Annotated in this window: 41 protein-coding genes and 2 tRNA genes (1 of these 43 only partly in view); 15 read left to right on the top strand and 28 right to left on the bottom strand. The window is 56.1% G+C overall.

Annotated features, from left to right (window positions below):
* Positions 1 to 749, top strand: partial view of a phosphatase PAP2 family protein gene (locus tag AC2FMY_RS12195; protein ID WP_496743967.1) — the 3' portion only. 310 nt of this gene lie to the left of the window's left edge; only the last 749 of its 1,059 coding nucleotides appear in the window; its start codon lies off the left edge, out of view; its stop codon occupies positions 747 to 749.
* Here AC2FMY_RS12195 and AC2FMY_RS12200 read toward each other — a convergent pair.
* A complete protein-coding gene (locus AC2FMY_RS12200; RefSeq protein WP_480749856.1) occupies positions 746 to 1,339 on the bottom strand; it encodes a riboflavin synthase in 594 nt (197 codons plus the stop codon). The genes AC2FMY_RS12195 and AC2FMY_RS12200 overlap by 4 nt on opposite strands.
* Positions 1,340 to 1,477: 138 nt before the next feature.
* On the opposite strand from AC2FMY_RS12200, the gene AC2FMY_RS12205 reads away from it, so the two are divergent.
* The 3 genes from AC2FMY_RS12205 to AC2FMY_RS12215 all read left to right on the top strand — a co-directional run bounded on the left by AC2FMY_RS12205 (position 1,478) and on the right by AC2FMY_RS12215 (position 6,017).
* The gene (locus tag AC2FMY_RS12205) at positions 1,478 to 2,788 is read left to right on the top strand and encodes a capsule polysaccharide biogenesis protein (protein ID WP_496744035.1); all 1,311 of its coding nucleotides are present in this window, start codon (positions 1,478 to 1,480) and stop codon (positions 2,786 to 2,788) included.
* Between the two features lie 95 nt (positions 2,789 to 2,883).
* Complete coding sequence (locus AC2FMY_RS12210) at positions 2,884 to 4,014, top strand: polysaccharide biosynthesis/export family protein (protein WP_496743969.1); 1,131 nt, start codon at positions 2,884 to 2,886, stop codon at positions 4,012 to 4,014.
* Positions 3,939 to 6,017, top strand: coding sequence for a capsule polysaccharide biogenesis protein (locus AC2FMY_RS12215; protein WP_496807448.1), 2,079 nt, complete (start codon positions 3,939 to 3,941; stop codon positions 6,015 to 6,017). The genes AC2FMY_RS12210 and AC2FMY_RS12215 overlap by 76 nt, the downstream gene beginning before the upstream one ends.
* Positions 6,018 to 6,024: 7 nt before the next feature.
* Here AC2FMY_RS12215 and ribD read toward each other — a convergent pair whose 3' ends face one another.
* The 14 genes from ribD to AC2FMY_RS12285 all read right to left on the bottom strand — a co-directional run bounded on the left by ribD (position 6,025) and on the right by AC2FMY_RS12285 (position 20,869).
* Positions 6,025 to 7,137, bottom strand: a complete 1,113-nt coding sequence (ribD, locus tag AC2FMY_RS12220; RefSeq protein WP_496807449.1) for a bifunctional diaminohydroxyphosphoribosylaminopyrimidine deaminase/5-amino-6-(5-phosphoribosylamino)uracil reductase RibD — start codon at positions 7,135 to 7,137, stop codon at positions 6,025 to 6,027.
* Positions 7,134 to 7,604 (bottom strand): transcriptional regulator NrdR, encoded by a 471-nt coding sequence (gene nrdR / locus AC2FMY_RS12225; protein ID WP_480749852.1) that lies wholly within the window; start codon positions 7,602 to 7,604, stop codon positions 7,134 to 7,136. Before nrdR ends, ribD begins: the two co-directional genes overlap by 4 nt.
* Positions 7,605 to 7,724: 120 nt before the next feature.
* A complete protein-coding gene (locus AC2FMY_RS12230) occupies positions 7,725 to 8,138 on the bottom strand; it encodes a secondary thiamine-phosphate synthase enzyme YjbQ (RefSeq protein ID WP_496743973.1) in 414 nt (137 codons plus the stop codon).
* A 33-nt stretch (positions 8,139 to 8,171) separates the two neighbouring features.
* Positions 8,172 to 8,576 (bottom strand): hypothetical protein, encoded by a 405-nt coding sequence (locus AC2FMY_RS12235; protein WP_480749850.1) that lies wholly within the window; start codon positions 8,574 to 8,576, stop codon positions 8,172 to 8,174.
* Between the two features lie 66 nt (positions 8,577 to 8,642).
* Complete coding sequence (locus AC2FMY_RS12240) at positions 8,643 to 9,173, bottom strand: DUF4166 domain-containing protein (RefSeq protein ID WP_496743975.1); 531 nt, start codon at positions 9,171 to 9,173, stop codon at positions 8,643 to 8,645.
* Positions 9,174 to 9,176: 3 nt separating this feature from the next.
* On the bottom strand, positions 9,177 to 9,614 hold the full coding sequence (locus AC2FMY_RS12245; RefSeq protein ID WP_496743976.1) for a thiol-disulfide oxidoreductase DCC family protein: 438 nt from the start codon (positions 9,612 to 9,614) through the stop codon (positions 9,177 to 9,179).
* Positions 9,615 to 9,716: 102 nt separating this feature from the next.
* Entirely contained in the window at positions 9,717 to 11,705 is a 1,989-nt protein-coding gene (gene rpoD / locus AC2FMY_RS12250) for an RNA polymerase sigma factor RpoD (protein WP_496743978.1), read from the bottom strand.
* Positions 11,706 to 11,819: 114 nt separating this feature from the next.
* Positions 11,820 to 13,769 (bottom strand): DNA primase, encoded by a 1,950-nt coding sequence (gene dnaG, locus AC2FMY_RS12255; RefSeq protein WP_496743980.1) that lies wholly within the window; start codon positions 13,767 to 13,769, stop codon positions 11,820 to 11,822.
* Positions 13,770 to 13,849: 80 nt separating this feature from the next.
* On the bottom strand, positions 13,850 to 14,146 hold the full coding sequence (locus tag AC2FMY_RS12260) for a hypothetical protein (protein WP_480749845.1): 297 nt from the start codon (positions 14,144 to 14,146) through the stop codon (positions 13,850 to 13,852).
* 37 nt (positions 14,147 to 14,183) lie between these two features.
* Positions 14,184 to 14,729 carry a sarcosine oxidase subunit gamma gene (locus tag AC2FMY_RS12265; RefSeq protein ID WP_480749844.1) on the bottom strand — a complete coding sequence of 182 codons (546 nt, stop codon included), beginning with the start codon at positions 14,727 to 14,729 and terminating at the stop codon, positions 14,184 to 14,186.
* On the bottom strand, positions 14,722 to 17,655 hold the full coding sequence (locus tag AC2FMY_RS12270; RefSeq protein WP_496743982.1) for a sarcosine oxidase subunit alpha family protein: 2,934 nt from the start codon (positions 17,653 to 17,655) through the stop codon (positions 14,722 to 14,724). The genes AC2FMY_RS12265 and AC2FMY_RS12270 overlap by 8 nt, the downstream gene beginning before the upstream one ends.
* Positions 17,652 to 17,915, bottom strand: coding sequence for a sarcosine oxidase subunit delta (locus AC2FMY_RS12275; RefSeq protein WP_480749842.1), 264 nt, complete (start codon positions 17,913 to 17,915; stop codon positions 17,652 to 17,654). The genes AC2FMY_RS12270 and AC2FMY_RS12275 overlap by 4 nt, the downstream gene beginning before the upstream one ends.
* 59 nt (positions 17,916 to 17,974) lie before the next feature.
* Entirely contained in the window at positions 17,975 to 19,228 is a 1,254-nt protein-coding gene (locus tag AC2FMY_RS12280; RefSeq protein WP_496743984.1) for a sarcosine oxidase subunit beta family protein, read from the bottom strand.
* 210 nt (positions 19,229 to 19,438) lie between these two features.
* Positions 19,439 to 20,869, bottom strand: a complete 1,431-nt coding sequence (locus AC2FMY_RS12285) for a Glu/Leu/Phe/Val family dehydrogenase (protein ID WP_496743985.1) — start codon at positions 20,867 to 20,869, stop codon at positions 19,439 to 19,441.
* Positions 20,870 to 21,003: 134 nt separating this feature from the next.
* On the opposite strand from AC2FMY_RS12285, the gene AC2FMY_RS12290 reads away from it, so the two are divergent.
* From AC2FMY_RS12290 to AC2FMY_RS12300, 3 genes are read left to right on the top strand one after another with little or no spacing between them, the layout of a single operon-like run.
* Positions 21,004 to 22,884, top strand: coding sequence for a Tad domain-containing protein (locus AC2FMY_RS12290; protein WP_496807450.1), 1,881 nt, complete (start codon positions 21,004 to 21,006; stop codon positions 22,882 to 22,884).
* Positions 22,881 to 23,414 (top strand): TadE/TadG family type IV pilus assembly protein, encoded by a 534-nt coding sequence (locus AC2FMY_RS12295; RefSeq protein WP_496743987.1) that lies wholly within the window; start codon positions 22,881 to 22,883, stop codon positions 23,412 to 23,414. The genes AC2FMY_RS12290 and AC2FMY_RS12295 overlap by 4 nt, the downstream gene beginning before the upstream one ends.
* Before the next feature lie 30 nt (positions 23,415 to 23,444).
* Positions 23,445 to 23,972, top strand: coding sequence for a TadE/TadG family type IV pilus assembly protein (locus AC2FMY_RS12300; protein ID WP_496743989.1), 528 nt, complete (start codon positions 23,445 to 23,447; stop codon positions 23,970 to 23,972).
* On the opposite strand, the gene AC2FMY_RS12305 is transcribed toward AC2FMY_RS12300, so the two are convergent.
* Positions 23,969 to 24,439, bottom strand: a complete 471-nt coding sequence (locus AC2FMY_RS12305; RefSeq protein WP_496807451.1) for a hypothetical protein — start codon at positions 24,437 to 24,439, stop codon at positions 23,969 to 23,971. The two genes, AC2FMY_RS12300 and AC2FMY_RS12305, sit on opposite strands and share 4 nt — an antisense overlap.
* Positions 24,440 to 24,621: 182 nt before the next feature.
* Between AC2FMY_RS12305 and AC2FMY_RS12310 the strand changes: the two genes are divergently transcribed.
* A complete protein-coding gene (locus AC2FMY_RS12310; RefSeq protein ID WP_480749835.1) occupies positions 24,622 to 25,533 on the top strand; it encodes a pirin family protein in 912 nt (303 codons plus the stop codon).
* Positions 25,534 to 25,578: 45 nt separating this feature from the next.
* Positions 25,579 to 25,881, top strand: coding sequence for an antibiotic biosynthesis monooxygenase (locus tag AC2FMY_RS12315; protein ID WP_496743993.1), 303 nt, complete (start codon positions 25,579 to 25,581; stop codon positions 25,879 to 25,881).
* Here AC2FMY_RS12315 and AC2FMY_RS12320 read toward each other — a convergent pair whose 3' ends face one another.
* Positions 25,882 to 26,469, bottom strand: coding sequence for a TetR/AcrR family transcriptional regulator (locus tag AC2FMY_RS12320; RefSeq protein WP_496743995.1), 588 nt, complete (start codon positions 26,467 to 26,469; stop codon positions 25,882 to 25,884).
* A 99-nt stretch (positions 26,470 to 26,568) separates the two neighbouring features.
* On the opposite strand from AC2FMY_RS12320, the gene AC2FMY_RS12325 reads away from it, so the two are divergent.
* From AC2FMY_RS12325 to AC2FMY_RS12350, 6 genes are all read left to right on the top strand, one after another.
* Positions 26,569 to 26,856, top strand: coding sequence for a hypothetical protein (locus tag AC2FMY_RS12325; protein ID WP_496743996.1), 288 nt, complete (start codon positions 26,569 to 26,571; stop codon positions 26,854 to 26,856).
* A 104-nt stretch (positions 26,857 to 26,960) separates the two neighbouring features.
* Positions 26,961 to 28,247 carry a homoserine dehydrogenase gene (locus AC2FMY_RS12330; protein WP_480749831.1) on the top strand — a complete coding sequence of 429 codons (1,287 nt, stop codon included), beginning with the start codon at positions 26,961 to 26,963 and terminating at the stop codon, positions 28,245 to 28,247.
* Between the two features lie 80 nt (positions 28,248 to 28,327).
* Positions 28,328 to 29,311: a class II fructose-bisphosphatase gene (glpX, locus tag AC2FMY_RS12335; RefSeq protein ID WP_480749830.1), complete on the top strand. Its 984-nt coding sequence runs from the start codon at positions 28,328 to 28,330 to the stop codon at positions 29,309 to 29,311.
* 90 nt (positions 29,312 to 29,401) lie between these two features.
* A complete protein-coding gene (gene recJ / locus AC2FMY_RS12340; protein ID WP_480749829.1) occupies positions 29,402 to 31,150 on the top strand; it encodes a single-stranded-DNA-specific exonuclease RecJ in 1,749 nt (582 codons plus the stop codon).
* Between the two features lie 103 nt (positions 31,151 to 31,253).
* A tRNA-Glu gene (locus tag AC2FMY_RS12345) sits at positions 31,254 to 31,328 on the top strand.
* A gap of 26 nt (positions 31,329 to 31,354) precedes the next feature.
* Positions 31,355 to 31,429, top strand: a tRNA-Glu gene (locus AC2FMY_RS12350).
* Positions 31,430 to 31,553: 124 nt separating this feature from the next.
* Here the strand turns inward: AC2FMY_RS12350 and AC2FMY_RS12355 are convergent.
* From AC2FMY_RS12355 to AC2FMY_RS12405, 11 genes are all read right to left on the bottom strand, one after another.
* Positions 31,554 to 32,840, bottom strand: coding sequence for an ABC transporter permease (locus AC2FMY_RS12355; protein ID WP_480749812.1), 1,287 nt, complete (start codon positions 32,838 to 32,840; stop codon positions 31,554 to 31,556).
* Positions 32,837 to 33,757: an ABC transporter permease gene (locus AC2FMY_RS12360; RefSeq protein ID WP_480749811.1), complete on the bottom strand. Its 921-nt coding sequence runs from the start codon at positions 33,755 to 33,757 to the stop codon at positions 32,837 to 32,839. Before AC2FMY_RS12360 ends, AC2FMY_RS12355 begins: the two co-directional genes overlap by 4 nt.
* Before the next feature lie 12 nt (positions 33,758 to 33,769).
* A complete protein-coding gene (locus tag AC2FMY_RS12365) occupies positions 33,770 to 34,882 on the bottom strand; it encodes an ABC transporter ATP-binding protein (RefSeq protein ID WP_480749810.1) in 1,113 nt (370 codons plus the stop codon).
* Positions 34,883 to 34,998: 116 nt separating this feature from the next.
* Positions 34,999 to 36,123 (bottom strand): extracellular solute-binding protein, encoded by a 1,125-nt coding sequence (locus AC2FMY_RS12370; protein ID WP_496744000.1) that lies wholly within the window; start codon positions 36,121 to 36,123, stop codon positions 34,999 to 35,001.
* A 585-nt stretch (positions 36,124 to 36,708) separates the two neighbouring features.
* Complete coding sequence (locus tag AC2FMY_RS12375; RefSeq protein ID WP_496744002.1) at positions 36,709 to 37,854, bottom strand: iron-containing alcohol dehydrogenase; 1,146 nt, start codon at positions 37,852 to 37,854, stop codon at positions 36,709 to 36,711.
* Positions 37,855 to 37,921: 67 nt separating this feature from the next.
* The gene (locus AC2FMY_RS12380; RefSeq protein ID WP_480749807.1) at positions 37,922 to 39,304 is read right to left on the bottom strand and encodes an aldehyde dehydrogenase family protein; all 1,383 of its coding nucleotides are present in this window, start codon (positions 39,302 to 39,304) and stop codon (positions 37,922 to 37,924) included.
* Between the two features lie 131 nt (positions 39,305 to 39,435).
* Positions 39,436 to 40,797, bottom strand: a complete 1,362-nt coding sequence (locus AC2FMY_RS12385; RefSeq protein WP_480749806.1) for a glutamine synthetase family protein — start codon at positions 40,795 to 40,797, stop codon at positions 39,436 to 39,438.
* The gene (locus AC2FMY_RS12390; RefSeq protein WP_496807452.1) at positions 40,794 to 41,543 is read right to left on the bottom strand and encodes an N-formylglutamate amidohydrolase; all 750 of its coding nucleotides are present in this window, start codon (positions 41,541 to 41,543) and stop codon (positions 40,794 to 40,796) included. Before AC2FMY_RS12390 ends, AC2FMY_RS12385 begins: the two co-directional genes overlap by 4 nt.
* Positions 41,540 to 43,240 (bottom strand): Na/Pi cotransporter family protein, encoded by a 1,701-nt coding sequence (locus AC2FMY_RS12395; protein WP_496744009.1) that lies wholly within the window; start codon positions 43,238 to 43,240, stop codon positions 41,540 to 41,542. The genes AC2FMY_RS12390 and AC2FMY_RS12395 overlap by 4 nt, the downstream gene beginning before the upstream one ends.
* 3 nt (positions 43,241 to 43,243) lie before the next feature.
* Positions 43,244 to 44,017, bottom strand: a complete 774-nt coding sequence (locus tag AC2FMY_RS12400) for an inositol monophosphatase family protein (RefSeq protein ID WP_480749803.1) — start codon at positions 44,015 to 44,017, stop codon at positions 43,244 to 43,246.
* Positions 44,001 to 44,804 (bottom strand): DeoR/GlpR family DNA-binding transcription regulator, encoded by an 804-nt coding sequence (locus tag AC2FMY_RS12405; protein ID WP_496807453.1) that lies wholly within the window; start codon positions 44,802 to 44,804, stop codon positions 44,001 to 44,003. Before AC2FMY_RS12405 ends, AC2FMY_RS12400 begins: the two co-directional genes overlap by 17 nt.
* Positions 44,805 to 44,817: the final 13 nt, after the last annotated feature.

A 44,817-nucleotide genomic window follows, 5' to 3' on the forward strand; every position in this document is an offset into this window, starting at 1 on the left:
CGTCCAATCTGCTTGAGGGTGCAATCTGTTTTCTGGCAATCACCATCTTTATTGCCGGCTTTGCGTTCTTCAAAAACTTGATTCCGATATTCAACCCCTTTGCTTGGGATCCGTACTTCTCCGCTCTGGACCGAAGCATTCACGGTGGGGCGGATCCGTGGACTTTGATATGGAACGTCTTTGGGTCACCGATTGCGACCTATCTTTTGAGTCTCGCATATCATATCTGGTTCGTCGTCGTGTATTTGGCCATATTCGTCGCTGCCTTCGACCGAAAAAACCCCGGAAGAGGAGCTGAATTCCTGATCGCATTCCTACTTACCTGCATCGTCGGCGGTACAATTATGGCGATGGTTTTTTCATCTGGTGGTCCTGTGTATTTTGAAGCATTCGGATATGGTGACACCTATGCCGAACAATTGCGAAAGCTGGAAACCGTCGGAAGAACTTACACACTTTGGGTGCTGGATGTTCAAGATTCTGTACTGCTAAAATTCCGTGAAGACGGTATCAGCCTGATTTCCGCGATGCCAAGCATGCACGTCGCCTCTAGCGTGGTTATTGCCTTATTCGGCTTCAGCTACTCGCGCCTGTGCGGCTGGTTGCTTAGTGCGTTCGCCCTTTGCGTAATGATTGGTTCAGTTCATCTCGCCTGGCACTACGCTGTGGACGGGTACATTGGGGCGGCAACGGCATTCGGTTGCTGGTTGAGTGCAAAGTCGCTGGTTCGAAAATTTGGAGAAGGTTAGAGTTGTCCAGCTTCCGTCAAACGGGCGACATACCGAGCCAAAGTATCAATTTCGAGGTTCACGCGATCTCCGACCTCTACCCTCCCCCACGTGGTCACCTCCTTGGTGTGCGGGATGAAATTGATTCCGAACTCGCATCCCTGGACATCATTGACCGTCAGGGAAGTACCGTTCAAGGCGACCGACCCCTTGGGAGCAATAAATTTGGCAAGCTCCTGAGGTGCCCGCAGCGTGACCCGCGTGCTGTCCCCCTGGTCATCTACCGACATGATTTCTGCTACCCCGTCCACGTGCCCTGAAACGATGTGTCCACCCAACTCGTCACCAACTTTCAGAGCTCGCTCAAGGTTGACGCGCTTCCCCACGTGCCATTCGTCGAAATTGGTCTTGGATACCGTCTCTGCGCTGATCTGAACATCATACCAAACATCGCCTAGAGCTATAACCGTCAAACAAACGCCGTCACTGGCAATCGATGCACCAATATCAATGGTGTCGGTATCATAAGCAGTTCGGATCCGCGCTCGCAAATCTCCCTGTTGATCCAGTTCCACCACGGTTCCGATATCGGTGACGATCCCTGTAAACATGCCGTTAACTCTCCGAGGGTAGCGTTCAGTCCCGAACTACCCCTCCCGAACGGCTGCGGCAAGTCCCGCCTTGCGCGAATTTCAGAGAGTCGCCATAGTTTGCAAAAACAACCGCCGCCGCGGCCGCGAGCAGTATCGATGACACAAGCGCCAACGAATTCCAACATTTCGGCTTCAGGGCGGGTGTTTTTGTTTCTGCAAGGTCCTCACGGACCGTTCTTTTCGATGCTTGGGGGCTTGTTGCGTCAAGCAGGCGCAACGGTTTGGCGCGTAGGATTCAATTCAGGCGACCAGGCGTTTTGGAATGATGCAGACAGCTTTATCCCTTTTCGCGACCAACCGGATGAGTGGCCCGCAGCTATTGACGCGTTATTGAAACACCACGGAGTCACCGATATCGTATTGTACGGCGACACTCGCCCTGTTCACGCCCTTGCCGTTGAAGCAGCGGGAAAAATGGGCATCGTCACACACGTTTTCGAGGAAGGTTATTTGCGCCCGTGGTGGGTAACTTATGAGCGAGGCGGCTCCAACGGGAACTCACGATTGATGCAGATGGAACTTGACCAGATGCGGCATGCGCTGGATCAGGCTGGTACCGACACCCCTCCACCACCCGCCCACTGGGGCGACATGCGCCAGCACATTTATTATGGCGCGCTATATCACTGGTTCGTAATGCTCCTGAACCAAAAATATAAAAACTTCCGCCCCCACCGCGCGCTACCCGTGTCCAAAGAGTTCCGCCTGTACTTCAAACGCTTGTTGTTTATGCCCCTGCGCCGGATCGAGCGATTTCTGGCTACGTCCCGAGTGCAACGCGGCGGGTTTCCATATCACTTGGTCCTTCTGCAATTGGAGCATGACAGTTCCTTCCAAAGCCATTCCGACTTTTCCTCCATGACCGAGTTTTTGGAACTAGTGATCGAAGGTTTCGCCAACGGCGCCCCGGCACATCACCACCTTGTCATCAAGGAACACCCACTGGAAAACCGTCAAGTACCACTACGCCGCGTAGTGGGCCACCTTGGGCGCAAGTTCGGCGTGTCGGGACGCATACATTATCTACCTGGTGGCAAACTCGCAAAACTGTTGGACGATGCCCATACCGCAGTCACGATCAACTCGACTGCCGGGCAACAAGTTTTGTGGCGAGGCAAACCTTTACGCGCATTCGGGCGCTCGGTTTACGGCAAGCCCGAATTCGTGTCTCTACAGCCTATCAGTGAATTCTTCGCGCACCCACGACAGCCCAACATCCATGCCTACCGTGACTACCGGCGCTTCCTCCTGGAAACGAGTCAGATTCCTGGCGGATTTTATTCACAGGGAGGACGCAGGCAATTGCTAAGACATGTCATCGACATGATGCTGAATTCCCAAGACCCTTATGAGGCGCTTGCAGCCAAGACAGAGTCCCGGCGGCAACAGTTGCGGGTTGTAAGGTAATATCTCAGTCTATCGCTGGAAAGTCGCACGGGAACCGTATAAGTTGCGCAAAACTCGGAAGACCGAGCGTAAATAATCGAGGAGTTCGGGCAGTGATGGGGATATCCCGCGTTTGGGCCAGATCTTGCGCCCTTTTCGTGTCAGTTGGCCTATTTTCGGCCTGCGCGCTTCCCAAATCTGGGCCAAATGAAAAGGAAATCCTTGCAGGCTCCATTCAGGAGAGCGGGAATGCGCATGTCGTTCTTGTTGACGACCGGGTAGCTAGGGCTTCCGCCTCGGTCCCGAATCTGGGTTTTTCATCGGCCTTTCGTAGCGCTTCGAACATTACCGCCGACACTATTCGCCCAGGCGATGTATTGGGTTTGACCGTGTGGGAGAACGTGGATGACGGTCTACTAAGCGGCGACCTTGGAAACTCCACTATACTCGAAGAAGTTCAGGTCGACAGCGACGGCTACATTTTCATGCCCTATGCGGGACGCGTCCGCGCGTCCGGCAATACACCCGAGCAATTACGCGAATTAATCACCTCCAAACTGCAAGATCAGACGCCTGATCCGCAAATCCAAGTTCGCCGCCTTGCGGGCGACGGTGCAACGGTTGCTCTGACTGGGGCTGTCGGGGCACCCAGCGTCTATCCAATAGAACGCCCAACGCGTACTCTTGCCAACATGCTGGCAAAGGCCGGTGGCGTCACAGTTGAACCGGAAATTGCCCTTGTGACTGTAATCCGGGGGCCGCATAGAGGAACGATTTGGTACCAAGATCTCTTCAAGGATCCTAGCCTCGACATCGCTTTGCGTGGTGGCGACAGAATTCTGGTCGAAAAGGATACCAGATCGTACGTTGCTTTGGGATCCACCAACAGTCAGGCCCGCGTCGCGTTTGAGAGCCAAGACTTGTCCGCAATTGAAGCGTTGGCGCAGGTTGGGGGGTTACAATCCTTTTCTTCCGACCCAACGGGCATTTTCGTTTTGCGCAACGAAACGCAGGATATCGCGCGGAACGTTTTAGGGCAGCCGGGTCTGCAAGGCGCGCAGCGATTGATTTACGTCCTGAATCTGACCGCCCCCAACGGATTGTTCGTTGCCCGTGATTTTGTCATCCGGGACGACGACACGATTTATGTGACCGAAGCGCCCTATGCGCAATGGACCAAAACCGTATCGCTTATCGCAGGTGGTTTGACGCCGGTTGCCAATGTCGCGACGCTGACCGGCTCTTGATCGTGGGCAAGACCCACGAAGCGATAGACGGAAATGACCGAACCCGCTTGTTCGTATTCAACGGTGGGTTTCTGACCCAACGACGTTTGCGGCGGATTCTTACGCTTAAAGGCTTCGATATTCGGGTTGGCCTTCCAGTTGACGGCGACCTTGTCGGCGTTTGGGGGAATAGTCCCACCGCACATCGCGGCCGGAACATTGCTTCAAGGCGTAACCTGCCCGTTCTGCATATCGAAGATGCATTTCTCCGCTCGATGAAACCGGGACGCAGCGGCGAACCTCCTTTGGGACTTTTGCTGGATGGTTCCGGGGTTCACTTTGACCCAACCGTACCGTCGGACCTGGAACAACTGCTTGTTTCGCATCCACTTGATGATACCGCCCTATTGGATCGCGCACGCGGTGCCATAGAACGGATGAAAGAAGCACATCTAAGCAAATACTCTGCCCACGATATTGGCGAGAGTATTCCTGACCCCGGTTATGTTCTGGTCCTCGACCAAACACGCGGCGATGCCGCCGTGGCCGCAAACGGCGGCACAGACGCCATGTTTCGCGAAATGCTAATTTTCGCTCAAGAGGAACACCCCGGAGCACGCGTGATCATCAAAACGCATCCGGAAACATCAGCAGGATTTCGCCCCGGTCATTACTCGACGGCGGACATGACTGACCGCGTATCCCTATTGGATCGCTCTGTCAGCCCATGGGCTTTGCTAGATGGCGCGGTGGGTGTCTACACTTTGTCCTCTCAAATGGGGTTCGAAGCCATTTTGGCAGGGCACAAACCACGGGTCTTTGGACAGCCTTTTTACGCAGGTTGGGGCCTGACCCAGGACGAAAACCCACTCCCGCGCCGTACTCGCAAACTGACCCGAGCACAACTGTTTGCTGCAGCGATGATGCTTTATCCGACATGGTACGACCCCTATCGTGATAAACTATGCGACTTGGAAACCGTTCTGGACGCGCTCGAAGCGCAAGCACGCGCGTGGCGCGAAGACAACCATGGCTGGACTGCTTCAGGTATGCGGATATGGAAGCGGCGGCATCTGCAAGACATGTTCGGTCAACAGAAAAGAATCCAATTTGTCGACAAAGTCGAACCTTCTTCGCAAAGACGGCATATGGCGTGGGCCACACACGCGGGCGATGTGGAAGGTATCGTGCGGGTCGAGGATGGCTTTCTACGCTCCCGCGGGCTGGGTGCAAAGCTTGTTCCACCACTCTCTCTGGTGACGGATGACTTGGGTATCTACTATGATCCGACCCGCCCCAGTCGATTAGAAACTTTGATCACCGCTCGCGAGACCTTGCGTCCCGACCAACGTTTGCGAGCCGAGCGTCTGTTAGAGCGCGTTATTCACGAAGGACTGAGTAAATACAATATCGAAGGCCCAATTCCGCAACTGCCTGACGGATATCGCATACTCGTTCCCGGTCAGGTCGAGGACGATATGTCGATCCGAAAAGGGGCAAGCAGTATCCGGACCAATCTCGAACTCCTGCAAGCCACACGCGAAGCCAATCCAGAAGCAGTCATTGTCTACAAGCCCCATCCCGACGTCGAAGCCGGCCTTCGAGAGGGGGCGATAGATACCTCAGCATTAGCCGATGTCGTCGCCACAGGCACAAGTCCTGCCGAATTGCTAATGCAAGTTCAGGAAGTATGGACAATTACATCCCTTATCGGCTTTGAGGCACTGATCAGAGGGATAAAAGTCACGACATTGGGCGCGCCTTTCTATGCCGGTTGGGGTTTGACGAAGGATCTTGGCGCGGTCCCCGCGCGCCGCGGAGCGCACCCAACTGTACAAGGACTCGCACATGCTGCACTTATCGACTACCCTCGCTATCGCGATCCTGTGACCGGGTTACCCTGTCAGGTCGAAGTCGTCATAGATCGCCTCGTGCATTCGGACATACCGAAAACCGGATTAGTCAACCGCCTTTTATCAAAGGTTCAAGGGGCGTTTGCGTCATACACTCATTTGTGGCGATGAAGCAGTTTCACCGCGGTTTTAAGTTCAAATCTCTTGTCCAACGCATCAACACATCACCGCCGACATCACGTGTCTCAACGAGTTCAAAGCGCGGCGCTTCTTGAAGATGATTCAAACCAAGCGCGCTGATGGCAGGCAATCCTTCCGCTCCGATCGCAATACCTGCAGAAAAACCGATCAACTCGTCAACCAGATCCTCGGATAACAACGTTGCCGCCAGTGCCGCACCACCTTCACAAAAAACCCGGGTCAATCCAGCCTTGCCCAATTGTTGCAGCAAATCTGAAGCATCGATCTGGGTTCCATTCACCGCGCAGGGAATAAGTCGGGCCCCCATACCTTCCCACGCACGGATCCGTTCAATGTCAGCACCGGGTCCATGACACAGCCAAACCGGGATGTCCGACGCTGTACGCGCCAATTGCCCCATCAGCGGCAAGTCAAGATGCCGCGATACCACCACGCGAACAGGCTGAGTTTCGATACCAAGATCCCGCACAGTTAACGAAGGATCATCCGCCCTTGCTGTTCCCGCACCCACCATCACCGCGTCGTGATGCGCACGCATGGCGTGGACAGTGCGACGCGCTTCCGGGCCAGTGATCCATTTGCTTTGCCCCGTCGCCGTAGCGATACGACCATCAAAGCTGCTCGCAAGTTTGAGCGTCACAAACGGGCGCCCCTGCTCGGTCTTCAGAAAGAAACCGGCATGCTCGCGAGCCGCCTGTTCGCTCAGTACGCCGGAAACAACTTTGATCCCCGCATCTTGCAGCATGGCAAAGCCTTGCCCAGAAACTCGAGGATCGCTGTCCTCAATCGCGCAAATCACACGCGCAACCCCTGCGGCGATTAGGGCATCTGAACAAGGCGGCGTCTGACCATGATGCGCACAAGGTTCTAAGGATACATAGACCGTTGCGCCCCGCGCAGCCTCGCCTGCCTGCGCCAATGCTTGCGTTTCGCCATGTGGCCGACCTCCGGGTTGGGTCCAGCCACGACCAACGATCCGTCCATCTTTTACGATGACACAGCCAACGGCCGGATTTGGCCAACACAAACCTTGATTGCGCCGGCCCAAGGACAGGGCCAACGCCATATATCGCTTCTCTGTATCGTTCATTCTTCCGTCGGTGGCTGCGGTGGGCGCAACTCGTGGACAAAATCTTCGAAATCGTCGGCTGCCTGGAAATTCTTGTAAACACTGGCAAAGCGCACATAGGCCACCGTGTCGATCCGCGCCAGCGCTTCCATCACGATCTCACCAATCTTGTTGGAGGGAATGTCCGTTTCCCCCATGCTTTCCAGCCGTCGCACAATGCCTGAGATCATCTGGTCGATCCGCTCAGGTTCAATCGGGCGTTTCTGCATCGAAATGCGGATCGAACGCTCCAATTTGTCGCGATCAAAATCCTCTCGCTTCCCGTTTGTCTTGATCACAACCAGATCGCGCAACTGAACCCGCTCGTAAGTTGTGAACCGCCCACCGCAAGCCGGACAGAACCGACGTCGCCTGATCGCCACATGGTCCTCTGCTGGACGTGAATCTTTGACCTGAGTATCGATATTTCCGCAAAACGGGCAGCGCATCCGCCGTCTCCTCGTCCCTTGTCCGCCTCTTTTGTGAGTACTTTGGCCCACTTATCCACAACTATAGGACAGCCGCTAGGATTTGGGTAGTCTGAATTTTGCACCGCTAGATAATGGGCGCTAGGCAAAATACCCAGCGACCTTGCGGGTATGGGGCGCATCGCGATGTTCAAACAGATAAATGCCTTGCCATGACCCCAACACGGGCAGGCCTCCGACCACCGGGATAGACAGAGAAACCGGCATCATCGAGGCCTTGATATGCGCGGGCATATCGTCTGGGCCTTCATAGGTATGACGGAGATAAGTCATGGCCGGATGGTTTGAATGAGGCACGAGGTGCTGAAAGAAGGCCTTGAGGTCTATTTGAACGTCTGGGTCCGCATTCTCCTGAATCAACAGGGAACAGGACGTGTGACGAACAAAAAGTGTCGCCAAACCATCAATTCCAACAGGTTGCAACCAGTCGCTAAACTGTGTCGTGAACTCGTAAAGCCCCTGCCCGTTAGTGATGATCTGGAACTCGCGGTGCACTGTTGTCTCTCGAATGGCAGAAAGCTCAGGATTCTAAAAGCCCGGAGGAGACGGAAAGCAATTTCCGTTGGCCTGCTGGACACTCATGCTGTCACCAACCTTGAAACCAAGACGAAGAAAGCTGTTTGACCCAGCTCCGTTATCGGCTGCTTGCGAGTTCAGAGTGAACTGCACGGCGGTCTTGCGCCCGGTTGTCACGCTTGGCCCATAGCCTCGCGCGATATAGATGCGCTGTCGCCAATCTGCTCCAAGTTCGCGCCGTGCATATTCCGAAGCTGCACACCAGTAGTCGACGGAACGTTGGGGGCCACCTGGAATCACTTCGAACACATTGCTGTCGACCTGATTTACCGAATATCCACCTCTGGCACGAAAGGCGTCCGCTTGCGTCGCTGCCACCAAAGCAAGGGCTGTGGCCAATCCAATCATTTTTTTCATTCGCGGAACTTCCTTCGACTGTCTTGTTACCTAAACTAATGCCGAATAACGGGAAATGACAGGCGGTTAAGACAACAAAGGTTCGAGCGTGCCGCAATACCGGATCAACAAGCCCAATACCGGCAATCGGGCGCTCACGTCGAAGGCAAATCTCGCCTGCTCATCCTCATGCTCGAACGTCTCTGATTGCGGCAGGAACCATCGAGGAACAGGTATGCGAAAAACATATACCCCCGCCACCTCAATTGCGATCCGTTTACCCCTGGCTTGTGGCCGCAACGTCAAGGTCACTGCCCCAAACTTTTCGTGCACCAGATTGCTTTTCGCGTCGTAAGAAAGGACCGAACGAGTAACGTGCCCGTCAAAATTCCTTTCCCACATCCATTTCAAACCACGCTTTTGGATACGTAACTGCACCGGAACATTCACTCCGGAAGGCGGAAAACCTCCAAGACGCAATGCCAGCGAAACCAAGCACCCTTTGCCTTTCTCGATTGTGCAATGACCAACATACTCCCCAGCGGTGCTATGCAATTGCCGTAACGATGTTGGCAACGCCACACAATCCGGCAATGCCTGCAGGAACGGGTCTCTCACGCCTCAGAATCCTCCCACGGCAAACCGCGCTTTGATTTCAGCATCTGGGAGAATGCATCGGTTGAACCGGCCAAAGATCGAATAGCGGTTTCTGGCAATAGATTGGTAAATACGGTCCTTCAGAAAGCCCGGCAGATAACAGCAGATCGAGAAGGCCGGCCAAATCCCAGAAAGCTCCCGCATGGCTGCCGCAAAGGCATCCAGTCGCTGATGTACTCTGCCTCTCACTATGACCAGATTGGTTTCAAAATCCTCCGTCGGCAGACCAAGCTGGCGATAAAGCTTCTGACCTAAAGCAGATTGCGCAGTGGCAAACGCGAACTTTTGCGCTTGGTCGTGCCGGAGTATAAACTGGAAAAAGCCAGAGCAGAGAACGCATTCACCATCGAAAACAATCAGATCGCGCCCGGCTGCCTCCGGTATTTCAACAAGGTCTTGCATTCCGACACGCTCAAATACTGCCGCCCTCACGATTGCATGGCGCACAAGTTCCAAGCAATGCGACAAACGCGTAACAAAAAAAGCGCCCCGCAGGGCGCTTTTTTACTGATCAAGAAATGAACGGAGTTTTCGACTCCGGCTAGGATGTTTCAGCTTTCGCAAAGCTTTGGCTTCGATCTGACGAATTCGTTCGCGGGTCACGCTGAACTGTTGACCAACTTCTTCCAACGTGTGGTCTGTATTCATGCCGATGCCAAAGCGCATTCGCAAAACACGTTCTTCACGTGGCGTGAGCGAGGCCAGAACCCGTGTGGTAGTTTCCTTCAGGTTCTCCTGAATGGCCGAGTCCAGCGGCAGAACCGCGTTCTTGTCCTCGATGAAATCGCCAAGCTGGCTGTCCTCTTCGTCGCCGATGGGCGTTTCCAGCGAAATCGGTTCCTTGGCGATCTTCATCACCTTGCGGACCTTTTCCAGCGGCATTTGCAGTTTTTCGGCCAGTTCCTCGGGGGTCGGCTCGCGTCCGATTTCGTGAAGCATCTGGCGACCGGTTCGGACCAGCTTGTTAATTGTTTCGATCATGTGAACCGGAATACGAATCGTGCGCGCCTGATCCGCGATCGAGCGCGTAATCGCCTGACGAATCCACCAAGTAGCATAGGTCGAGAATTTGTAGCCGCGACGGTACTCGAATTTGTCCACCGCTTTCATCAGGCCGATGTTGCCTTCCTGAATAAGATCAAGGAATTGCAGGCCACGGTTCGTGTACTTTTTGGCAATCGAAATAACCAATCGAAGGTTGGCTTCGACCATTTCCTTCTTGGCCTGCCGCGCCTCTTTCTCGCCCTTTTGGACCTGCTGCACGATCCGGCGAAATTCTGAGATATCCAAGCCGACATATTGGCCCACCTGCGCCATGTCGCTCCGCAATTCTTCCACCTTGTCCGACGAGCGTTCAATGAACATCTGCCAGCCACGACCGGGCTTTTCAGCCATCTCGGCCAACCAATTCGGATCTAATTCACGGCCGCGATAGGTATCAACAAATTCACGACGATTAATCCGGGCCTGATCGGCCAGTTTCACCATGGCACTGTCCAGCGACATCACCCGTTTATTGATGCCGTAAAGCTGGTCAATCAATGCGTCGATCCGGTTGTTGTGCAAGTGCAGGCCGTTGACCAACTCCACGATTTCAGAGCGCAAGGCCTGATAGGTCGCCTCATCCTGATCACTGAACGAACCATCTTCGTTCAGCGTTGCCGAAATACGGCTGTCCTGCATTTCGCTGAGTTGCGCAAAGTCAGTCGAAATTCGCTCCAAGGTATGCAGAACCTGCTCTTTGAGCGCGGCCTCCATTGCCGCGAGCGACATATTGGCCTGATCGTCCTCGTCTTCGTCTTCTTCCTTGGTAATCGGATTGCCATCGGCATCAAGCTCGGGGCCGTTGTCTTCGGACTTTTGTGTCGTGGGCGCGACAGAAGCGTCGACAACGGGCTCTTCAACCTCGCCATCTTCGTCCAGCTGATTGCCGAATGTGGTTTCCAGATCAATCACGTCGCGAAGCAGAATATCTTCGCTGAGCAACTCGTCATGCCAGATCGTAATCGCCTGGAAGGTCAGTGGGCTTTCGCACAGCCCCGCAATCATTGTGTTCCGCCCCGCCTCAATCCGCTTGGCGATGGCAATCTCGCCCTCTCGGCTCAGCAACTCGACGCTGCCCATCTCGCGTAGGTACATGCGAACCGGGTCATCGGTCCGGTCCAGTTTCTCCGCCTGGGCGCCTGCCAGCGCAACTTCGCGGGGGCCGTCAGTCGTGACCAGATCGGTCGAACCCTTCTGCTCTTCCTCCTCGGCTTCTTCGTCCTCAATGATGTTGATGCCCATTTCCGAAAGCATCGACATCACGTCTTCAATCTGTTCCGAACTGACCTGATCAGGTGGCAGAACCTGATTGAGCTGGTCGTAAGTAATATAGCCTTTCTCGCGGGCCTCGGCGATCATCTTCTTGATCTGGGCCTGGCTCATATCCAGCGAGACTTCCTGTTCCTGCTCGTCGGATTTGCGTTCCTCGGTCGTGTCCTTGGCGGCCATTCAGTAGCTCCTGCAGGGTGGGTGATTCGTTGGAACCGAATCATTAGCGCGTAGAAATGATTCGGCCACCCGTTTACCCGTTTTTCTTTTGCTGTTCTTCCGGAAAACACAAAGTCATCTACGTTTTCGTTCAAATTTGATGCCAGACATGATTGATTCGAAGGCTTCCCTTTCATCCCGGCTGAGGCGGGCACCATTGTCGGCAACATCGAATATGGCTTTATCCTCGTTCTGGCTGCGATTAGCGCGGTTTCTTTCTTCGGCAGCTTGAGCCAGTCGATATGTCAGCGCCTCGTCTGCCAGATCAGACAACTCCTCTTCGGCTTCGGCAATTTCGGCGTCAAGCCCCCGGAGTGCTTTGATTTTTGCGAGTTCCTCGGCCAGGGTCATCTCGGCCTTTTCAACGTCGCCCGGTTTGAACACACAGGGGATCACCGCGACATGGCGAAGGGCTAGTAGGTTTTCAAGGGGTTCGGGTCCTAAAGCTGCAACAATGTGGTCTTTGATGTTGTCCGGGTCGTCAATTGCGTGCCGCAGGATGGCCTGCCTGAGAGCCGCGTGATCCGGGTCGAGGCATTCCATGTCTTCCAATTGGTGTTCGAACTGGACAACGACTTTCGGGTTTAGAATTGCAATGGCCAGAATTGCCGCTTCTCGCAGGCGGATGTCAGCATTTTCTGAAGATGCCAGAAACGACGCGCGGGCTCCGGGCGATGCAGGCGCCTTCTCCGGCTGCCATTTCCCACGCGGCTGCCAATCTCTTTTTTGGGGCGATCGTTGTGCGCGAAACAACTCCCAGCGCAGGTCCTTGATCTCTTGCCCATAATGCGCCCGGATCGATGGGTCGCGGATCAGCTTGATTTTCTCGCGCAGGGACTTGTCCAAAGCCGCCTTGCGCTCGGGGCTGTCGAACACCTTGCCGTCGGTCTCGCGCTGCCACAGCAGCTTGACCATCGGATTGGCACCATCCAGCACGGCCTTCACAGCGCCTGCCCCTTCGGCGCGCAGCAGGTCGTCCGGGTCTTTGCCCTCGGGCATCAGGGCAAACCGCAGCGACTTTCCAGCTTCCAGCAGCGGCAAAGCCAGATCAACCACCCGCATCGCAGCGCGCAGACCTGCTGTGTCGCCGTCCAGCGCAATGATCGGCTCGTCCGATATCCGCCAGAGCAGTTGCAGCTGATGTTCGGTGATGGCGGTACCCAATGGCGAAACCGACGCGCCAAAGCCTGCTTCGGCCAGCGCGATCACATCCATATAACCTTCGGCCACGATCAGCGGCTGCCCCTTACCTGCCGCCTGTCGAGCCGGGCCTTGATTGTAAAGACTGCGCCCTTTGTCGAACAGCTCGGTCTCGGGCGAGTTCAGGTATTTCGCGTTGTCATTGGGGTCCATCGCCCGCCCGCCAAACGCGATACAACGTCCGCGCGGATCGCGGATCGGGTACATGATGCGGTTGCGGAAGGTGTCATAAGGCTTTTTGCCCTTGTTCGAGGGCTTGGCCAGCCCGGCCCCAAGGATCAGGTCCTCGGCCACGTTCTTGCCGCGCAGATGGTCCCACAGCGCCTGCCAATCGTCCGGGGCAAATCCAATCTCCCACCGGTCCAGCGCTTGCGCGTTCAACCCGCGGCGCGCGAGGTAATCTCGTGCGGCGGCTCCTGCCCCGGTCTTGAGTTGCAGACGGAAGAATTGCACCGCCTGTTCCATCACATCAGCCAGCTGTGTGCGGTGGTCCTGTTTTTCCTGCGCCTTCGGATCGCGCGCAGGCATCGGCATCCCGGCTTCGCGGGCCAGAATCTCGACAGCTTCGATGAACGAGACATTCTCGGTCTCTTTTACAAAGCTGATTGCATCACCTTTGGCGTGGCAGCCAAAACAGTAATAGAATCCCTTCGTGTCATCGACGTGGAACGAAGCCGTCTTCTCATGGTGAAACGGGCATGGCGCCCACATATCGCCCTTCCCCTGATTTGACTTTCGGGCATCCCACATGACCTTACGCCCGACAACCTGTGACAGGCTCAGGCGCGTACGCAATTCATCCAGAAATCCAGGGGGCAATGACATGAACTGAATGTGGCAGAAACGGAAACGCTCGCCAAGGCATAGGCGAGCGTTTGTCCACAGCGAAATGACCGATGTGTGGATTATTGCTGCAAGCAAAGCTCCAGCCAAGCGGCCGCCAAATCCTTGTTTCGCACGTCGCGCATCTTCTGCTCATAGACCCAGGGCGTGATCAGCGGAATTGCAGCATCGTAGTTATCGGGCCAGACTGGATTTGTTGCCGCAATCGCTTTTGGCACGTCGCGCTCTTTGACCCGATCCAATCGTGCTTTCTGTATCGCAGCGACTACATCCGACTGATATCGGCAACTTTCTTCCTTGGACTCGGCCGCAGAAAGCGGGGTTGCCAATAGCATGGCAATAACGGCAAGGCGGATCATCATGGTCCTCCGGGAATCAATTCATAACCTACGCATGTTAACCGCGTGCACCCGCTCCTTCCATCGCCGTTTTCAGATCATGGGCCAGCGTTTGGGCCATCGACCGAAATACCATGATCTGGAAGGTGTTGTCGCCAATACGAGTGATCGAAGCCGTCATGTGAAACATCAGACTGCGCACAGTATGTCCACGCTTGAAGTGTACCTCTCGCAAATCGACCGGCACCAAGCGGGCCAGCACGTCCTCGGCCCCCACCCCTTCTAACCGGACCACAGCCCAGGCATCGGACTGATCGACAAGGGCCGCATGCTCTGCCAATGCCACATCTGGAGCTGGCCCCATCAGCATTGCCGCCGAATGACCAAACCAGACCGCACGCGATCCGGCCTTGCCAGTCGCGCGATTTGCCGCAGGATAGGTCATTCCATGTGCTGACTTCAGAGCATCGGACAGGGCCTTGGTCTTACCTTTGTAAGGCGTGACAGACGTCATCACACCCGCGTCTTCCTCACTTAACGTGACGGTACCAACCGTCAGCGGCAACAGTCCTTCACAAGGGGTTTTGGCAATCAAGTTATCCACGTACGCGCCCTCCCTCCGGGTCAAGGAACACCGGGTTCACCACTTCGCAGAGCGTCGTCACCCCGCGCAGACCATCTACCATCTTGACGACTTCGCCGTATCGTTCAGGCCCATCAGCCAGAAAACCAAGCCCCAACATGCAGCCCAACATGGGAGAGAAACAGACTGACGTAATATAACCCTGATCGTTGACGCGTACTGGATCCGCCTCTTCGCGATATAGATGCGCTCCGGCCAGCAACTGTTTGCTTTCTCCGATGGGTTTCAGCCCGACTAACCTTTCCCGCCCAGCTTCTTCAAGACCGGGTCGTTCCGACATCGTCTTGCCGACGCAGTCCTTTTTCTGCGATACCATCCGGCCCATTCCAATGTCATACGCAGTGGTCCGACCATGGATTTCGGAATGGGTGATGAATCCCTTTTCTATCCTGAGAACGTTGAGCGCTTCCATCCCGTAGAGACCACCGCCCAGCGCCTCGGCGCGTTCGGTCAGAAAATCAAAAAGGCTAGCGCCATAACGTGAAGGAACCGCGATTTCATAGGCTAGCTCACCCGAGAATGATATTCTGAACAATCGCCCATCAACCCCCAGAACCTTGATCGGTCCACAAGCCATAAATGGCCAGTTGTCATCGCTCAGATCTTCTTCAACCAAGTCACTCAGCAACTCGCGTGATCTTGGTCCGGCGACGGCAAACTGCGCCCATTGCTCGGTTACCGATGTAAAGGTCACATCCAGATCCGGGCGCAGGCATTGCGCCACAAATTCCAGGTGCGTCATCACCTCGCCCGCACCAGCAGTCGTTGTGGTCATGACATAGTGATGTTCTCCCAATCGTGCGGTGGTGCCGTCATCCATGACAAACCCATCTTCGCGCAGCATCAAGCCATAGCGAGTGCGCCCGACCTTCAACGTCGAGAATATGCTAGTATAGACGAAATCCAGAAACTGTCCTGCATCCCGACCCTGAACGTCGATTTTTCCCAAAGTTGAAACGTCGGCTACGCCAACCGCCTCGCGTACGTATTTGACCTCGCGGTCACAACTCTCACGCCAAGTAGTTTCACCTGATTGCGGGAAGTAACTGGGCCTGTACCACAGGCCAGCCTCGACCATAGGTGCTTTGCGCGCGACGCTGGCCTTGTGCGAGGTTGTAAACCGTTGTGGTCTATAACCCATTCCTTCGGCACCAGCGCCCAGCGCGGCAATCGCTACCGGCGAATATGGCGGTCGGAAAGTGGTCGTCCCAGTCTCGGGTATCTCACGTCCGGTAGCGTCAGCCAGAATGGCCAGCGCCGCCACGTTCGAATTCTTGCCCTGATCAGTCGCCATCCCTTGGGTGGTATAGCGCTTCATGTGCTCAACTGAACGAAAGTTCTCGGTTGCTGCCTGTTTCACATCTTTTACGGTGACGTCATTCTGGAAATCCAGCCAGGCGCGCCCCTTGCCTGGAACGGACCAAAGCGGCGCGATTTCATAAGCCGCATCTTCGGCATGCGGCACCGCCACCTCTGGCACTTTACGCCCCAACTCGCTCAACACCTCCTCCGCTGCGGCAACGCCCTCGCGCAGGCAGTCCGCGGTCGAGAAAGCCCCTTTGCACGCACCTGCTGCCACCATTCCAGGAACTGCACCTGGAGCAGGAACAAAGGCAGCAATGTCGCGCCGCCAAACCGGACGCCCGCTCATGTGGCAGGTCAGATGGACTGACGGATTCCACCCACCTGTCATCGCAAGGCAGTCAGTCTGAATCTTCTCTTCTCCGCTGGGGCGGCGCACGGTTATGCTTTCCAACCCCTTTCGGCCGGAACTACCGCAAACCTGAGCCCCGCGCAGAACCTGATAGTCGTCGGACAGAGGTGCATCATGACGGCTGTCGATCACCGCCGCCACATGCACACCGGCCTCCAAAAGGTCGCGGGCCGTGCGATGAACGTCGTCAGTATTGCCGAACACCGTTACGTTCTTGCCCGCACTCACACCCCAGTGGTTGATGTACGCGCGCACTGCCCCTGCGGTCATGATTCCCGGGCGGTCGTTGTCGCGAAACGCAACCGGCCGCTCCAACGCGCCCGCGGCCAGTACCGATCGCTTGGCTACAATCCGCCAGAACGTCTCCATCGGTGCACCGTTGGGACGGTTGCCAGTGTGATTGTGCACCCGCTCCAGTGCCCCATATGTGCCGTGATCATAAGCGCCTACCACGGTCGTCCTCGTCATCAGGCGCACATTGTCCATCGCACTCAACTCGGCGATAACTTCGTCGGCCCAGACGTGGCCGGTTTTCCCGTCCACCTCATATGTTTCGGCCAACAAACGGCCACCCATTCGGCTGCCTTCATCCGCGAGGATCACATCCGCCCCGGCCCGACCTGCGGCCAACGCTGCCATCAGCCCGGCAGGCCCTGATCCGATAACCAGAAGATCACAGAATGCAAAAGCACGTTCATACTTGTCGACATTGTTCAGGCCCGAAAGCGCGCCAAGACCTGCTGCTCGGCGGATCGCTGGCTCATAGACTTTTTCCCAAAAACTCTTTGGCCACATGAAAGTCTTGTAGTAGAAGCCCGCCCCGAAAAACGGTGCCGCTAGATCGTTCATACCGAGCACATCAAAATTCAGAGACGGCCAGCGGTTCTGACTGCGTGCCTCCAACCCGGCATAGATCTCTTGCATGGTGGCACGCACATTGGGTTCCTGCCCAGACCCATGGCCTACGGTCATCAACGCATTAGGTTCTTCGCCTCCTGCAGTCAGCACCCCGCGCGGGCGGTGATACTTGAACGACCGTCCCATCAAACGGACATCATTCGCAAGCAAGGCCGAGGCTAGAGTATCTCCGGCAAATCCCGAATAACGCACACTGTCGAAATAGAAGGAAATTGGCTTGGTGCGATCCACAAGGCCCTTGCCCTTGATCCTCATGACTGCGTCTCCGATGCGAGTTCAGTGTTCAGAATGTCATGTGAGATCGTGTTACGGGTCACTACGATCCAGGCCCCGCAGCCACCTTCGTGATACCACAGGTCGCGTGTCTTTCCGGCTGGATTCTCGCGCAAGTAGACGAAGTTGTCCCATGCCTTCTCCCCGGCATCGGGTGCAGGCCGGTCCAAACCCACGGCAGCACCGCGATAGTAAAACTCCCGGCGATCGCGCTCGCCGCAATGCGGACAGGTGATCCTCATGCTCTCGCCCCCAGCTTTTCTTCGTCAAGAATACCGAATTCCAACATCTGCCATACGCCTCAGTGCAGGTTGTGTTGAGAGCCCTTGCCCTCTTCGTCCAGAATGCTTCGCCCGGTCCGGAACCGGTCCAGGCGGAACTTGGTGGCGTTCTCATGGTATTGGCCCGTGGCGATCAGGTGAGCAAAGACATTGCCGGACCCCGGAACTGCCTTGAAGCCACCATAGTTCCAACCGCAGTTCAGGTAGAGTCCGTCAATATGCGTCTTGTCGATGATGGGCGAGCCATCGGGAGACATGTCCATAATGCCCCCCCAACTGCGCAGCACTTTAGCTTTGCCGATCATCGGCATCAGCGCCATGCCGGCTTCCATCACGTTTTCAACAGTGGGCAGGTTTCCGCGGGCGGCGTAGGATGCGTAGAAATCCAGATCGCCGCCAAAAACCAGCCCGCCCTTGTCCGACTGGCTGATATAAAAGTGCCCCATACCGAATGTCACAACGTGATCGATACAAGGTTTCAACCCCTCGGTAACAAAAGCCTGCAGAACATGGCTTTCGATCGGAAGGCGCATCCCCGCCATCGCAGCCACCTGGCTGGATCTTCCGGCAACTACCATAGCAACTTTCTTGGCCCGGATAGCGCCGCGTGTTGTCCGCACGCCTCGAACAGCGCCGTTCTCGATATCGATGCCCGTGACTTCGCAGTTCTGAATCAAATCTACGCCCCGCTGGTCGGCACCACGGGCGTACCCCCATGCCACCGCGTCGTGGCGCGCGGTGCCTCCGCGCGCGTGATAGAGCCCGCCATAGATAGGAAAGCGCAAGTCTTCAAAATTCAAAAAAGGCACTTTGGCGCGGACGCCATCGCGGTCGAGCAACTCGGCGTCATCACCCTGACTGATCATCATGTTGCCACGACGCGCCGCTGCGTCCCGCTGACCATCGGAATGGAATAGATTGATGATGCCTCTCTGGGAATGCATCACATTGTAGTTCAGGTCTTCTTCCAAACCTTCCCAAAGTTTCAGCGAATGAGAGTAAAACTCGGAGTTGCCCGACAAAAAGTAGTTTGCCCGGACGATAGTGGTGTTCCGCCCCACATTACCGCCGCCGAGATATCCTTTCTCCAGTACCGCAACATTGGTGAGACCGTGCTCCTTTGCCAAGTAATAGGCCGTACTCAGCCCGTGACCGCCGCCCCCAATGATGACGACATCATATCCAGACTTAGGCTCTGGGTCCCGCCAATGAGGTTCCCATCCCTTATTGCCCGTCAACCCTTCCTTCAGCACTCGAAGGCCAGAAAAACGCATCGTTCACTCCCTTTCGGCCAACTCTTGACTGGCCCACCGGCGAACACCTATCAAGCAGATCGCCCCTGGGCCATATCGCTTTTCGACAAATACTATCCTACCCACGACTATTAACGCCGTATTCGTAACGCCTGTTCACCTGCCCCAAACCAAACACGGACCAAAAAGGGCGCGCCAAAAGGCACGCCCGAGAAGAAAACTTGCAATGCGTTACAAGCCTTTGGCGCGGTAGCTCTTGGCCACCCTGTCAATGGCTACAATATAGGCCGCTGTTCGCAAATCCTCGACGTCGGATCTGGCGTGCCATACTTCTCTCATCGATTGATAGGCAATCCGCATGGTGTCATCCAGGCCCGAGCGAACCAACTCCAATTCGTCCGCACCCCTGAGGTATTTGGCCTTGAAGTCTGGGGACATCGACCAGGCGTCGCCAAGATAACGATCGAGCCGCTCGAGTTCCTGCACAATCAGTTCGTGCCGCGCCTCTTCCTGGCGACGTTGCATGCGGCCAAAACGGATATGGCTGAGGTTCTTGACCCATTCGAAGTAGGAAACCGTCACACCACCTGCGTTCGCATACATATCCGGGATTATTACGGTTCCCTTCTTGCGCAGGATCTCGTCTGCGCCCGCAGTCACTGGTCCGTTCGCGGCCTCGATGATGAGAGGTGCCTTGATCCGCTCTGCGTTGGACAGGTTGATTACCCCTTCCAGCGCAGCCGGAATAAGAATGTCGCATTCTTCTTCCAAAACTGCTGAACCTTCGGCCGTATGGGTCGCGTCCGGATAACCCGCCACGCCGCCGTGCTTTGCTATCCATTGGTGCACCGCTTCGACGTCTATACCCTCAGGATCATACAGCGCACCGTCGCGCTCAATGATCCCGACGATTTTCGAGTTGTCTTCTTCGCTAAGAAATTTGGCGGCGTGATAGCCTACGTTACCCAAACCCTGAACAATGACGCGCTTGCCATCGAGCTTTCCGGACAATCCAGCTTTTGCGACGTCTTCAGGATGCCGGAAAAACTCGCGAAGCGCGTATTGAATGCCTCGCCCGGTAGCCTCGACCCTGCCAGCAATGCCGCCAGCATTCAGGGGCTTTCCGGTGACACACGCCCGCGCATTGATATCCGTCGTGTTCATTCGGGCATACTGATCCGCAATCCAGGCCATCTCTCGTTCCCCGGTACCCATATCCGGAGCGGGTACGTTTTGAGACGGATTGATCAGGTCGCGCTTTGCCAGCTCATATGCGAACCGGCGGGTGATCTGTTCCAACTCGTGCTCTTCGTACAAACGCGGATCAATGCACAAACCACCTTTGGATCCACCGAACGGCGTTTCGACCAACGCGCACTTGTAAGTCATCAGAGCCGCAAGGGCCTCGACCTCGTCCTGATTCACGGCAGTCGCATAACGAATTCCACCTTTGACAGGTTCCATATGTTCCGAGTGAACGGACCGGTATCCGACAAAGGTGTGAATCTTGCCCCGCAACCTTACGCCAAAGCGAACCGTGTAGGTCGCGTTGCAGACCCTAATCTTTTCTTCAAGCCCGGGGGGAAGATCCATCAGAGCGGCCGCTCTGTTGAACATCAGATCCACACTTTCACGGAAACTGGGTTCGGTTACGCGCGTCATAAATTCCTCCCTGACCTCAGACAATTGGAGACACTCTCCATGTCACTTTGTCGCAATCTGGTTAAACCTGATCAATCCAATTCTGCCAATATTTTGAGCATTTGCAAAAATTAACCGTCCGGCACCCGCGAGTCGTGCAAACTATCAAGAATGGCGACTATTGTTTTCAATTCAGCAACAGAACGGGCGATTGGCCAAGAGTGGGCGCAATTGTCGTTCAGTTACAGCAAGATAGTGGCAAAACCGCCCAATTCTCGCCACGTTCTGCATTTACCTTTAGTCAGTCCAATATTTCGAATGACCGTTCTGCCCGGTCCGGAAAGGGTATCGTTATGCGCAAGGTTCTCTGGAAGTCCAATGGCGACAATATAACGTCGGCTGACTGTACGCCAGCACAAACGAGAGGCTTCATTGACAGCGAAGATGGGTCGATGAGCATTCTCGCTCTATTTCTGTTCCTCATCATTGTCGCCGCAGCCGGGATCGGTGTGGACCTGATGAAGTATGAAAGAGAGCGCGCCGAATTGCAGTACACAATGGACCGCGCGGTATTGGCTGCGGCTGACCTTGATCAAAAGGTTGATGCCGAAACAGTCGTAAAGTCGTATCTCGACAAGGCGGATCTACTGGACAACCTCAAGGACGTCAAAGTGATTAACAGTACTGGTTACCGCCATGTTACTGCGTCGGCGGTTGCTGAGTTCCCGACTCATTTCATGCATTTGAGTGGCGTCGATAGCTTGAGCGCTCCAGCGCTCAGCTCCGCCGAGGAAAGTGTCGGTGCCGTCGAAGTGTCTCTGGTTCTGGATTTTTCCACATCCATGTATGGTCCGAAACTGGCAAACCTAAAGACTGCAGCCAAAAGCATTGTCACGCAGTTGGGCTTGAAGAATGGTCTTTGGAACAAAGAGGTGTCTTTCTCGATCATCCCTTACGCAAGCCAGGTGAACGTTGGCGCGGACATGATCAAGTACTATAATCTGGATCGTTTCCAGAACTATTCTCATTGCATCAACTTCGTCGATGACGAATTCAGCAAGCCGTATCTGTCGACAACCGAGTTGAGAGAGCAGACCGCGCACTTCGATCCCTACACGATGTCGAGGGAGCCAATTGAATACCCTGTCTGTCCAACTCGGGCTGGATCCGCAATCCTGCCATTCCAGAATGACGAAACCGTCATTCACAACTACATTGATGGTCTGACTGCCCTGAACCCGGCGGTGTGGGACGAGGACTCAAGTGAAGATACCGGTACCGACAATGGTGCCAACTGGGGTCTTGCCCTTCTCGACCCCGGCACGCGACCGGTGATCAACAGCTTGGCGCATGTTGACGGGATTGTGCCGACCATGTTTGACAACCGCCCAGTTGAGTATGGAACCAACGTCCTGAAGATCTTGATCATTATCTCAGACGGGGACAACACCGACCAGTTCATGCTGAATTCATCGCGCCGTACTACGACGTCGGACATCTGGTACAATCCGGACGCAACTGCTGACGAAGGCTATTTCTCGCTGTATCAATCAAGCGGTAGCAAAGAGTACTGGTGGCCACACGATCAAACCTGGCAGGATCATCCCTACGGCAACGGCGGCCAATACTGCACCGGAAAAGGCGGAAGCCGGACCTGCGTCGAACAACCTGCCGCCGACGAACCCGGTACTGCAGTACAGCTGACCTATGTGGAGCTTCTGAACCTCGTTTCGCTGGAGTATATCGAAAATGAGATCTTCGATACGCCAAACGCATACGGTGTGTGGGAAAGCGCGGCGTTCAGCAAGAAAGAATCCACAGCCAAGGACGCTCGCACCAAGCATGTCTGCAAGGCCGCCAAGGACGAAGGCGTGATCGTGTTCAGCGTCGGTGTCGACGTAGCCTCCAACGGTAAAAAGGTCTTAGAAGACTGTGCCAGCTCGGACAGCCACTATTACGACGCAACGGCTGTTGAACTTCCGGATGCTTTCACCTCGATCGGCTCGTCCGTCCGCATGCTGAGGCTCACCCAATGATCGGAAAACTGGTTTCTGCTCTGCGCAGCTTCCGAAACCGGGAAGACGGCACCGCAACGGTCGAGTTTGTGATCGTCTTCCCAGCTTTCATGGCCCTGATGCTGTCGGGGGTCGAGTTGGCCTTCGTCACACTCAACCACGCGACTTTGGAACGAGCGGTAGACCAAACGGTAAGGGACATCCGCTTGAACACCGGTGTCGTTTTGAACCACGATACGATCAAAAAGTCGATTTGCGAGCGTGCTATGTTCATTCGCAACTGTGAAAACAGCCTCAAACTGGAAATGATCAGCCAGGATCCGTTTGCCACGGTGACGATACCGCCCGAGCCGGACTGCACCGACTTGTCAGAAGAACCGAGACCCGTACGCAATTTTGAGAATGGACAGGAAAACCAGCTGATGGTTCTACGCGCATGCGCAAAGATCAACCCCGTGTTCCCGACTTCAACAATGGGAAAGGCCCTGGCCAATCTGGAGGGTCAGTACGCCCTGACAGCGACAACTGTATTTGTACAAGAGCCGATCTAAGCCATGTTTATATCCCGCATGCAAACCCGAATGAAACGTTTCCGCAATGACGAGCAAGGTTCCATTGCGGTGGAATCCTTGATTATCTTGCCGATCCTTTTTTGGGCGGTGATGGCCGGATATACATTCTTTGAAGGTTATCGACAGAGCGCGTCGAACATCAAGGCGGCCTATACAATCGGAGACCTTCTGTCTCGAGAGACCCGCACCATCGACAATATTTACGTCGACTCAATGGAGGACATGTTCAAATTGATGGTGCGCAACGAAGTTGACCTGAAGATGCGGATTTCAGTCGTGGTATACGACGAGGCCACAGACAGCCACTCCGTATCCTGGTCAGCAATTCGCGGCGGATATACTGAGAAACTCGACGATGCAAACATCGTTTTTTACAAGGATTCCTTGCCAGCGATGGCGGATCAAAACACTCTGATTCTGGTCGAGACATCGAACACCTTTGTGCCGCCGTTCAGAGTTGGCCTTGACAACATCGATCTGAAGAACTTCGTTTTTACCCGTCCGCGCTTTACGGAAAACCTCAAGGGAAATGTCTAAATCCGCTCGGCAATCATCGCTGAAAGCACTTCGGACATGAACTTTGTCTGAGCACCCGGTGTAACACCTCCTACCCCAACGCGTCGACCAACGCGCCACCACAACCCCGGATGCCATGCGCGAAATCCGGGGTTTTTCGTCCGGATCAGAAAACCACTGGATGGCTTGAAGACGAAAACACCCCGGTCAATTCCCTCGATTTCCGAGACCAGCGCAATCACTTCGCCTGAACTGGCTCGCAACTCCGTTTCCGTCAACTCGATCCGGTGGGACGTCGCCTGATACAGTCGTTGCGCAAGCCACAACGACAACGCACCGATTAAAATCAGAAAGACTTGCCAACCCAAGGCCGGCGGCTGTGATATGGCCACAAAAAACACCAAGAATCCGACAACGCTTAGAATAAGGACTCCCATCCAGCGCCTGGGCGCCGAAGCCTCGACAACTGCTAAAATCTCGTCTTGCATTCGGCCACTCCGGGTTGATCAGGCTTTCCAATACCCCAAACGACAACCAAGCAACAGCCTGACATTGTTCACCTTCCGCACTTCGCAAAATCGCACACTTTCGGTGAGCATCGGCCGATTGAAACCACCAAGATCATGATTACACTTAATGTCGCAAGATCCCACAAAGATCAGGAGGCACCATGTCAATCCGACCAATGCTTGAATCTAGAAAAGCGGTTCCAACGATGGAAGGGGCCGGTGTCAAACTTCACCGGGCATTTGGCTTTCAGGACCCGACTGAACTTGATCCGTTCCTGCTTTTTGACGATTTCAGAAATGATTTCCCCGAGGACTACCTTAAAGGGTTCCCGTGGCATCCCCATCGCGGTATCGAAACCATAACTTATGTTCTGGCTGGAACGGTGGAACACAGCGATTCGCTTGGTAATACTGGGTCTTTGGGCGCGGGCGATGTGCAATGGATGACAGCAGGGTCTGGAATCCTGCATCAGGAAATGCCCAAAGGGAACGCGACCGGGCAGATGCACGGCTTCCAATTGTGGGGAAACTTGCCCGCAAGCCAAAAAATGACAGCGCCACGTTATCAGGATATTCGTGGCACCGACATTCCTGAAATAACCGATGACGACGGCACCACTGTTCGTGTGATCGTCGGCTCATTCTGGGGCAAGACCGGACCGGTCGAGGGAATTGCCGCAGATCCGCAATATCTGGACATTTCTGTTCCTGCAGGCGTCAGGAAAACGTTCAAAATCGACACCTACCGCAAAGCCTTTGCCTATGTTTTCCAAGGTCAGGCTGCCTTTGCTGATGCATCGACACCGGTAGGCGTGCTGCTTGAAAAGGAGGTTGGCGGGCAAGAGGTCAATATTCGCGACATGTCGGGTGACCGAACGCTGATCCGGTTCGGCACTGGTGACGAAATCACGCTGCAGGCGGGGCCGGAAGGTGTGCGGTTCCTGCTGATTTCTGGCGCGCCAATTGCAGAACCAGTGGCCTGGCACGGGCCGATCGTGATGAATACACGCGAGGAACTGCACCAGGCATTTCGTGACCTGCGAAACGGGACCTTTATTCATCCCACGCACTGAGGTGTGATATGATGGTTCTATATTCCCCTAAAACAGGGAGCCACCATGATCGTTCGTATCTTTCGCGCCGTTATCTTTGATGATCAGATCGAGAATTTCTGCCGGTTCATGCTCGAAACTGCAATGCCCTTGATGCACAAACAAAAGGGGCTCATTTCGATAACTCCATGCCTACCCCGACCGGAGTCTCCAAACGAGTTTTGCCTGGTGATGGTGTGGGAGTCGGTGGAGGCCCTGGCAGCTTTTGCCGGAGAGGAATGGCAGCATCCACATATCATGCCCGAAGAGGAAGGCATCGTGAAAGAGCGGTTTCTACACCACTACGACTTGGCAGTGGAAACACCCTGATCAGGACGTCATGGCCTTTCGCACCATATCCCAATAGATCTTTTCGACCTGATCAAGCGACAACCTTCCTCCGCTACGATACCAGGTGTTCACGCCGTTGAGCATGGCGATCACGGCCAGCGTTGCGATCTTGGTGTCCGGAACAATGAAACAGCCCTCCTGCACGCCTCTTTTCAGAATGCCTTCAAGATCGTCCTCGTACCGGCGACGCAGTGCTTCGATCATTGCGAAATTCTCGGCAGTGAGATTGCGCAATTCCATATAGGCTATGAAAACCTCATCGGGCCGCTCCAGATGGAATCTGATGTGGAACCCCACGAATTGCTCCAAGTCCCCCAAAGCGTTGCCGGTGGCTAACCTTGTTTCGCGGGCGCGCAACAACTCGTCCATGTGCCCGTGCATCAGGCGAAACAGCAGGCTCTGTTTGTCAGGGGTATAGTTGTACAGCGCACCGGCCTGAACTCCGACATCTTTTGCGATCTGCCGCATGGAAACCGCAGCATACCCGTGTTGTGCAAATAGACGTAGCGCCGCCTTTTGGATGCGCGGGCCAGTGATATCAGAATGGGAACCTTGAGTACGTGCCATTGGCGCAGGTTATATGAACATTCGTTCAAATAGAACCCCGCTTGAACCAGTCTGGAAAAGCGGGCATCAAGATATAACGCTCCTACGGAAGAGACTTCCATGATACGGCTTATCTTTGCCATTCCTCTTGCCATGCTCGCTGGCTGTACGACGATTCCCGAGCTCACCGAAAGAGTCCCTCCCCAAATTAAGAATGCAGCTTATCCCGAGTTGGTTCCGTTGGAGGATGTCTTGGGGGCACCCGTCAATCCGCAAGAAGAAGCTACGGAACTGCAGAAACACCTACAGGCGCGGAGCGAGAGGCTGGCGTCAAAGGCACGCGAATTGCAATCCCCAGTTCTTGACGAAGCGGATCGGGACCGACTAGGTCACGAAATTACCCAATAAAACAGGCCTCAGCCGCATTGCACCCGTTCACCGAACCGGGTAAGGCAGCCCGCAACGGGCTTACAGTCAATGGCTGAAAATTCGAGCGGAAAAGGACCCAAAAAATGACACAGGCGCTGCGGCTTGGGATTGCTGGCTTGGGAACTGTCGGTGTCGGAGTTGTCAAGATTATCAGACGTCAGGCTGAAATGCTCAAGGCCCGCACAGGTCGACCGATCGAGATCGTGGCCGTATCGGCCCGAGATTCCGGAAAGGACCGGGGCATCAACCTGTCTGGCTATGCGTGGGAATCCGATCCCGTGGCCTTGGCCAAACGGGATGACATCGATGTTTTCGTCGAACTTATGGGTGGCGAAAACGGCCCTGCCAAAACCTCGGTCGAGGCTGCGCTGGCAACTGGCAAGGACGTGGTGACTGCCAACAAGGCGCTGCTTGCCATTCACGGTCTGGCACTGGCAGAAACAGCCGAAGCGGCAGGCCGCGTAATTCGTTTCGAAGCGGCTGTCGCCGGTGGCATCCCGGTCATTAAGGCGCTGACCGAGGGGTTGGCCGGCAACGAAATCACCCGTGTCATGGGCGTCATGAATGGGACCTGCAACTATATCCTGACACGCATGGAATCACAGGGGCTCGGCTACAACTCCTTGTTCGAAGAATGCGCCAAGCTCGGCTATCTAGAAGCAGATCCGAATCTTGACGTGGGCGGTATCGACGCCGCGCACAAGTTGACCCTGTTGTCGTCAATCGCATTTGGCACCAAGCCCGATTTTGATGGAATCGAGATCGAGGGCATCCAGCATATCAGCCTCGATGACATTCGTCAGGCGGCTGACATGGGATATCGAATCAAATTGTTGGGTGTCGCTCAGCGCAGCCCTCGCGGACTAGTCCAGCGGATGCAGCCATGCCTGGTGCCCAGCGACTCGCCGCTTGGTCAACTGGAAGGTGGCACCAACATGGTGGTCATCGAGGGCGACGCGGTTGAGCAAATCGTTCTGCGCGGTCCGGGAGCAGGCGAAGGTCCAACCGCGAGCGCGGTACTTGGCGACATTTGCGATCTCGCACGAGGTCTGCATATCCCCACCTTCGGACAACCCGCGAACACTTTGAAAGAAATGCTTCCGGCAAAAACAGGTTTGCCGGCCCCCTACTATCTGCGCCTGGCACTGGAAGACAAACCCGGCGCGTTGGCCAAAGTTGCTGCGATTCTTGGCAATGCGGGTGTTTCGATAGACCGAATGCGCCAATATGGGCACACCGAAAGCACCGCACCAGTTTTGATAGTCACACACAAAACCACTCGGGCAGCTCTGGATGTGGCCCTCGAAGGTTTCCGGGCAACCGATGTCGTCGCTGGGGAAGCGGTTGCGTTGCGGATCGAACAGGTCTGAGTGACCTCTCCTCTTGCGAGACCCGCCATCGGCGGGCTATGCCGATAGAAACGTCTGAATGACCGAAGGAAATTAGGGACATGAACGCAGCCAAGATCGAATTCAACGACCGGATGCTGTCACTGGGCCTTGCGCGGGTGGCAGAACAGGCCGCCCTGGCCTCCGCCTCTCTGGTGGGACGAGGTGACGAAAAGGCGGCGGATCAGGCTGCAGTGAATGCGATGCGCGAGCAATTGAACCTGCTCGATATCGCGGGCGTGGTGGTGATCGGCGAGGGTGAACGCGACGAGGCACCGATGCTCTATATCGGAGAAGAAGTAGGGACGGGCAATGGCCCGGGCGTCGACATCGCCCTAGACCCTCTCGAAGGCACCACGCTGACTGCCAAGGACATGCCGAACGCGCTGACAGTGATCGCCATGGGTCCGCGTGGTTCGATGCTGCATGCACCCGACGTCTACATGGACAAATTGGCAGTGGGTCCAGGCCTGCCGCAAGGCGTCGTTTCTCTGGACATGACACCGCGCGAACGGGTCGAAGCGCTGGCAAATGCCAAGGGCTGCAAGCCGTCAGACATCACCGTGTGCATTCTGGAACGACCCCGCCACGAAGCGATGATCGCCGAAGTTCGCGATACCGGCGCGGCCATCCGTCTGATCACCGATGGCGATGTCGCCGGCGTGATGCACTGTGCCGAAAGCGAGACGACCGGTATCGACATGTACATGGGTCAGGGCGGCGCACCCGAGGGCGTCCTGGCTGCAGCGGCACTTAAATGCATGGGAGGCCAAATTTTCGGCCGCCTCCTGTTCCGCAACGACGATGAACGTGGTCGTGCCGCCAAGGCCGGGATCACCGATCTTGACCGTATCTATTCGCGTGACGAGATGGTGACTGCGGATGTTATCTTTGCCGCAACCGGCGTGACCGGCGGTTCGCTTCTCCCGCGCATCAAACGCGAACCCGGTTGGGTAGAAACCACTACGTTGCTCATGCGCTCCAAAACCGGTTCGGTGCGTCGCATGTCCTATCGCACCCCGATGTGGTCGCACGATCCGGCATAACACTTGCACTGCCGCTGTCAGCAGGCGTAAATGGCAAAACACGAGGGGCCGGGTCCGAAATGGGTCCGGCCTTGGTCTATGAGGTGCGGTTTGAGCTTTCTGGGTGTGGAACAGTCGTTGACCGGGCGGCGTTGGGTTGGTCCTTCGGTCGAGGTTGAACGCGCCTCTGAAATGATGGCGCAGCAAAGCGACTTGCCCAGGCCGGTTTGTCAGGTATTGGCGCGGCTCGGCGTGCCCCTGATCGAAGCCAAGAGTTTTCTCGAACCCAAACTCAAGGAATTGCTGCCCGACCCCCGTGCACTCAAAGACATGGAAAGGGCCGCCAAGAGGTTTCTGGATGCGGTTCGAAAACATCAAAAGATCGCCGTCTTTGCAGACTACGACGTGGACGGAGGCAGTTCGGCGGCACTGTTGCTCGTCTGGCTGCGGCACATGGGAATACATGCGACGCTTTACGTTCCCGACCGCATCGACGAGGGTTATGGACCCAATACCCCAGCAATGCAGGAGCTCGCCTCATCGCATGATCTGATCATCTGCGTCGATTGCGGCACCCTGAGCCATGAACCGATTGCTGCGGCACAGGGGGCCGATGTGATCGTCCTGGACCACCACTTGGGCGGCGAGGCTCTGCCCGACTGCGTTGCCGTGGTAAACCCGAACCGGCAGGACGAAAGTGGCGATCTGGGATATCTTTGCGCTGCTGGAGTAGTTTTCCTGATGCTTGTCGAGGCAGGCCGCCAGATGCGCGAAGCTGGCACCAATGGGCCGGATCTTTTGTCGCTGCTCGACCTGGTGGCCCTTGCCACAGTCGCGGATGTAGCACCGCTGATTGGGGCCAACCGGGCACTGGTTAGGCAGGGGTTGAAGGTGATGGCGCAGCGAAAGCGCCCTGGACTTGTGGCCCTGTCAGACATAGCTCGAATGGATGCGGCGCCCAATACATATCATCTTGGGTTTCTTTTAGGTCCTCGGGTAAATGCAGGCGGCCGGATCGGACAGGCCGACCTCGGCGCGCGCTTGCTTAGCACCGACTCGATGGTCGAAGCCGAAGCGCTGTCGCAACGACTGGACGAACTGAACACCGAGCGCCGCGATATTGAGAACATGGTGCGCGCTGCCGCTCTGACGCAGGCAGAGGACCGCGGGTTTGATGCCCCGTTGGTCTGGGCCGCTGGCGAAGGGTGGCATCCCGGTGTTGTCGGGATCGTCGCCTCTCGACTCAAAGAAGCTGCCAATCGCCCGGCCATCGTGATCGGGTTCGATGGCAGCGAAGGCAAGGGATCTGGGCGTTCGGTGTCGGGGATCGACCTAGGCGCATCAATCCAAAGACTTGCCGCCGAAGGACTGCTGGTCAAAGGTGGCGGTCACAAGATGGCTGCCGGACTGACCGTCCTGCGCGATCAACTTGAACCGGCAATGAAGCGATTGTCGGAATTGCTCTCGAAACAGGGAGCTGGTCAGGGTGGCCCTGCCGATCTGAAGCTCGACGGCACCTTGATGCCGGGAGCTGCAACAGTGGACCTGGTAGAACAGATCGAACAAGCAGGCCCGTACGGGGCCGGTGCCCCTGCCCCACGCTATGCCCTACCTGACTTGCAAATCCGCTTTGCCAAACGCGTCGGAGAGAGCCACCTGAAGCTGTCTCTATCCGATGGTATGAGCGGGGGATTGGACGCAATCGCCTTTGCCGCCTTTGACAGCTCGATGGGGGACAGGTTGACCAATCATGGTGGGGCGCGGTTCCATTTTGCAGGGCGGCTGGAGGTCAACTCCTGGGGTGGTCGGCAAACTGTGCAACTACGGATCGAAGACGCGGCTGAGGCAGCTTTGTCGTGATTTTCTTCCTGATTGCAGAGGCGTAAAAAAGTTTCTCCGCACCGCATTTTTCGGCTTGCGGGGGAACTGCGTAATACGTAAAAGGCCCTCCACAAGCCACCGTGGCCCGTTCGTCTATCGGTTAGGACGCCAGGTTTTCAACCTGGAAAGAGGGGTTCGATTCCCCTACGGGCTGCCACATGTGCTTGTCTTGGACCAAGAAATGGCCCGTTCGTCTATCGGTTAGGACGCCAGGTTTTCAACCTGGAAAGAGGGGTTCGATTCCCCTACGGGCTGCCATTGGCCGCAACCTTTCAAACAGACAGCTTTTTGGATCCCGATCTAGCAGCTGACCGGTTTTGCCTTTACGATAAAAAAACCCGGGCCAGCGCGGCCCGGGTTCGTTTTGGTCGCAAGGATTGTCCTACTCGTCGCTCTTCAGGCTGTTGGGATCGAACACATTTCCGAACCCACTGTTGTTCGACGGCTGTTCTTCGGTATTCGAAGAACTGTCATCCTCTTCACCAGTCAGCGATCCCGGCGCGAACACACCGCCAAAGCCAGAGTTGTTGGAACCAGATGGCGCCTGAGAGTCGTCCTCTTCCGTTCCCGGCGTCAGATCGTCCGGATCGAACACGCCTTCGAACCTGCGTTGACGACGCTCTTCGCGCTCCTGACGCAGTTTCTGAATACGCTCTTCAGCTTCAAGACGTTTCTGCTCTTTGACGTCCGCAATACATTGCGCAGGATTATAGACGGTTGCCGTGCCAACAACCGTGATCGTTGCGATGCAGAACATCACAAGGATAACAGCTGCCATATTGCCGGCAAAGAAGCTGGGCAGTTTGATCTTTCCCGCCAATTCCTCGACCGTTGCATTCTTGCGTGCAGCCGCCACCAATTCCTGACGCTTGATCTTGGTTTCGTTGAGAAGGGCAAAGAACACCGTCAGCACAACAATTATGAAGGCCAGCGCCGAAATCGCCGGAGTGATCCCGTAACGCACCTTTTGCGCCAGTTCGATCGTGAGCGTCGGATATTCGCCGAAGGTGAAGGTAGTGGTGTTGTAGTTCTCGAACGAGGCGAGAAACGCCAATACCGCTGCCGAGGCGATGGCCGGTCGCATGAACGGCAGAAGGATCTTGCGGAAGGCCTGAGCGTGACTTGCCCCCAGGTCAAGAGCCGCCTCTGTGAGCGCCACGTCATAACGCTGGAGCCGCGCCACGAGTACCAGCATGCAATAACTGGCGATGAACGTCGACTGACCCACCACTGTCAGGAAGATACCATTCGACAGAAAGCTGTCGGCCCCCAAGCCCAGAACCCGGTTAATCCGATCCCAGAACACCAGTGTCGAGATACCCAATACCACGCCAGGGATCAGGATCGGTGCAATGATGACCGTATAGTAGGTGGCCCGAAGCTTGGGCCAGATCTGGGTGAGCATCAGCGCTCCAGCCAGACCCATCGCCACCGACAGAATGACCGTTCCAAGGCCAATGATCACCGAGTTCTTGATGCCATTCAGGATGCGATCATCCTGGAACAACGCGCCGAACCACTCGAACGTCAGACACTCCCAAGGCGTCATACTCGGGAACTCGGACGAGTTGAAGGCGGTGATCGACATGATCACCAACGGGCCCAACAGATAGGCAAAGAATATCGCCAGATAGACCCAGATGCTTACACGAAGGATAGAGTTGTTCATTTCCCTATATCCCCCATGTTCACCTTGAACACTCGCATCATTGCCAGCACGAACAGGATACAGGTCACCAACAGCACGATCGCATAGGCTGCGCCTTGCGGCCAGTCGTTGTTGTCATTGAACTGCTGATAAATAAGTTGCGTGAACCACAGGGATGACGGACCGCCCAGAATTTGTGGCGCAGCCAGCGCACCGGCGCTGAGCATGAATACCATGGTGCAGCCCGAGCTGATACCGGGTTTGGCGTATGGAATAACCACCCGCCAATGGATGCGCCACCAAGGTGCACCAAGATCCCGTGCAGCTTCGATCTGATTGCCGTCGAGGCTTTCGATCACGTTGTACATCGGGAAAATCATCAGCAGGATATAGGCGTAACCCAGACCGGCATAGAGCGCGATGTCGTTGCGGATGAAGTCAAAGGGCGTATCAAAGATACCTGTCCCTATCAGCAAAGTATTCAGCACCCCGGTCTCACCAAAGATGATACGCAAGGCAAATGCGCGCAGGATCTCGTTGATCCAATAGGGAATGATCAACATGATCGCGAAGACGCGGATCTGATTGCCTTTGGTCTGTCCAAGATAATAGGCAATCGGATAGCACAGGATCAGGTTGAAGATCGTCACACAAACTGCGGCAACAAGCGTGCGGAAAAAGACCTTGAGGTCGACGACGTTATAGTCCTGCCCGCCCCCTTCTGGTCCAAAAACGAGGTATTTATAGTTCTCCAGTGTATAGACGTCCTTTGGACCACCGATTTCTGGCGGCGGCAGGTTCGGACGGAATGAAAAGTCAAGCATCGACAGCTGTGGCAGGATGATCAGGCCGATGGTCCAGAACAGGACCAGACCCAGGATCGCAAGCCCCATGCCGAAGCCGTTGCGGTTGAAGAATTCCTTGAGGAAGCCGGGCATGATCTGGCCTCCTTATTCCGCAGCCAGTTCGCCGGCGGGCACGATAACCGCATTGCGGGTCTCGTATTCCAGCGTGATCATCTGGCCGGTATGATCGTCGAAGGATTGGCCAAGGTTGGGAATGGACACCTTGATTTCTTTGCCTCCTTCACCTGCGGTGAAAATGTTGAACGCATTTCCTTCGAACTCTTCGTGATTGACCCGCGCGGTAACAAAGTGCGTTCCCTTGGCACCATCCGGAGCGATAGCGAACGCTTCGGGGCGGATAAACATCATGGCGGCATCGCCCTCATTCATCTTGCCCCGATTGGCAGTCGATATTCGCGCAACCAGATCGCCCGAGCGGTTCGTCGAAATCATCGCCTCATTACCCATGATTTTCTTGATCTTACCGCGGAACACGTTGTTTTCGCCAACGAACGACGCAGCGAATGCCGTCGACGGATCGTTGTAGATCGATTTGCCATCACCGATTTGGTCGATCACACCGGCACGCATCACGGCGATGCTGTCCGACATGGTCAGTGCCTCGCCCTGATCGTGAGTGATATAGATGAACGTGATGCCCACGCGCTGCTGGATTTCGCGCAATTCAGTACGCATGTGCTGACGCAATTTCAGGTCGAGTGCGGAAAGAGGCTCGTCCAGCAGCAGCACATGCGGCTCGGCACATAACGCACGAGCGATGGCGACACGCTGGCGCTGGCCGCCTGAAAGCTCACTGGGAAGCTTATCACCTTGTCCCGGCAGCGCAATCATGTCCAGCAGTTCGTCCGCGCGCTTGCGACGTTCAGCGGCACTGGCGCCCTTGATTTCCATCGAAAAGGTAATGTTCTCCCAAACTTTCATCAGCGGGAACAGCGCAAGGTTCTGAAAGATCAGCGCCGTCGGCCGCTTGTTCGGGCCGATCCCCTTCATGTTGTTGCCGCCGATCAGAACATTGCCCTCGGACGGTTCCAGAAAGCCCGAAACTGCGCGCAAGATTGTGGTCTTGCCACAGCCCGAAGGGCCTAGGAACGAAAAGAAATCGCCCCCGTTGATATTCACATTGGCGTCGCGCACGGCGACAAAGTCCCCGAAACGGATCCAAAGGTTTTCCAGATCGACTCCGACCCCAGCACTCATTTTTGGTTTCTCCCTGTGATGTCAGTCCGTTCATGCGGCGACATCTTTTGTTGCAGTGTGCAAGACGCACACAAAGAGGGCCCCCTGAACACGCAGGGGACCCATATTTGAAGCGATCAGGCGCTTACGAACTTGTTGACGAACTCGGTCCGCACTTCGGCATACCAGGGGGCTTCGGCCGGCCACGGGTTCAGGTTGGCCAGCGAGTCGCCCGGATAGGCTTCGGCAAAGTTCTTCTTGTAGACGTCGCCAGCGAATTGGTCGGCGCCCAGTACCGGCGAGTTGTAGCCGTGACTGTCGATGGCCACGCCGGCCGGTTCCTTGCGATAGGCGAACTCGATGAAAGCATAGATCTGATCCATGTTTTCTGCACCGGTAGGCATCGACATGCCATCAACCCACGCCATCGCGCCTTCGACCGGGGCTTGATAGTGGACCGGTTCGCCTGCGGCCTTAAGCGCCAGCGGAGGACCATCCCAAGTCTGACCGACCACAACACCTTCGTTCAACAGCCCGTTCTTCTGGGTGTCGGCGTCATTCCAGATCAGCTTGATGCGCGATTTGCGCGCGATGACCCAATCGGTGATCTGACCCCATACCTTACGCATGGTGTCTTCGTCATTATATGCAGACCAAACCGATCCAGGCTCCATCTCGCCTGCGCGTTCCATGTACAGGCCAGCACCCAGCATCATCGAATGCGCGCGCCCCATGGTCTTGCCAGCATTCTCTTCCGACCAAACATCGCCGTAGGATGGTGCATCGCCATCGGGAAGCCATAGATCTGTACGATAAGCGATGCCCTCGGTACCCCAGATGTGCGGCAGCCAGTGCACGCCGCTGCCGCCAAAATTCCAGGCATCGGTGCCGATTTTGGCCATGGCCGGGTTCACCGCGTCGATACCAACCTTGCTCATGTCAAAGGGCTGCAGCAGTTCCAGCGGTTCCCACTGGAGCGAGCGATTGTTTGTAGGCGAAACAATATCGAAACCCTGCCCCTTGGTGGCCTTCATCTTGTTGATGATTTCCTCGTTCGAGCCGATACCGGTATAGTTCACCTTGATACCGGTCTCTTTTTCGAACGCTTCAAGGAACGACGGTGGCAGATAGTCAGACCACATCAGGATGTTGATTTCACCCGACGAGGCCAGCGCGCTTTTCGAGTACAAAGGCGCTGCCAAAGCGGCTGCACCTGCACTCTTCAAGACACTGCGTCGAGTTACGTTAGATTTTGAAGCCATTTTTATTCTCCCATTTTGGACTGTTTTGGCTAGTTTGTTGTTGTTGTCAGATGATGACGTTTTCATGAAGTTTCCTAGTGTCTTTTCCCTTCCTGAAGTGACAGTTGGATATTTCCATAAGTCCAGTTTACGTAAGGACTCAATTCTTAGTGAAATATTGCATTGGTCATCTACCTTTGCAAACCCGCTGGCCACTTCCCCGCACATGCCCGCTTAACCTTTTTCAATTATTTGAAAAGTTTGCAGCAGATTATTGATGCGCAGCTCATGATCGGCTTGCATTCTTTTTGGGTTTCTTGGATCGGTGGTTCTCCATTGAGGTTTCCACTATCCATCTCACCTGTTCCGTCATGCACTCAGTTTCAAACAGATCAACTTGCAAGGTCAACACAATTGAGAGCAACCGTCAGTCGCTGCATTCGCCAGTTTTGGGACATCGGGCAAAGAATAAACACCGGCGGCGCGCGTTTCACCCAAAGTGATCTCCCATAGCGCAGTATTGGGGCATGCAACAAACTTCTTTCGCGTCGGGAAATTCAGGCCGGCGAGCCTACACGCCGGCCCGATTCACCCACGTGTTTCAATTCACAAGGCGGTTCTGAACAAGCCAATCAGGTTTTCTTCGGTCAACTTGATCGGGTTCCCGCCGCAGGACGGATCGGTGATGGCACCTTTAACCAACTCTGGAATGGACCTCTCTGTCACCCCCAGTTCAGACAGTCTGCGCGGGATGCCGAAGCTGTCGTTGAATTCCTGCACAAAGGCGCGAAAGCCGTCAAAGCCCCCGTTGATACCCAGATAGGCGGCGGCGTGCTGGAATCGGTCGGCGATGGCGGGGGCGTTAAAATCCAGCACAGCAGGCATACAGACCGCGTTGGTGGTGCCGTGATGGGTGTTGAACACCGCGCCGATGGGGTGGCTCATGGCGTGGATCGCGCCCAGCCCCTTCTGGAAGGCGGTTGCGCCCATGGCCGCTGCGCTCATCATCTGGGCGCGGGCCTCAATGTCGCTGCCATCTGCGTAAGCGCGCGGCAGATATTCTTTCACCAAGCGCATACCTTCCAGTGCGATGCCCTGGCTCATCGGGTGATAATGCGGGCTCGAATAGGCTTCGACGCAATGCGCGAAGGCGTCCAGACCGGTGCCTGCGGTGATGAATTTGGGCATCCCAACCGTCAGTTCAGGATCGCAGATCACCACCGTCGGCAGGACCTTGGGGTGGAAGATGATCTTCTTGGCGTGGGTCTCGGAATTTGTAATGACGCTGGCGCGGCCCACTTCGGACCCGGTTCCGGCAGTGGTGGGCACCGCTATAATCGGCGCGATGGCATCGGCATCCGCGCGGGTCCACCAGTCGCCGATATCCTCAAAGTCCCACACGGGCCGCGTCTGGCCGCACATGAAGGCGACCATCTTGCCCAGGTCCAGCCCCGAGCCGCCGCCAAAGGCAATCACACCATCGTGCCCACCGGCCTTGTATGCCGCAACGCCTGCGTCGAGGTTTTTCTCATTTGGGTTAGGGTCCACGTCACTGAATACACCGCGGCCCAGACCAGCCGCCGCCATGATATCCAGCGTCGCCGCAGTGATCGGCAGATCGGCCAACCCCTTGTCCGTGACCAGCAGGGGTTTCTTCATACCGGCTGCGGCACAGGCTGCGGGCAGTTCCTTGATGCGCCCGGCACCAAATTTGATTGCGGTCGGATAGGACCAGTTTCCAACGAGTGACATGTCAGGTTTCCTTTGTGATATGAGACCTGCTCGGGCGAGGGGGTCAGACCCGAGCAGGCCGTCGTCCTTAGCCCGTGACCTTCTTCAGGTGGTAGGATTTGGGACGGGTGAGATTGTGATAGCCGATGACCGAAAGACCACCGCCGCGCCCGGTATTCTTGCAACCGGTCCAGCACAGGCCAGGGTCCAGATAGTCGGCCCGGTTCATGAAGACGGTGCCGGTCTCGATCTGGTCGCCCACACGCGCCGCGCGATCCACATCGCGGGTCCATAGGCTGGCAGTCAGGCCAAATTCGCTGTCATTCATCAGCGCGATGGCCTCAGCATCCGAGGACACTTTCATGATGCCCACTACAGGCCCAAAGCTTTCATCCCGCATCACCCGCATGTCATGGGTCACATTGGTCAGGATCTGCGGCGTGAGGTATGCGCCGCCGTCATCCTCGGGGAAGGGGGCGATCTGCGCGACCGCACCGGCCTCAACCGCTTCGGCAATCTGGGCGCGCACCTCGTCAGCGAAACGCACATTGGCCATCGGACCAATGGTTGTTTCGGCGTCCAGCGGATTGCCCAGTTTGTAGCCTTTCACGATCTCAACAGCCTTGGCGACAAAGTCATCATAAAGGCTTTCGTGAACGTAAATCCGCTCGATCCCACAGCAACACTGGCCCGAATTGAACATCGCGCCATCGATCAATGTATCAACCGCTGCGTCCAGGTCGGCGTCGTCCATGACATAACCCGGATCCTTGCCCCCAAGTTCGGTGCCGACTCCGGTGAAGGTGCCCGCTGCCGCACGCTCCATGGCCTGACCGCCACTGACCGAACCGGTGAAGTTCACAAAGTCGAACGCGTTGCCCGCAATCAGATCATTGGTCACGTCGTGGCTGAGGAATACATTCTGGAACACGTCTTCAGGCACCCCCGCCGAATGGAACGCCTGCGCCATCCGCTCACCAACCAACAAAGTCTGGGTCGCGTGTTTCAGAACAACCGTGTTGCCCGCGATCAGCGCGGGCGCTACCGTGTTGATCGCCGTCATGTAAGGATAGTTCCAGGGTGCAACAACAAAGACCACCCCGTGAGGAATGCGCTTGATATAGCGTTTGAAAGTCTCGTCTTCGCCCACGGCAATATCGGCCAGTGACGCTTCGGCAATCTCCGCCATATGGCTGGCACGTTCGCTGAAGCCACCAAACTCGCCGCCATAGCGCACCGGGCGGCCCATCATATGCGCCAGTTCCGGAACGATCTCATCATTCATCGCGCCGACGGCCGCGACGCCCGCCAAAACGAGGTCAATACGGTCCTGCAAGGGCCGCGCCGCCCAATCCGCCTGTGCTTTGCGCGCGCGCGCTGCGGCTGCAAAGGCAGCCTCCCGCGGCAGTACTTCTCGTTCCGCAAATACCGATCCATCGATCGGCGAGACACATTGCAACATCTGCCCCATAGTCACTCCATCTCTAAAGAGAGCAGGATCCCTGCTTCATCTGGCCATAAATATCCCGGGGGTCGCCTTTGTTTGCGCCATTGGTCCGAGCAGACAATGGCGACGGGCAGGACCCCCGGCCGCGCCTGATCTCAGGCCCGCTCAAACCCACGGGCAATTTCCCAATCGGTTACCACGCGTTCGAATTCCTCGATTTCGACCTCAGCCGCGCGGGTATAGTGATCGACAACGTCATCGCCCATCGCCGCGCGCAGCATCTGTGATCCGTGCAAAGCGTTGCGTGCATCCTTCAATGTACCCGGGATCTTTCCCGTCTCGCCCTGATAGACATCACCCTTTGTCGGCGGCTGCAACTCCAGCCCTTCTTCGATCCCCGCGATCCCGGCCGCCAGCATCCCTGCAATCGCCAGATAGGGGTTCATATCCGACCCCGGAATACGGCACTCGACCCGTATCGCCTTGGTGCCATCCCCGCACAGGCGGTACCCGGCCGTGCGGTTGTCTACCGACCAGATGATCCGCGTCGGTGCAAAAGTGCCCTTCATGAACCGCTTGTAGCTGTTGATGTAAGGCGCCATGAAATACGTGTAATCAGCGGCGTATTTCAGTAGACCGGCCATATAGCTTTTCATCAGCGCCGACATGCCCAGCTCATCCTCGGCATCATAGAAAGCAGGCTTTCCATCCGCCCATAGCGACTGATGCACATGAGACGAACTGCCCACCCTTTCATGATGCCATTTCGGCAGAAAGGTCGCCGCATGACCCTGCTGCCAGGCGATTTCTTTCACCGCGTTCTTGGCGATCGAGTGATACTCTGCCGTGTCCATCGCAGGCGCGTATTTGATGTTCAGCTCTTCCTGCCCGGCCTCGGCTTCACCTTTGGTGTTCTCGACCGGAATGCCCGCATCCCAAAGATGATTGCGGATCGGGCGCATCACATGCTCTTCCTTGGTGGTCTGCAGAATGTGATAATCTTCGTTATAACCCGAGATCGGCTCCAGATCGCGGAACCCTTCCTTGCGGATCGCATCAAAGCTTTTCGCGAACAGGAAGAATTCCAGTTCGGTGGCACACATCGCCTCATACCCCATCGCCTTCAGGCGGTTCACTTGTTTCTTCAGGATCGAGCGCGGCGCATGGGGTACCTCTTCGTGGGTGTGGTGATCCAGAACGTCACACAAAACCATCACCGTGCCTTCGAGCCAGGGCACCGGGCGCAGCGTGTCCAGATCGGGCTTCATGACATAATCGCCATACCCCCGCTCCCAGCTTGTGGACGCGAACCCGCTGGGCGTGGCCATCTCAAGGTCAGTGGCCAGAAGGTAGTTGCAGCAATGGGTTTCTTCCCATGCGCCTGCCACAAAATGACCGGCATGGAACCTTTTGCCCATCAAACGGCCCTGCATGTCCACCATGCAAACCAGGACAGTATCCACTTCCCCGGTCGAAACCTGTGTCTTGAGATGTTCGAAGGTGAGTGTTGCGCTCACGATGCGTCCTCCCTGATCGCAATGTCCTTCAGCGCCGGCTCAAGCAGCGCCAATATTTCCCGTGCCATGTCGGCAACCTGCTCATCGGTGCGCAACAGATCGTTGCGTACTTCAATCATCACATTGGCCAAGCCCCGGCTCAGAGCGTGCAGGCGCAGCGAATGGGTCACGCCGTCGGACGGACCATAAGGTTCGTTCCGTTCGATCTGGCGGTGTGGAATGTGATCAGCGTGGCCCAGCATCGCATCCACCAACCGGCTGTCTTCATCATGAAGCAAACCCAGTTCCACCTTGCGCGCCTGCCCAAAGTAAACCCGCGTGAAGGAATGCACCGTCACCACCACCGTGTCCGGTCCGCGTGCCTCCAGCACCTGAGAGACTGCAGCGCAAAACGGGACGTAAACTGCCGCCGTGCGGGCGTCCCGGTCTGCTTGAGTGAGATTGCGGTTGCCCGGCACTTCGATCAACTCAGATTTCTCGGGTATGGCACTTGGCGCTTCGGGTGGGCGGTTACAGTCGTAGACCAGCCGCGACACCGTCGAAGCCACTCCGACCGCATCCAGCGCCTCGGATAAAAGCAGCGTCAAGGCACGCGCGCCCGGATCCCATGCAGCGTGGCTGAGGCGCTCAACGTCAGACAAACCCAAACCGTCATACTCGTCTGGAATCCTATTGCTGGCATGTTCGCACAGAAGCACAACCTGCCCTTTCCCCGTTGCATTCAGTATCTCGAACGGAGCCGTCATTCCTGATCCTCCGAATGCATCTGCCTGTCACTTCTCGGCATATCTTCGATCAAACGAGTTTCCAGCAATTGCCCATTGCGATACAGGATCGGATAGGCCACCGCCGCAATATGGCTGTTGAACTCACGAAGCGCGCGCAGGGTTTCCAGATGGATGTCGCTGGTCTCAAAACTCTCTGTTGTGCCGTGCTGCAGACGTTTGAGATGGCGCTTGCGGCTGTCACGCTCGGCACGTTTGATCTCGGTTTTTTCCAGGCTTAATAGACGGGCGCTTTCCAGATCGTCCGAGATCAACACGTTCGAAGCCAGCTTCAGGTTCGCAACGATGCCTTCATGCATGTGCACCAGTTCCATCCACCCTTCCTGCGAGAACGAAGCGCCTTTTTTCCGCATCTCTCCGGCCAGAACCGTCAGACGTTTGGCGACCACGTCGCCCGCGGTCTCAAGCCTGATGGCATATTCCATCAGATCACGGGCGATCTTGGCGTTTTCCTTTCCGAATCCCTCTGTCGGGATCGACGCAACATAAGACCGGATGCCCGACAGACAGTCATTCACATCGTCATCGATCACCTGCACCGCGCGGATCTGTTCCTTGTCGCCGCTGCGATACAGTTCCAAGGCAGGTTCGAACATGGACTGTACCAGATCGCTCATCCGCAGCAATTCTCGCTTGAGCCCGGCCAAAGCTTGAGAGGGATTGGTCAGGACACGCTTGTCCAGCGCGCTGTGCGGTCGTCCGGGTTGCAACTTGGCGCTGTCCCTGTTGGGTTCGGGAATAAGCCGCTCGAACGGGGCCTGCAAGCGACCGCAAAACGGGATTGCCAGAACAAGCAATGATGCGTTGAAGACAAGGTGTGCGTTCACCAGCATCTGCCCCCCTTGCAGATCACCCAGAAGACCGCTGCGCAGTGCGATATTGGCGGCGAACAAGGTAACTACCGCCCAGCTGCCGCGCAGAAACAGGTTGGCGAACGGGATGCGGCGTGCGGAAAGGCTCATCCCCCGGGTCAGCCAGACCGGAATGAAAGCCGAACCGAAATTCGCCCCCAGCATCAGTGACAATCCGGCGGCAAAGGGAATAGCGCCGATCTGCACCAGCGTCACGCACATCAAAATCGCCGCCACCGAGGAATGCATGACAAAGGCCAATGCGCCGCCGACCAGAAACGCAGTTATATAGTCACGCGCCAGATAATCCGCGATTGCGGGCAGAAAGGCGCTGTCGCGGATCGGGTCCATCGCTTCGCGCAGGAAGCGCAGCGAGATAAGAATGAACGCAACCCCCATCAGGATACGCCCAAGTTGCCGCGCCTTCTTGGCCTCTGTCTTGACAAACAGATAGCCACCAATGGCCAACAAAACCGGCACAAGCCAATCCAGCTCGAATGACAGGATCTGAATAATCAGCGCCGAACCCAGGTCTCCACCCAACACGATAGCAAGCCCGGCTGGAAATGTCAGCATACCGCTGGCGGCAAATCCCGAGGACAACAATGCCACCGCCGCCGAACTTTGCAGCACGATGGCCATGACAATCCCGACAAGCGACGCTTGGGCATAGCTGCGCTGACCGGTCATGACACGTTGAAACGACGCGCCATAGCTGCGCTCGATCCCCGTGCGCACCATCCGCACTGCATAGAGCAGCAGCATTGTCGCTCCGGCCAGGCTTATGATGAAACTGACAATCGCCATAGTTTATCCGCGCACAAGTTTGAGCATTTCAGCATGCAAATCCGGCGTTGCTGCCGAGATCACTTTCCCATCAGAATTCAACCCCAAAGGCTGCCCTTCCCAATCCGTCATAACGCCTCCCGCCGCTTCGATGACGACCGAAACCGGCAGATAATCGTAGGGCTGCAAATCATAGTCAATCACCGCATCCACATAGCCCGCCGCCAGCAGCGCATGTGGATAGCAATCATAAGCAAATCGGCGCGTCTGACCTGCATTCATCAACCTTTCAAAAACGTCGGGATGGTCGCGGTGGATCTTGTCGCCTTCATTCACAAATAGAATGGCCTGATCCACCCTCGTTTTGGCGGACGCTCGAATGGCCTCGCCATTTAGCGTCGCCCCCTGCCCCTTCACACCCAGAAATATCTCGCCAAGCGCAGGCATGGCGATGACACCAACCTGAGGAACACCGTCTTCCAGATGCCCCAGCAGGAACCCGAACAATGGATGACCGGACAGAAACGATCGGGTACCGTCAATCGGATCAACGATCCAGATATGGCGTCGGTCCTTACCTTCGAACCCGTGCTCTTCTCCAAAGATGCCATGATCCGGGAAGTGTTGCTCAATGTAATCGCGAACGCACGCCTCGACGCCTTTGTCGGCCTGGGTGACCGGGCTTTCATCCAATTTGAACTCGATCCCAAGATGGCCACGGAAATAACCACGCGCGGCCTTGGCCGCGATTCCTGCGATTTCGACCGCGTGACCCGCGTAGTCACTCTTCGCCAGCACCGGCCTCTCCTCCTGTCGCCACCCTTACTTTGATACCCCACTCCTTGAAGGCCGCCGCAAGTACGCCCTTGGGCCGTTTGTCCGTGAACAGATCGTCAACCCGTCGCGGGTCGGCACCGCGATAGGGCGCGGTTTCACCGAACTTGAAATGGTCGGCCGCAACCACAGACCAGTCGCTATTGTCGACGACGATAGACGCCAGATCCGCCTCGGCAGAACTCAGATACAAAAACCCTTTGCGTGCCGACACGGCATCCGCACTTAAAATGGACAGATCGAATGCGAATCTCTGCGCCTGACGGTGCGTGACATGACCAAAGGTTCCGCGTTCATCGCTTTGCATCTCACCGCCCAACAGGTGAACCCGCGATCCATTTACACCCACCAGGCTTTGCGCCACTCCTACCGAGTTGGTTACGACAGTAAGGTTGCTGCACTGGCGCAGCTCTTCGGCAACGAAGGCCGTTGTCGACCCCACATCCAAAAAGACCGTCATCCCATCGCGCACGACTTGCGCGACGCTCGATGCGATCAGGCGTTTTTCGTCAGGATGCTGCGCAATGCGACGAAAGAAACTCGGATCACCCTGAGTTCCTGCCAGATAGGCCCCGCCATGCACGCGTTCCACTGCCCCGGATTTGGACAATGCCTTGATCGCGCGCCGTACGGTTTCCTCGGACACATTGAGGGCTTTTGCCAGATCGGAGTTCCGCGCGGCCCCGCCGAGGCGACGTAACACATCCAGCAATTCGACTTCTCGATGCGTATGTACACCGCGATTCGACACAGCGCCCTCAGAA

The organism is Ruegeria sp. YKSE079 (assembly GCF_059612845.1).

What these genes read in the sequence shown, in the direction of transcription:
- AC2FMY_RS12390 (WP_496807452.1), bottom strand. Translation starts at nt 41,543, where the DNA reads ATGACGGCTCCGTTCGAGATACTGAATGCAACGGGGAAAGGGCAGGTT.
- AC2FMY_RS12200 (WP_480749856.1), bottom strand. Translation starts at nt 1,339, where the DNA reads ATGTTTACAGGGATCGTCACCGATATCGGAACCGTGGTGGAACTGGAT.
- AC2FMY_RS12285 (WP_496743985.1), bottom strand. Translation starts at nt 20,869, where the DNA reads ATGACGCGCGTAACCGAACCCAGTTTCCGTGAAAGTGTGGATCTGATG.
- AC2FMY_RS12205 (WP_496744035.1), top strand. Translation starts at nt 1,478, where the DNA reads ATGACACAAGCGCCAACGAATTCCAACATTTCGGCTTCAGGGCGGGTG.
- AC2FMY_RS12355 (WP_480749812.1), bottom strand. Translation starts at nt 32,840, where the DNA reads ATGAACAACTCTATCCTTCGTGTAAGCATCTGGGTCTATCTGGCGATA.
- AC2FMY_RS12325 (WP_496743996.1), top strand. Translation starts at nt 26,569, where the DNA reads ATGATACGGCTTATCTTTGCCATTCCTCTTGCCATGCTCGCTGGCTGT.
- AC2FMY_RS12295 (WP_496743987.1), top strand. Translation starts at nt 22,881, where the DNA reads ATGATCGGAAAACTGGTTTCTGCTCTGCGCAGCTTCCGAAACCGGGAA.
- AC2FMY_RS12310 (WP_480749835.1), top strand. Translation starts at nt 24,622, where the DNA reads ATGTCAATCCGACCAATGCTTGAATCTAGAAAAGCGGTTCCAACGATG.
- AC2FMY_RS12375 (WP_496744002.1), bottom strand. Translation starts at nt 37,854, where the DNA reads ATGTCACTCGTTGGAAACTGGTCCTATCCGACCGCAATCAAATTTGGT.
- AC2FMY_RS12300 (WP_496743989.1), top strand. Translation starts at nt 23,445, where the DNA reads ATGAAACGTTTCCGCAATGACGAGCAAGGTTCCATTGCGGTGGAATCC.
- AC2FMY_RS12330 (WP_480749831.1), top strand. Translation starts at nt 26,961, where the DNA reads ATGACACAGGCGCTGCGGCTTGGGATTGCTGGCTTGGGAACTGTCGGT.
- AC2FMY_RS12370 (WP_496744000.1), bottom strand. Translation starts at nt 36,123, where the DNA reads ATGGCTTCAAAATCTAACGTAACTCGACGCAGTGTCTTGAAGAGTGCA.
- AC2FMY_RS12315 (WP_496743993.1), top strand. Translation starts at nt 25,579, where the DNA reads ATGATCGTTCGTATCTTTCGCGCCGTTATCTTTGATGATCAGATCGAG.
- ribD (WP_496807449.1), bottom strand. Translation starts at nt 7,137, where the DNA reads ATGAACGATACAGAGAAGCGATATATGGCGTTGGCCCTGTCCTTGGGC.
- rpoD (WP_496743978.1), bottom strand. Translation starts at nt 11,705, where the DNA reads ATGGCCGCCAAGGACACGACCGAGGAACGCAAATCCGACGAGCAGGAA.
- AC2FMY_RS12360 (WP_480749811.1), bottom strand. Translation starts at nt 33,757, where the DNA reads ATGCCCGGCTTCCTCAAGGAATTCTTCAACCGCAACGGCTTCGGCATG.
- AC2FMY_RS12235 (WP_480749850.1), bottom strand. Translation starts at nt 8,576, where the DNA reads ATGAAAAAAATGATTGGATTGGCCACAGCCCTTGCTTTGGTGGCAGCG.
- AC2FMY_RS12380 (WP_480749807.1), bottom strand. Translation starts at nt 39,304, where the DNA reads ATGGGGCAGATGTTGCAATGTGTCTCGCCGATCGATGGATCGGTATTT.
- AC2FMY_RS12260 (WP_480749845.1), bottom strand. Translation starts at nt 14,146, where the DNA reads ATGATCCGCCTTGCCGTTATTGCCATGCTATTGGCAACCCCGCTTTCT.
- AC2FMY_RS12215 (WP_496807448.1), top strand. Translation starts at nt 3,939, where the DNA reads ATGGACCAAAACCGTATCGCTTATCGCAGGTGGTTTGACGCCGGTTGC.
- nrdR (WP_480749852.1), bottom strand. Translation starts at nt 7,604, where the DNA reads ATGCGCTGCCCGTTTTGCGGAAATATCGATACTCAGGTCAAAGATTCA.
- AC2FMY_RS12305 (WP_496807451.1), bottom strand. Translation starts at nt 24,439, where the DNA reads ATGCAAGACGAGATTTTAGCAGTTGTCGAGGCTTCGGCGCCCAGGCGC.
- dnaG (WP_496743980.1), bottom strand. Translation starts at nt 13,769, where the DNA reads ATGTCATTGCCCCCTGGATTTCTGGATGAATTGCGTACGCGCCTGAGC.
- AC2FMY_RS12275 (WP_480749842.1), bottom strand. Translation starts at nt 17,915, where the DNA reads ATGAGGATCACCTGTCCGCATTGCGGCGAGCGCGATCGCCGGGAGTTT.
- AC2FMY_RS12320 (WP_496743995.1), bottom strand. Translation starts at nt 26,469, where the DNA reads ATGGCACGTACTCAAGGTTCCCATTCTGATATCACTGGCCCGCGCATC.
- AC2FMY_RS12245 (WP_496743976.1), bottom strand. Translation starts at nt 9,614, where the DNA reads ATGCAAGACCTTGTTGAAATACCGGAGGCAGCCGGGCGCGATCTGATT.
- AC2FMY_RS12365 (WP_480749810.1), bottom strand. Translation starts at nt 34,882, where the DNA reads ATGAGTGCTGGGGTCGGAGTCGATCTGGAAAACCTTTGGATCCGTTTC.
- AC2FMY_RS12395 (WP_496744009.1), bottom strand. Translation starts at nt 43,240, where the DNA reads ATGGCGATTGTCAGTTTCATCATAAGCCTGGCCGGAGCGACAATGCTG.
- AC2FMY_RS12280 (WP_496743984.1), bottom strand. Translation starts at nt 19,228, where the DNA reads ATGCGTTTTTCTGGCCTTCGAGTGCTGAAGGAAGGGTTGACGGGCAAT.
- AC2FMY_RS12210 (WP_496743969.1), top strand. Translation starts at nt 2,884, where the DNA reads ATGGGGATATCCCGCGTTTGGGCCAGATCTTGCGCCCTTTTCGTGTCA.
- glpX (WP_480749830.1), top strand. Translation starts at nt 28,328, where the DNA reads ATGAACGCAGCCAAGATCGAATTCAACGACCGGATGCTGTCACTGGGC.
- AC2FMY_RS12270 (WP_496743982.1), bottom strand. Translation starts at nt 17,655, where the DNA reads ATGAGGATCAAGGGCAAGGGCCTTGTGGATCGCACCAAGCCAATTTCC.